The following is a 57,671-nucleotide window of genomic DNA, read 5'->3' on the forward strand; positions in this document are numbered from 1 at the left end:
GCACAAATGAAAATTGTGTTGTTTGCAGTTACTCTGAAAATACTTGAGATAATAAGTAGAAAAACTAATCGTAGAATGAATACTTTAAGGAGGGATAATTATGAAAGATATAAGTAAAATCTTAATCCCTTTTGTTGGAAGACGTGAAAAAATTCGTTTTTTAGTAAAAGCACAATCTAAAGCGGCTGAACAAAGAAATATTATATCCTTTTTAATAATGAAAATTATCAACTCTATCATCTACAAAAATTTCCACTGCGATATTTCACCATATGCAAAAATAGGGGATAACATTGTATTTCCACATCCGATTGGAATAGTCATTGGAGAAGGAGTTTGTATAGGAGATAACGTAACTATTTATCAGAATGTAACTGTAGGAAGAGCAAAAGAACATATAGGGGTATATCCGTGTATTGAAGATAATGTTGTACTATATGCAAATTCAATGATTCTAGGAAGTTGTGTAGTTAAGAGAGGGTCTACAGTTGGGGCTCAAAGTTTGGTGATATCTGACACCCAAGAAAATACTACCTGGGCAGGAATTCCAGCAAGATGTGTTAATAAAGCTTATAAGGAAAATTAATTATGAGTAAAGTTGATGGAAATATAGTGAAAAAGACGGGGTTATATTTTATTGGTAATTTTGCATCTAAAATTATAATGGCAATTATGATTCCCTTTTATGCCTATTTTGTAAGCGTGGAAGAGTTAGGAGTATTTGATTATTCCCAAACAATAATGTACACAGTTTCGCCAATAATTTTTTTGGCACTCTGGGAAGCAATCTTACGATTTTTGGTGGCAGAGAAAGATGAAGAAAAACGTATAAATGTTATTGCTACTTCATTACGAATAGTACAAATAATTATATTAATTCTATTAGTCACAAGTGTATTAATTGGAATTATAAGTAATAATAAAGTTGCAATGTACACTATGCTGATGACATGTGTTTATGGTGCTGCTCAAGTATGGCAGTATTATGCAAGAGCATTAAAGTTTAATCAAATATATTTAATTGCAAGTGTAGCAGGAACAGTGATAAATTTCGTAATGCTAATCATAACGGTATGCTTTTTTAGAATGAGCGGAGCAGGGTTGTTTTGGTCATTTATCGTTGGTCAGATTTCGATTTTATTATTGATAGAAATGAAAATCAAAATCTCAAAATATTCAATAATTGGTAAATTTCATTGGTCAGTTTTAAAGAAAATGATAATTTTCTCACTTCCGTTAGTTCTAAACCTTGCATCAAATTGGTTGATTTCAGGATTCGGAAGAATTATTATTACGAATCAACTTGGTACATACGAAAATGGATTGTTTTCATTTGCAATGAAATTCGGTACTGTAGTTTCTATGTTGGGAACAGTAATATCTATGGCATTAATCGAAGAAGCAATAATTAAAAGCGAAGAAGATGACATAGATGAATACTTCTCAAATATAATTCAAATTGTTTTTAAATTATTCTTGTCTATAAGCGTTTTAGCAGTTCCATTCATTTCAATTTTTTATTATGTTATATCTGAAACTGAATATTCACAATCATACAATTTGGTTCCACTATTTCTAGTGTATGCAATCTTTATGACTATGGCTACAAACGTAGGAGCCATTTTTCAGGCAAGAAGCAAGACCAATGTATTGTTTTATACAACTGCTTGTGGTGCAGTCATAACAATTATTCTTGCGTCTTTAATGGTAAATATATTAGGAGTTCTAGGCGTAGCGATAGCGCAGATATCGGGTGCACTTGCAATGTTAGTTGCTCGATGGATCTTTGCAAAGAGATTAATAAAGCTTGTAGTTAAATGGAATAGGATTATTCTTCTAGCGTTTATGTATTTATTAGTAGTTATGGTCTGTAGCAAAGGAATTAATATTTTCAGCACCGTTATTAGTTTTTTGGCGATGTTTTTTGTCTTATATTTAAATAAAGAAATGATTGTAGAAGTGAAAAAATTAAGAAAAGGGAAAATGCTGCCTGGGGATTCTGTTACTCGGTAGTTTCTAGAAATAGAAATGATGACTTCCATTTTAATTTTTTGGGCACTGTGGGTATTTAATGATAAGGGAGGCGAACCTTATGTTTAAGATAACAGTTGCAGGAACTGGATATGTCGGCTTAGTTGCAGGCGTGTGTTTTGCAGAAGTTGGGCATCAAGTAACCTGTGTTGATATTGATGAAAATAAAGTAACCATAATGAAATCAGGTATTTCTCCAATCTATGAAGCGGGTTTAGAAGAGTTAATGCGGAAGAATTATGATGCTGGGAGAATAAATTACACTACAGATTATAAATCCGCCTACAGGGATGCAGATGCAATTTTTATTGGTGTTGGTACGCCGGAACAACCAGATGGTTCTGCAAATCTTTCTTATATTGCGACTGTGGCAAGGCAAATTGCTGAATCTTTAGAAAAGGATTGCTTAGTTGTAGTAAAATCCACCGTTCCGGTTGGTACTAATGATAAAGTTGAGCAATTTATTCAAGATTTTCTAGTCAATGATGTGAAGGTGGAAGTAGCATCGAATCCAGAGTTTTTGGCACAAGGCTCTGCGGTACACGATACGTTGCATGCAGAAAGAATTATTATAGGAACTGAAAGCGGATGGGCTCAAGAGATGCTTATGCAGATCTATGAGCCCTTTCAATTGCCTATTGTTTCAGTAAACAGAAGATCTGCAGAGATGATTAAGTATGCATCCAATGACTTCCTTGCTCTTAAAATATCATATATGAATGATATTGCAAATCTTTGTGAATTAGTGGGGGCAGACATCCAGGATGTTGCAAGAGGAATGAGTTTTGATGAGCGGATTGGAAGTAAGTTTTTAAATGCTGGTATTGGTTACGGTGGATCATGCTTTCCTAAGGATACAAAAGCATTAGATTATATTGCAAAACAACACGGATATGAGTTAAAAACAGTTAAGGCTGCCATTGAAGTGAACAAAGAACAAAAGACAGTTTTATATAAAAAAGCTAGTAAAAGACTTATTACGTTTAATGGTCTTAAAGTAGCTGTTCTAGGATTGACATTTAAGCCTGGAACAGATGATTTAAGAGAAGCAGCTTCGCTTGAAAATGTGCCATTATTATTAGAGCAAGGTGCATATATTTATGCGTATGACCCAGTAGGAGCAGAGAATTTTGCTAAGGTCCATCCTGAGGGTAAGAGTGGAAAAGGTAGTATCACCTATGTTGGTCATATAGAGCATGCTTTAGATGGAGCAAATGTCTGTTTTATTTTTACTGAATGGGGAGAAGTAAAAGAAGTACATCCGGAAACTTATAAGAATTTGATGAGAACTCCTTTAGTGTATGATGGAAGGAATATTTATGATGTTAAACAGATGCAAGAAGCAGGGGTAGAGTATCACTCTATAGGAAGAAAACCTGCTAGTAGAGAAGGTTTAAAGGAGTTGAAAAGCAATGAATTGCAAGAACTTCGATTATAGTAAAACATACCTTATCACGGGAGCAGCAGGCTTCATTGGATACTATTTATCAAGGAAACTATTAGAACGAGGTTGTAGGGTAATTGGTATCGACAATATCAATAATTACTATGATGTTAATCTTAAATATACTCGTTTAGAGTTACTAAAGCCCTATGAGCGGTTTACGTTTATTGAAGGTGATATTTCAGATAAGGTTATGCTAAACAATGCATTCAACGAATATAGGCCTAATGTTGTCGTAAATCTAGCTGCTCAAGCTGGTGTAAGGTATTCAATTGAGAATCCAGATGTATATATTCAAAGCAATGTCATTGGCTTTTACAACATTCTTGAGGCATGTAGGCATAATCCGGTCGAGCATCTTTTATATGCATCTTCTAGTTCTGTTTATGGTGCTAATAAAAAAGTGCCCTTCGAGGAAACAGATATGGTTGACAATCCTGTTTCACTATATGCCGCAACAAAAAAATCTAATGAACTAATGGCTCACACCTATAGCCATCTTTATAAGATTCCTGCAACCGGGCTACGTTTCTTTACTGTATACGGGCCATTAGGACGTCCAGATATGGCCTATTTTGGATTTACCCAGAAATATTTTTCAGGTGAGCCAATCAAGATCTTCAACAACGGTGATTTTGACAATGATCTATATCGTGATTTTACTTATATTGATGATATTGTGGAGGGAATTGAACGACTGCTCAGTAACCCGCCTGTGGCCGTGGAAAATGCCCCTCATAAAGTATTTAATATTGGAAATAACAGACCGGAGAAGTTGATGACTTTTATTGAAACTTTAGAGAAATGCCTGAGCATTTCATTAGGCAGAGAGGTTTTATTTGATAAATTATTTGAACCGATTAAACCAGGTGATGTACCTGTTACGTATGCTTCAACGGAATTATTAGAGAAGGTGGTTGAGTTTAAGCCTAAGACTTCAATAGAAATTGGTTTACAGAGATTTACGGATTGGTATTGTGAATATTATAAAATGAGATTGACTAAAAAATAAATCGGGAGTAGCTACTAGGCTACCCCGATTTATTTTTTGCTCAAATTATGCATAGTTATGTCCGCTGTGACTATTCTCATTGGAGGAGATTCTTTGAAACTTGTACTACTATCAGGCGGTTCAGGCAAACGGCTATGGCCCCTTTCTAATGATTCTCGTTCTAAACAGTTTCTTAAAGTGTTAGAGAACCAAAACAGTGACTATGAATCAATGGTCCAGCGTGTCTGGGGCCAATTAGAAGCTGTTGGATTGGATAGCGACTCTGTTATGGCTACTGGAAAAGCTCAAGTGGATATGATCCAAAGTCAATTGGGGAATAGTGTTTCATTAATTGTAGAACCGGAAAGAAGAGATACTTTCCCTGCAATTGCTCTGGCTGCAACCTATCTTTATTCAATTGAGGAAACTAGTTTAAATGAAGTTGTTGCCATTTTACCTGTAGATCCATACGTGGAAAACGGCTTTTTTGAGAAAGTGAAAGAACTCGAAGGAGTACTTTCGCAATCTGGTGCAGATCTTGCTTTAATTGGTGTCAAACCAACGTATCCTTCTTCAAAGTATGGTTATATAATTCCTGAAAATAACATTGATAATCATTCATTTATTAAAGTAAGTCATTTTAAAGAAAAACCTACGGAAGAGTATGCCCAACATTTGATTGCACAAAATGCACTTTGGAATTGCGGGGTTTTTGCTTTTAAGTTGGATTATTTGATTTCCTTATTAATAGAAAAAGGAATGCCTATTCAATATGAAGAGCTTCTAAAGCAATATGGGAAATTGGAAAAAATAAGTTTTGATTACGAAGTAGTTGAGAAAGCGAATCATATCGTTACTCTTCCCTATGAAGGGTATTGGAAAGATCTTGGTACTTGGAACACTTTAACTGAAGAAATGGCAACGAATGTAATGGGTAAAGGAATTATGAGTAAAGATTCATCAAATACCCATATTGTTAACGAGCTGGATATTCCGGTTACTGTCCTAGGACTTTCAAATGTAGTAGTCGCAGCAAGTGCAGATGGTATTCTCGTCACAGAGAAAGGCGCTAGCCCTCGGATTAAGGAGCTGCTAGGTAATTATGATGAGAGGCCTATGTTCGAGGAGAGGCGTTGGGGTTGGTATAAGGTTTTAGACTATGCGCGGTACTCCCCAGGACATGAAGTATTAACAAAAAGAATCTGTATATTATCCGGTAGAAATTCCAGTTATCAAATCCATTTTAAACGAAGCGAAGTTTGGAACTTTACGAAAGGTGAAGGCGAAATTGTTATCAATGATCGCTTGATTCCTGTCAAAGCGGGAGATGTCTGGCATATCCCAGTTGGTACCAAGCATGCCGTTAGAGGGATTTCAGATCTGGAATTTATTGAGGTACAAACTGGAAGTGAATTAGTTGAAGAGGATATTACCCGTCTGTTAATGACTTGGGGTGAGATTCAAGATCATTGTTTAAGTAGATTATAATCGCTTTACGGGCTTGATAAATAGGAAGAGCAAGGAGGTGATTCAACTCATGAAGCGCTGGAAATCTTTAAAACCTTGGAAAAAGTGGTTAGTAGGGATCAGCAGTTTAATTGTTGGAATTTTTCTGACTGCTTCCATCGTAGTTTATTATCAAATTAAGTCCATACGTGTTGAGGATATTCTGCAGAGACATCAAACACTTGGCAATGAGCAGCATGAATCAGCAAAGGATGGGAGCCAAGTATCTCCTTCATCCTCAAGTGAGCCAGCTCTTCCTTCTTTGCTGAATGCCCCTTTAGACAAAGCCAATCAGTTTGCAAACAAACCAATAAAGACGCAGGATGCTTTAGATGCAGCAGCAATTTTATTGAAATCCGGTTTGAGTTTGAAAGAGGTTTACTACCTCACTGGCGAGGCGAAAAGCGATTTATCTAATGATGAAAAACAGAAAATTCGCGACTTGCTCCTCTCTAAACTTACTAATGATGAGATAGAAGCCCTTCGATCCATAACCAAACAATATGGCAAGGCTCTGCACATCCTTGATCCTGATTACCCAATTGAACTCATAGGAATTGAGGACCCGGAAGAGCGAAAAAAAATAGCAAAAGAGCTTCAGGATAAGAAAAAGTCGAATCAAAGTCAGCAAGTAGTTCAGCAACCGAAAGGGGAATCGACTCCAAAAGACTCCTCTCCGGAAGCAACGCCAGATCCTACACCAGATCCTACACTTATAGAAACCTACAACTCCAAACTAGATGCGCTAAAAAATACATGCCAAAGCAACATCAGCTCTCTTGTCTCCAGCGTAGTAAATGCGAAGAAAGGCAATAAAGATATAGGCCTTAAAGAACTGCAAAGCACGTTTATGCAAAAATTTGTGGATGCGGAGTCTAAGTGTGACTCTGGCTTTAATGCAATCCTTTCGGATGCGGGGAAAGCTGGGGTAGGCTCTGGCGAGATTGATGGCTGGAAGCAATCCTATGCATCTATGAAGCAAGCGGCGCAAAACAGTGCAATTGGTCAGATCGAAAAAGCTCTTTCAAACAAGTAGTTCCACCGACCCGTTTATAAATCCAAATAATGGTTCGGACGGCTCATGCTACATCTGTATTGTTTGCTAAAATAATCCTATAAACGACAATCACATAAATCGTAAGACAATGGCAAAATTGATGAAAGTCAGTGACGCAAAGCTACAGGGACTAAACTGGGAAAAGAACCGGTATGTCAGCCAGCTGCCGATTACGGCCTCCGTCTGATTCTTATGTGGGACAAACCTTTGGGAGGTAGAGAAGAATATGTTTTGGTTAACCATGTTGACTATTCTTTGGATTGTGGGGTGTATTTTTTATGTTAGTATATTTGCAGTTGCTAAACAAGCAGATCAGATGGCTGAGGCTATGTTTGCAAATGAGTTTCCTCAAAACACAGTTTCCAGTACTTATTGTATGACAGACGATGTTCAGCGTTTTGAAAAAGGTCATGAAAGTATTGGACAGGTTTGTTTATCATAATTCGATTGATTAAAGCACCTATAGGGTGCTTTTTTTATGTTTAAAAGGCATGCAGGCATTAGCGACTACAAGTACTTTATTATGAGATAAATACATACCACCCAGAACGGGATCATAATAAGCAGTCCCCATAAACAACCTTTAAACATCAAAAAGCGATTGTTTTTGTTTTCGTTCATTCCATTGATCAAAATGCCGCACCTCATTTGCGCGCTATAAGCAGCTATTTTTTAGTAGATAAGAAAGTATAAGTTTTATACTTTTGCTTCGCATCTACCTTGACAAACGCGCCCGTCCTGAAAGGACGACGAAGTCGTTTATCCTTGATTCTCATCGATGCTCTTATATCCCTGCAAAGTTAGCGCTATGTTTTGAGAAAAAATGTGAACTTATAACCTTTGATGTACCGCGGCATGTTGGATAGTTAGTTATTGCTTAGTATTTGGATAAAAACAGTGCCAAAAAATTGTTACAACCAAATTAATATACGAGGTGTGGATCAAATGAAAGTGAAAAATCGGTTCAAGGCCGCAGCAGGATTATCTTTAGCATTATTCATGGGAATGAGTACCGGGGCATCCGCCGCGCAAGCTCCTGTTGATGTGGATGTGTATCAAGTACCTATGCATTTCACTTTTGACGGCAAAGAGTATGCGCCGCCGGAAGGTCAGACGGGGTTTATTTATGAAGGCAGTACGTATGTCCCGATCAGGTTCATTTCTTACTCCCTGGATAAAGCGGTGAAATGGGATGCGGATACTTACACAGTTACGATTTCCGAACCTAAGGAAACAGACAAAATTAATATCAAAGAGTACAAGCTCAACACGCAGGTTTATTCGAAAAGTAATGAGAAGAAGCCAGACAAAGCGAATTTGGCAGCCAGCAAGTTGAATGTTTATAAAGAGAAGATTTCATATGTATTTGATGGGGTTGCGAAAAATCCGCCTGAGGATTTGCCAGGTTACATTGTCGATGGCAGCCTTTATGTGCCTATTCGCTTTTTCTCTGAGTCTGTTGGCAAAACGATTCATTGGGACCCTGAAACTTACACGGTTTCAGCCGTTAGTTCTTCGGATAAGAAGGCTCCTGAGGTGAAAGTGCCGGAGACTCCTAAACCTGAGCCGACAGCTCCAGCAGTAGGAGGCGGCGGTGCCGTTGGTGGTGGAGGAGCGGGTGGCGGAGCTTCCACGAAGCCTTCTTTTGACTCGATTAATAACGAAACAGTAGCTCAACTGCTGAAGCTCCAAACGAAAAGTCATGATGAACTTACGCGGCTATTGGATCAATATAAAGCTACCAAAGATGAAAGTTTACGTGATGAGGCCAATCTAAAAATCGCACAAACAAATGAGGCATTCAATCAGCTTATGAACGATTTCGAGACAAAGCTAAAGAATAATGAGTATGATACAAGCATTGTCGATACCTACAGGGGACTGTATGAAAAAAAGAAAGCGGATGAAGAAGCGAAAGTAAAAGCGGAAATCAAACCCAACTAATTCATAACCGGAAGCCTCCATAAACGGATAGCTTCCGGTTTATTTTCGCCTATTTTCTGCGAATCATTCACCAACTAGGCATTCACACACATACTGTGTATTAGGCTATAAACTACTACCACAAGAATGTGAGTGATTCCTGAAATGACGAAACTTGAAAATGAAGAATTTCGTCCGCCTGTAGGCGGTTCACATGGCGGAGGCATCGGACATGGCGGACTGGGAGGCCCAGGGCCAGGGCACTTTGGTCATGGTCCCGGAATCGGGCATGGACCGGGATTTGGTCCGGAATTTGTGGGTCCTGGAGTCGGCGGCGTAGATTTTCTCCCTTGGGCTGTAGCCCCTCTGATATGGAGCACAACTCAACCTTATTATTCGTATCCTTACCCGTATCCGTATCCATATCCATATCCATATTCTTACTATCCATATCCCCCTGGCTATCCAGGCATTTAATAAGTTGTAAAAACCTGTTCTGAAAAACCGAGAAACTCCCTTTAGAAAAGGGTTCTCGGTTTTTTTGCTATTCTAGTACAACGGCATGTAGGGGATTGTTTGATGCCTTCCCCCGGTCAAAGGTAAAGAATATACACCTATTCTAAAAATTGGATGCCTATAAATGGAAGAAATCCTTCTTTATAATAAATTGAGTAAGTAAGGTTTGAGAAGGGGGGCGAGAACGCATATACAGGATCTTCTTTGTAAGCGCATCATATCTACAGATGATGGACAAACAGTTGTAAAAAAGGTATTAAAAAAGGTATAGCGGAGGTAAATTCTATGTCCAATCAGTTTGGCAAACAAAAAAAGAAAGCGTTATCATTTTTGTTGAGCGGTACTCTACTTTCCACGATATTGATGCCGGGGATGGCTTTTGCCGATGCAGACGGAGTGAGTAAGGCCAGCGCCGCCGAAATCAGCTCCATGCCCATCCAAATCAAAAATTTAAAGACGGAGCAAGCTGTAAATCCGCTGGGGCTGGATACGTTAAAGCCACGATTAAGCTGGCAGTTGGAATCAAGCGCTCGCTCGCAGAAACAGACAGCTTACCAAGTGCTGGTCGCTTCCAGTCCGAATATGTTGGCACAAAATCAAGGGGATCTGTGGGATAGCGGAAAGGTAAATTCGGAGCTCTCCGTCAATTTGGAATATGGCGGTCAATCACTTCAATCTGGCCAGCGTTATTACTGGAAAACACGGGTTTGGGATCAGGATGATCATAGTTCGGATTGGAGTGAGTCGGCGTATTGGGAAATGGGACTGCTGCAGCCAACGGACTGGCAGGCAAACTGGATTACCATTCCGAAAGAACAAATTCCGAATATCCCTAATTATACGATCGATTTGGACTTCACGCTCTTGCAGGACGCTGCCGGATTTATATTCGGATCGCAGGATCCATCGCATTTCTATATGTGGCAGATGGATGTGAGACAAAAGGGTTACATGCAGTTCCGACCGCACATTTGGAATAGCAGCCCGGCCGTTTTGAAAAATGTCAACGTCTCAAACATCATCCCGAAGGGGAAAGAGCTCAATACGCAGCATCATTTGAAAATCGACGTGAAAGGCAGTCAAATCTCCACTTACGTGAACGGACAGCTGGTCGATACGCTGGTCGATAACCACTTTGGATTCGGCAAAATCGGGTTTAGGGAGCATAAAGATGGAACAACGAATGAACGCGCAAGCTTCGATAATATTGTCATCAAGGATCAGGAAGGGAAAGTACTGTTCGCGGAAGATTTCTCAAATCCGGACAATAAAGCATTTGACGGCGGCAAAATTGAGAACGGTCAATTGGTGCTTGAGGATTTGACCAATGATCTTGTGTTTAATCAAAAAGTAAAAAGTGCTCCACAGCTTCGCAAAGCTTTCCAAGTTACGAAGCCGGTGAAGAAGGCGACCGTATACGCGACCGCACTCGGTCTGTATGAATTGAGCTTGAACGGCAAGAGGGTCGGGGAAGATTATTTAACTCCGGGTTGGACGGACTACAACCAGTTTGTTCAATACCAGACCTACGACGTTACCCCGATGCTTACAAATGGAAGCAACGCTTTAGGAGCATTGCTGGGTGAGGGATGGTATTCCGGACACGTAGCGATGGCGGGGGCATATGTGTATGGCGTGCAGCCGGAGCTGCTGCTTCAAATGAACTTAGAATATGAGGACGGAACGAAAGAAAAGATCGTATCCGATTCATCTTGGAAGATTGCCACAACAGGGCCTATCCTGTCTAACGATTTATTGATGGGAGAAACGTACGATGCCCGCAATGAAATCCATGATTGGGACAAACCTGGATACAATGATACAAATTGGATCAACGCGGTGCAAGCAAGTGATTTCAAAGGTAAGCTGATCGCGCAAACGGGCCCGACCGTTCAGGCCATTCAGGAGCTAAAGCCCAAAGTCATTACGCAGCCCGCGCAAGGTACTTATATTTTTGATTTGGGGCAAAACATGGTCGGATGGGCGAGGTTAAAAGTGAACGGACCTTCCGGAACCAACGTGCAATTGCGTTTTGGCGAAATGTTGAATGACGACGGATCACTTTACACGGCTAACTTGCGGACGGCGAAACAGACGGATGAATACACGCTGAGAGGCGAAGGGACAGAAGTATACGAACCGCATTTTACATTCCATGGTTTCCGCTATGTGGAAGTAACCGGATATCCGGGTACCCCGGCGTTAGACAGCATTACGGGTGTGGTCGTCCATTCGAATACGGAACCGACGGCATCATTCGAAACTTCGAACAGTATGGTGAATCAGTTATACAGCAACATTGTTTGGGGGCAAAAAGGCAATTTCTTAAGCGTTCCGACAGATTGCCCGCAGCGTGATGAACGAATGGGATGGAGCGGAGACGCACAGATTTTTGCCCGAACCGCGAGCTATAATATGAATACGATGATGTTCTTTGAAAAGTACATGCGGGATGTGGTGTCCGGACAAGGAACGGACGGAGCCTATCCGGATGTAGCGCCTTATGTCAGTATCGCTGGCAGAGGAACTAACGGATGGGGGGATGTCGGAGTTATCGTTCCATGGACGGTATACTTAACCTATAACGATAAACGGGTAATTGAAGACAATTATGATTCAATGGTCAAATGGATTGACTATATGAAGAAGAATAGCAACGGACTCATACGGCCGACCGGAGGTTACGGCGATTGGCTGAATCTTGATGATAATACGCCGACAGATGTTGTAAACACGGCTTATTTTGCTTATAGTACAAATCTTTTATCAAAAATGGCCAAAATCATTGGCAAAGATGCCGATGGGCAAAAATATGAATCCTTATTTAACGATATTAAGACTGCATTTAATACGAAATTTGTAACTGCCGACGGCCACATTACAGGAGGTACGCAAACGAGCTACGTGCTGGCGCTTCAAATGAATTTGCTGCCTGAGGACAAACAGCCGCTTGCGGCCAAATACCTCGTAGATCGAATCAAAAGCCGTGACTGGCATTTGTCTACCGGATTTTTGGGGGTAGGTTACTTGCTCCCTGTGCTTACTAAGGCGGGATATTCCGATGTTGCTTATCGCTTGCTGACGAACGACACGTACCCTTCGTGGGGCTATAGCATTAAAAACGGTGCGACGACGATCTGGGAACGCTGGAATTCCTATACGAAGGAAGGCGGATTTAACGATCCAGGCATGAACTCGTTTAATCATTATTCGCTTGGCTCCGTAGGAGAGTGGATGTTCCGATTTGCGGCAGGTATTGAAGCCGATCCGGAAAAGCCGGGCTTCAAACATACCGTGATTCAGCCGACTGTGGGCGGTGGACTTCAATACGTGAAGGCGGGCTTTGATTCGGTCTATGGGAAAATTTCTAGCGATTGGAAGTTCAAGGACAAACAGTTCAAACTGAATGTCACAATTCCGGTGAATACCACAGCGACCGTTTACGTGCCTACGGATAAGGAGGATACCGTTACTGAAGGCGGAATAAGCGCCCGTGAGGCGGAGGGCATCCGTTTTGTGAAGATGGACGGAGGCAAAGCCGTGTATGAGGTAGGGTCCGGCAGCTATTCGTTCGCCTCTCAATTGACGATTGCAGAAAGTCCATTAAGTACGGTCAGCTTAAGCGCTGATCAAACGAAAATGTTAGTTGGTGAAACGACTCAGCTGCATGTTGACGCGAGAACAGAAAATGGAGTTGCTGTTGATCCAGCTAAAGCTCAGATCATCTATAAGAGCAGTGACACGAATGTAGCGACAATAGACGCAGAAGGAAAAGTGAAAGCGGTGGGTTTTGGCTACGCGACGCTTACGGCAGAAGTTACCTACGGCGGAGCCACACTTTCATCGTCGATTAGCCTATTTATATCCAGTGGTACCAATTTGGCTTTGGGCAAAAAAGCGAGCAGCAATAATTCTTTAGAGAGTGGCCCGACTTGGAAAGTTTCCAATTTGACCGATGGAAATTTGAATTTAAAGTACTCCAGTCAAGGCTTCAACTCACAGGATGTATCGAACAATCCGATATGGGTTGAAGTTGACTTGGGCAGCATGAAATCGTTCAACAATCTCGTCCTGTTCCCGAGAACGGACTCGAAGACGACCGACGGACATACGGCATCCTTCCCGATTGATTTTGACATTCAAGTGAAATCGGAAACGGGTGACTACAAGGTCGTGAAACAGATCAGAGGGCAGGCGAATCCTGAAGGTCAGCCTCAGAAATACAGCTTTGATACTGTAAATGCCAGATATGTCAGAGTACTTGTTACGAAGCTCGGGCCGATGCCTCACGATGATACCGTCTTCCGGTTCCAGTTGGCCGAATTGGAACTTTACAATGCTGCCGAACAAGCAGTTTTAAGCGGACCTTCGGCTGTTCGTGCAGGCCAATCCTTTGATGTCACTTATAGCTTTGCGAATGTAAGCGACAGCGTATACGCTCAAGATTTAACTTTTGCGTATGATCCAGAGCGACTGGAATTTGTGTCGGCGGAATCCTTGAACGATGATTTGAAGATCGCTGCCACTTCCGATTTTGTCAAACATCCGGGCAAGGTCAGAATCATCTCCGCCATTGTCGGGGGAGACCGCCGCTCAAACGGAGATATGTTAAAGCTGCACTGGAGAGCGAAGTCGTCTTCATCGGATCCGGCTGCGATCACATTGTCAGATGCGCTGGTCGCTAACGCTAAGGGTGTGGAGAGGGAAATAGCCGGAGCTGCATACAGCTTGCAAATTACCGCTCCTGTCGATAAAGCGGCGCTGATTGCTCTGATTGCCGACGCCAAAGCCAAGTACGATGCTGCTGAAGAGGGAACTCATAAAGGACAGTATCCGGTTGGCTCGAAAGCGAAGCTGCAGGCTGCTATTGACAAGGCTCAATCAGTAGCCAATGATTCTGCGGCATCCCAGCAGCAAGTGGAACAAGCGACGAACGAACTGGCTGCTGCATTACAAACCTTCATATCTTCGGTCATTACTTCGAATCCGGGAGACATGAACGGTGATGATAAGATCAGCATCGGAGATCTGGCCGTTGTAGCGGCAGCTTACGGCAAGAAATCGGGTGACGCCGATTGGGATCTGTATAAAAAAGCCGATATTAATAACGATGGAATTATCGACATCGAAGACTTGGCGGCATTAGCAAGATTAATTCTTGGTTAGGAACAAATGAAGAAGGGGGTTATCCCATAATTCATGAGAAATGACTTATGGGGCAGCCCCTGTTTTTATATATTAAATTTGAGTTGGAGATGGATCGTTCGCCTCAATATTGGCTCCTGTCGGAATGCCGCTTAATCCATTGGTTCAATTCTATTGCAATAAGTTTATTTCTGATTACGAGCGCCAGCCAAGAGCAGCTGTAAAAAATGAACATACTGCCCAAATAACTCATCCATGTGATGTTCTGCACCCAGCTTTCGAAGAACAATGTTAACCCTACAACAAGGTTAATTCCAATAAAGTGGATGACAAGCGCTGTCAAAAAATTAAGACGCTCGATGTCAAAAAGGAAACTTAAAACACCGGCGCAAGCCGAAATCAGGAAGACGTTCAGCACCGTTTCCTTTGTTAAAGTTGGCGGTGTTTTGTTTAATAAAGAGACAAACAGATAGACAAACGAGCCTAAGCCCAGTCCATTGGTCATGCGCGTCATCCACTTCATGGCTACCCCCGCAATGCGCCCCGCTGATTCGTAAGATATCGATACGTAACCAGAATACCGCCAAAGAACAGTCCGACCGTAGTGCCGCTGATTAACGTATAAAGAACATTAAAGCTTAGCCTGTTAATCGCCTGGGTATCCACATACATATAAACATTCAAGGCAAATTTGATAGCAAAGTTAAAAAGAATAATGAATAACGGCAAATAGTTTTTGGCCCGAAAAACGGCCCCGTTTTTAACAAAGAAACGGTAATTATTTTGATATAGCTTTGATCCCAGCAAAACACCGATACAAAGAAACACGGCATAGACCAGCAACGAATAGTAAGGGTGTGCAAATTTCGTTATTATGTTAAACAGCCCCCAAATAATGAAGACGCCGGGAACAATAAACGAATTTATTGAAATGTTGGCCTCCCTTTCCTGAGAGGCAGAGATTCCCCTCTGAATCATAAACGCTAAGAGCAACCATACATACAGCGGTATTTTTTGAATAATTTCAACCATTCATTATACACTCCCTATGATCATGTTAGTATTATGAGCATCCGGCTCTCAGATTGCCGTCCGCCCGGTACATGTTCATTGTAGACCGCGTGTTTAACGAAGCATAGCCAATCTGACACAAGCGGCGGATTATTCGTCATGAGCGGTTATTCAAGCCGCTGCAGATGATCTTTTAGCGTTTTGACGTATCTCCTTGAAACAACTAATTTCTCTTTGTTCGTTAATTTAGCTGTGAGATTACCGTTCAAGCTCGTCTCAAATTCAGTAATCATGTAGACATTTAAGACCACTGATTTCGATATGCGTACAAAATATTTTGGCATAGAGTGTTCCTGTTTATACAGCGGACCTGGGATTTCATAAACATCATTTTCGGTGTATACGAAAATTTTTCTCTCCAAATACTCCAAGTACAGAATGCTGGAATAATCGAGCTTCCGTTCCCGTTGTTCGCCTACTTTACGTAGAAAGATGTGGGAAGACGGATTATTTTCAATTAGTTGAATTAGGTTTTGAATAAATGGCGTCACTCGGTGGGCGAGAAAGAGGACGCTTTCCTCGACCTTTTCCGGAATGATTTTTATTTTGACCTTCATGTGTTCTCATGCACCGCCTGACATAAGTTCCTTTTGGAATAATGTAACATATCTCATACGGTCAAAAAAATCTTGATAATGCGGCCAAAAAAATGGCGTGTCAAATTGATGGTCAATTTGCACGCCATTTCCTATTAATTCAAGATCATTCGGGCTATCGTTGCCAAATCTTCAATATCTACTTTACCGTCACCGTTAACATCTGCCTTTTTGTACTCGTTCCAATTCGGATCATCGGAAGTTTTTCCATAGGCGGCAGCCACGATGCCCAGATCGCCGATCGTAACGGTTCCATCGCCGTTGACATCGCCAGGCCGAGCTTTATTAACCGAATCGATAAAGGCTTGAAACGCTTTGTTAAGCTCCGTTGTTGCTTGATCGATCTGCTGTTGGGAAGCATTCGCATTGTTCAGGACAGCTTTGGCTTTCTCAATCGCTGTCAGCAATACGGCCTTAGAGCCTAAAGGATATTGATTCACTTCTGTTCCTTCCACCGCGGCATCGAACTTCGCTTGCGCTGCTGATATAGCTGCACTTAGCGCTGCCCGATCATTTGCTTGAATTTCTACATTCACGAATACATTGGCAAGTACGTTTTCCTCTCCTAAGCCATTCGAGATAATCACATTGGATAGACCGATAGTAGCTGATTGCGCGGAAGACTTTGCCTTAAAGCGTAACTTCAGCATATCGCCGTTGGCATGGATGGCATTGCCTGATCCCATACTGGCAAGCAGGATGCGCACGCGACCGGATGCTTCGTTTTTACCCGCGACGGTTAATCCCTGCTGAACAGGCTCAGCATCAACAAACTCTACTTGGGCAGGATCGAAGGTGACCGAGACGTCTTGGGCATAAATACTTTGAGCGGTGTTCAAATGGCTGAGACCATACGTGAGATCAAAGGACTGTCCTACCTGTACGCTGCTTGCTCCTTGTAAGGTAGCCATTGGTGCCGCCGACTGCTCGGCGGAAGGCTTAAGCTGAGGAGTAAGGGTCGGTCCCCATACTTCCATCGCATCGATACCGCCGGCTTGCGGTACGAAATGGACACGGTCAATCGCAAGTTTCCGCGGTTCGGTTGTACCGGCCTTGTAATGTGTATGGTACACCATGAACAATTCCGTACCATCCGGTGAATAGATCAAGGAATGATGTCCCGCTCCAGGCACAATTGTGTTGGATTTCATAATCGGATTATACGTGTATTTGGTCCATGGTCCCCTTGGAGTCGGAGCCGTTGCATATCCTACGCCATAATCCGGGCTTTCGAAATGGTTGCCGGAATAGGTCAAGTAGTAGGTACCATTATGCTTGATCATAAACGGCCCTTCGTTAATACTTGCAACCGGCTGCTTCTGACTGCGTTCCCAATCTTGTGTAGCGCGGAATACGAATTGCAGCGTATCTTCCTTCATGCTCTTCATATCGTCGCTCAGTTCGGCCATCCACATTTCATTGCCTTGATTAAACCGGACGAAGTAAATGTACCTTTTCCCGTCATCGTCCGTAAAAACATGCGCATCGATTTCCGGCGTGTTCAGATGCATAGGCTGTTTGACGTCTTGGACGAACGGACCTAACGGAGAGCTGCTTGTTGCTACCGCAAGCCTTTCATTGACTACATAGTACATGTAGAATGTCCCGTCTTTTTCCACGACCTCAGGCGCCCAAAAACCGCTGGTCCCCCAAGAATCGGACTGCTTTAACGCCAATTCATTCTGTTCCGACCAATTGACCAGATCCGATGAGGTATATACCTTGAAGCCCAATGACGACTTATTGGGATCCGTATTCGTCCCATACAAGTAATACTTGCCGTCATGCTGCAGTACGAAGGGGTCCGCAATGTTCGGCAGCACGGAGTTTGTATAAGTAGGGCCAGTAATCGAATCGTGGTACGAAGATACTTTGATGTTATCGAATCTGGCATCCGCATTCCATGTGCGCAGTCCGATTTTGCCGGTAGCCATATGCGAGGCGTCCAACAAGTCAAACTTCGGATATCCGTTGACGTTGAGCGGATTGTCGTTCACGTAAACCTGAATGTGATCTTCGTTCGCAACGACTTTCATGTGATACCATTCATTTGCAAAAATCGGCAGCTTCTTGGAAGCAAGCTCTTGCCACTGGCCTTTTGACATATGACCGAGTACGGCTGATTGTGCGGAAGCATTAATGCCTACATAATATCCGTCTAGATTATCCGGGCCATTTGCCACGTTCGATGCTCTGAAAAGAAGTCCTGCTTCGTTCCCGCTCGTAATTTGCACATCGCCTTCTAGTACGAAGTCTGTAAAGCTTTTGCTGTCAAGCACCGCTTTATAGCCGGGACCGCTGTTTACCACATACTGACCGTTAGAGACGGTCCAACTGCCTTCGAACGTAGACCAGCCTTCAGCCGATGGCCCGCTAAAGTCGTTCGTGTACAGGATCTCCGGCACAGGCTGGGAGCTCGGCACGGTTACTGCAGCTTGCGAGCGGAAATCACCGCTTGTAGATGCCGCCTCAATGACCGCTCTGCCTGGCGATATAGCCGTTACTAGTCCGCTGCTGCTGACCGTCGCGATCTCCGGATTGCTAGAGGTCCAAGTCACTTCTTCGCCGCTCGCTCCCAAGTTGTGCAGCTGAGCTGTCTTGCCAGCTTCAAGCGTCAGCTTCTTCTGATCTAGATCAACGCCGCCTTGGATGGATCTGACAGCGAAATAATCAAATCGGACATCGATCGGATTGTTTGTTGCAACGATATTATTTGCATAAAAACCGACTTTCATATTTTTCAAATTCGCAGTGACAGGGTTGGATGCTTGAATCCAGTCATATCCGTCCCAATAATAGGACGTATAGACATTCCCCATTTTCTTGATCTTGAGCGTCAACGTATCCCCGCCGGGATGAGCCGCCTCATTGCCTGGTTTCTTATAAACGCCGCCAAGTTCATAAGCGGTTTCAATGATTTTTCCATTCGCCCATACATGAGCAAGCTTTACGAAATTGTCTGCGTCCTGCCAGACGAAGAGGCCCCCCTGTTGGTGATTTAAGGCAATAGGCGCCGTAACTTTCGTAACGATCTCAAAATCGCCATTGGCCGGTACGGCTCTAAGGAATACATTGTTTTGACTATTGTTGTCCTGATAAACGTCCGTAGGCGTCGTATGAATCGTCATCGAGCCCGGATTTTTAGTCAAGCTCCAATTACTTTTGCTTTCTTGGAAAATCGACCATGCCGGGTCCAGTATCTCGCTGTCGAAGGAATCAACGGTAAACTTCGATAAATCCGGGTCCCCTGACGCTTGACGGATAGTAACCTTACATTCGCCAATGACCGAGCCGTTATCGGCACTTATCACTCGAATTGTTGCCGTTCCCGCTTTCAGTCCCTTCACCGTCAAAAGGGTGCTTCCTGTAGCTGTATCCTTGCTGTCTTGGGTAATTGTCGCTACTTCAGGCGCCGATGAAGTTACCACGACATTTTTGTTCGTTCCGATCAGCGGTCTGACGGATGCAATCAAGGAAGCAGATTCTCCGACTCCCATCGTCACGGTTTGGTTATTCAGCGTAATGCTTTCTACCGGCGCGGGGACGCCATTCTCTTCCAAAGGCTGAAGAACGATGTAATCGACTTGGGCAAAATTCAGTTTGCTGGTTAAACGGATCGTGTTAATTCCAGCATGCAGGCTAACATCCATAGATACCGGGTTAAAACCTTTCCACCCGAAGTTTTGGTAGGTGATCGTTTGGCCGACACCGTCATTGACGGAAACATCATGCGCCGCAGTTGCGCCGCTGGCCGTTCCATTGTCAGCCATCACCAAGAGCGAATAGTCGCCGGCTTCCTTGACATCAACCGTAAACTCTACATAATCCTTTCCAGGCTGATCCAAATGTCCGACTACCTTATCTCCCGATGCGTTATCTGAAGCAGTGATGGCTGCCGAACCTCCGAGGCGTGCATGTTCAGCTTCATATTTGTATCTGATTACATGCGGAGTGCCAGAGGGCTCCTCCATGGAAGCGCCATAAGCGGCAGGCGTTCCGAAATTCGGAGTGCCGTTTTCATTCCACGTAAATTTTTGCGCGCGGACACTGCGATTTCCCCAGCTTCCGCCGGAGAATTGATCGGCGTGGTACACGATCCAGTCCTCTTTCCCGTCGGGAGAAGTGGTGAACGAGTTATGACCGGGGCCATACGCTGTTGGCACTTTGCTGAAAACAGGGCCAGACTTGCTCCAGGATGCAGGGTTCAATACTTGGCCGTCCGTATTGCTTAGCATGCCGAGCGTATAATCGTCCATCCAACTGCCGCTGGCCGAGTATACGATAAATATTTTGCCATCTTTCTTCAAAATCTCCGGTCCTTCATTGATATAAGGCGTTCCTTTACGCTCCCAGTCTTGATCCGGCGTAGAGATTTGAACTCTCGGACCGCTGATCGTCCATGGATTGCTCATTGGAGCGATATAAATGTTCTGCTTCACATTGACATCGCCTTCCCAGCCCGACCATACAAAATATTTGGTATTGTCGTCTTTAACAAGAACGGCTCCGTCAATAGCCCACTTGTTCGTGCTGTCCGATATTTTCCCTTTAAACGTATAGGTACCTTGAGGATCTTGGGAATTTCCTTCCAGCACATACATCCTGTGATTTTCGTTAGCGCCGTCATCCGCAGCAAAGTAGATGTACCATTTGCCATCCAGATATTGAAGCTCAGGCGCCCATAGCTCCTTTGAATAGGGGAGGCCGCTTGGCGGCGTATAGACAGTTACTTTGGGAACCGATCCGATATCCTGCAATCTTTTAGCCTTGGAAATCGAGATAGACGCATCCCTGTTGGATTTGACATAGTAATAATAGCCATCTTTAAATACGATGCTCGGATCGGCAGAACCGCCGCTGGTGTTGGAAACAGGAACAATCGGATTTTTAAAAGTTGTACTGGCCTGTACCGTCACTTCAGCAGATGCCGTAGCCCCGCCGTCCTTAGCGGTAACGGTAATCGTTGCATTTCCTGTGCTAATCCCGGTTACAACGCCTTTGCCATCCACGGATGCTACAGCAGGGCTGCTGGATGTCCAGCTTACCTCCTGATTGCCTGCATCCATTGGTTTAAACTCAGGAATAAGGGTTTGTTTCTCGTCAACCTTGATCGTCAAGGCACTCTGCTTCAGGGAGATGGCCTCAACCGCTTTCCCGGAATACACAGGCAGCAGCGCTTGTTTCGTCAAGCCAGGTCCCGACCACCTGATGTGCAGGCTGGAATTTCCGGTTCCATGCACGTATTCAACTTTGACTGGCACCTTCTGTCCTTCTGCCAATGTCATTTTTCCGCTTGCTTCTTCTCTTGCAGGGCTTGTCTTATCTACAACCAAAGAGTCTCCTACCCATACTTTTGCAATATTGTCACTATCCGCATAGAACGTATATTCACCTGCTGCAGTCGGCTCAACGGTGCCAGTCCAGCGGATTGAAAAATGGTCCTCGCCAATGCCTGCGGATGCGTCAGGCGACCCCGTTCCTTTCTCATCGCCCAAATCAAAATCGATACGCGGGGTAATGGAGCTTTTCTTCAAATTCGAAAATTGCTCGTCTCCATAATACTGGACGCGGAAAACGGGCATCGAATCAAATGTTTCGCCTTTCAACGCCTTTACGTCATTGACATCCCAAGGATGGCCGTCGGGATACACAATGCCATGGAACGGTACCTCAGGCTCGGAAGTCGCCGGTTTAACGTCAGTCCCCCATGGGAAACGGGTGTTATCTCTGCCGATGCCAAGCTCCCACATGACATATCCGATGCCTTTATTACCGTAGTGCTCGACAATACCCGGCACACTCTGATTCAGGCGATTCATGGTCTCGTCGGCAAGAATAGAGCTCTTTACACCAAACGGCGTCGGATAATCGGCCTCGTACGGATGCCAGGTGATAAAGTCGGAGAAGGGGCCTCCCGTGAACTGACCGCCGGTTGAAGATACAGGAAGCGTTGAGCCCGTCTCTTTAATCCACATTCTCGAATCGTTCATAATCTGTTTGGTTACGCGATCCATGAGGCCGGTTTCGCCGTTGCCTGGTTCATTGAATATGTTCCAGAAGGCGATTCTTGGATCATCTTTATGCGCATTGACGATGCCCTGCACATAATCCTTGAGATCCATCTTGTTTGCTTCATAGTTTGCCTTAATGTCGTCCCCGGGAGCTTCCATCCACCGGCTGTTATGGGCTCCGTATCGAGGTGCTTCCTGCGGCCCTAAATGCGGATGGTCATCCCAGCAGTCATCAAAGAATACGAACTCTACTTTGATGCCGTATTTATCGGTTAGCTGAAGGAAATCCTCGATGTTGTTCAACATCGTTTCTTTGTCTTTTTTCCAAACCAGATTATGCAGGAAAACCCTTACAAAATTAATTCCATATGCCTTCGCATAGGAAAGCTCCCTGTCATTGATGTCATGGTCATATTCCTCCCATTGCTGCACCTGATTCACCACATTGGTGGGCACGAAAACGGCCCCCTTTACCCACGACCAATCGTAGCTCGGCAGTGCGACAGGTCCCAGATCCGTTACCTTCAAATTGTCATAGGTCGCATTCGTCCAAAAGGACCTGACTCCAATAGCGCCTTGGGTATAAGTGGAGTCTACTGCGCTGAGAATATGCTGGCCGTCGATATAAATATCAATATTGCTTCCTTTGGCTTCCACCTTCATACGGTAAACTTTGTTTTGTTGAACCGTGAAAGGGATGGAGGCCAGTTCCGTCCAATTGTTGTTCATTTTCCCCAGCTGAACAAGATTATTCACCGTAATGCCGGCATAATAGCCTTGGAAATTATCCGCCCCGACGGTGGGGTTATTGACTCTGAAAATAAGTCCGGCATTATCCGAATTGACGCCATCCTTGATGGAAATATCGGCTTCATACACAAAGTTGCTGAAGTTGGTACCGTTTGCAACGGACTTGAAACCGGCTCCCTTATCGCTATGGTAGGCTCCATCGGAAGCATTCCAGGATCCTCCATATGTCGTCCACCCATCGGCATTGCGGTCATTAAAATCATCTTGGAACACGATGGAATCATTTCCTGCCGCCATCACGGACTCCATAGGAGTCGTGAATGTTAGAACCATGCTGGCAATTAAGGCAGATGACAGAAGCTTTTGAATCTTGGTGGGCATGCAAGTTAACCTTTTCTTCAAGCTATTTCCTCCAATCATTAGATATATTTCTTCATCGCTAGATACATTGTGTATCATTTCTGGCAAAATGTATTTGTATTATTCCGTGTTTTTATTTGTTTTTACCATTTTTCTGCGTAAATAATTACACTTTCGTGGGGATGCATTCACATATGCTGAAAAAAGCTGTTTCTTAGTAGATAATCTACTGAGAAGCAGCTTTTTAATTGAATAGAAGTGGGGTGGATCAATCAGAATCAAAGAACAGCTAGACCTTGCTATCCGAAGTATGGATAGTTGGTCGATTGGTATGTATGCAATGGCATCAAGTTCTTTTCTAGCTAACAGTCAAGCACTGATTTTGAGATTGAGCCAAAAAATCTGCTCCCTGGCTTTCAAGATACTTTTTGCTCATTCTATCTGCGCCAACTTACCGGTTCCGTCTGGATATTGGAATGGAACATTTTTTGTAGAAAGCTCTTTTTTTGTTTCTGTTTCAAAATCCGTTTGACTCCATAGATAAGCAACTTGGGTCTCATCTCGTCCTCATGGCTCAATTGTTGAAGCTCTTTATAAAAATGTTCGTTCACATGGTCTGTAGTCTTCATAATCGTTCACGGTTCCATTCTGTATAGTATAGATAAGATTGCTTCTTGATGTCGATGTAAGCAAGATTTTAGGCTTCTACTTATTTCTGTATAAGCGCCTTAAAAGCACACACCAGGACACAAACAAATAGAATGATGCCCACCATTATCCACAAAGGGTTCAAACTATCAATCAAAAAAACTCCCCCTTAACTATCACAACATACTATTATTAATGATTGTTCAGTCGCAATATAGGACTTGGGAACTACTACAAATACATATTATCATGTAAATCTCTCAAAAATCTCTCAAATCGGACATTTTTCGTCAAAAATCAATTAAATACTTATTCAACTATCAGGCAGATTTGTTGTATCAGGCGTAATTAGGCAGGTTGAACAGGTGGTAAATGTATGTACATTTATAGAGTCAGATTTTTATGTCATTTTACACTCTAATTATAATAACTATCAAAAAATATTGACTTTCACATCATTTTAATTATAATAATTATTATCTGATATCGATTATCAGTGAACGAGCAGTTGAATGGTAGAAAGGGTGCAGTCGCGATGTATGATGTCATTATTATTGGAGCAGGACCGGCAGGAGCTTCTGCTGCCATATATACAGCAAGAGGAAACTTGAAGACGCTGGTGATCGACAAGTCGCCGAATACGGGAGCTTTGGCCATTACGCATAAAATTGCAAATTACCCGGGAGTGCCTGGGGAAATGTCCGGCAAGGATTTGCTGGATACGATGCGCGAGCAAGCGAAAGGATTTGGCGCTGAATTTATTCAGACGACGATCACTGCTGTAGATGTGGAAGACGAGACGAAGGTCGTGTTTACGGCTGACGGCATGTATGAAGGCAAATCGATCATTATTGCCACGGGGTCTAAGGGCCGCAACCGCATGCTGCCTGGGGAAGAGAATTTGCTTGGGCGCGGTGTAAGCACATGCGCGACTTGTGACGGAGCTTTTTTTGAAGGAAAAACGGTTGCCGTCATCGGTGATTCGGAAGAAGCTTTGGAAGAAGCGCAAGCACTCAGCAAATTTACGGATAAAATCTACTTCGTAGTGCCGCGCCCCGAGCTGCAAGGCGTTCACCACATGCCGGAGCTGCCGGGAACGGATATCCTCTATAAAGCCAAACCGCTTGAAGTGCTTGGCGACAACCAAGTAGAAGGGCTTCGCATTCGGACAGGTGCGGGCACAGAGGAAGTGCTCAAGGTGGACGGGGTTTTCGTCTTCTTGTCGGGCAGCAAGCCCGGAACAGACTTCCTGCAGGATCAAGTTCCGCTGGATGAGGAAGGCTTCATGGTCCTTGACAGTTCCATGCAATCACCGGTTGCCGGCGTATTCGGCGCCGGAGAAGTTAGACGCACCCCTGTCAAGCAAGCTGTCGTTGCTGCTGCAGACGGGGCCATTGCGGCCATGGCCGTTGATAAATTTATTAATAAACGGGCTCAATTGATCCCGCAGTACAAATAATCTTATACCCATCAAGGAGATGTATTGTCTATGTCGAATGTCATTGTTTATTCCAGTACGAATTGCCCTTATTGCGTGCAGTTAAAAAAGTATTTGTCCGATCAGCAAGTTGCTTTTGAAGAAAGAAACATCGATCTGAACGATCAATATGGCCAAGAGCTTCATGATATGGGCTTAATGTCGCTGCCGGTAACGGTGATTGGCGAGCACAAGATTCTAGGTCTCAACGTGACTAAGCTGAAAAAAGCTTTGGCTGAAGTAACCGCCTAATACCTAATCAAACATCATACAGATATAAGAGGAGAGAGAACCATGACACAATTAACCTTACAACCCTCCCATACTTTTGCTAAAATAGGGCTGCCAGCCCCGACTTTTTCACTGCTGTCTACGAAAAACATGGAAACTTTAGAAGAAAAAATTTCGCTTGAGGACTATAGAGGAAAATGGCTCGTTTTCTTCTTCTGGCCTTTCGACTTCACTTATGTATGTCCGACTGAAATTACGGCTTTCAGCGATCACTATGAAGAATTCCTTGATCTGGATTGCGAAATCGTAGGAGCTTCCGTGGACAGTGTGTACACGCACAGAGCCTGGACACAAACACCGCGCGATCAAAGCGGCATCGGCCCGGTACGATTCCCGCTGGTCAGCGATTTCTCCAAAGAAACAGCCCGCGCTTACGGCGTGCTGGATGAGGAAACCGGTGCAGCTCATCGCGGCTTGTTCATCATCGACCCTGAAGGCGTATTGCGTTACCAGGTCGTGACCGACATGAACGTTGGTCGCTCCGTAGACGAAACGCTGCGTGTGCTTCAAGCGCTTCAAGCCGGCGGACTTTGTCCGGCGAACTGGAAGCCGGGAGATAAAACGCTATAAGCTTTGCATGAACAAGCCCCAGTCCGAGGATGATCCGCGGATTGGGGCTTTTCGAGTGCATTCTATGCATGATTTGAAGTATAATAGAAAGGCAAATGAGGCGAAGACAGAAAGGTTAGATACATGATGCAGTCCATATCGGACAAACTATTTATGGGTTCTTTGATTTTACTGATGATTTCCGTTGTGGTCAGCGGAATTGGGTTTCAATTCGTGAATTGGCGCTCACAAGTCACAGATGAGTTAGATGCGGAGACGAATTCCAGTTCTGCCCGGAAGAGGGCGGTCATGGAACGTCAGGACAAGAGCTTGAAGCGTGTGCTGCGTTCTTATCTATTTTGGATCGCGATAGCAGGTATGCTTGTATCTGTCTTACTCTCTCGATTGTAGGCTTCTTATACAGAAATAAGGCGTATAGCAGCTTTAAGAGCTGGTGCTATACGCCTTATTCGTTCTAACTGTTTTATATGTTAATTAATTTCCTCGACGCAGGAACTACAAACCATTTTACCTTTGAAATAAGTCATATTCTCGAAATTTCCGCAAAACACGCAAGCAGGCATATACTTTTTAAGTGTAATACGTTCCGGATCGACATAGACCTCAATTGCGTCCCCGATATCGATGTGCAGCGTGCGCCGCAGCTCAATCGGCAGAACAATACGTCCTAACTCGTCTACTTTTCTTACAATCCCCGTTGATCTCATTCCAAACAGCCTCCCAGAAAATTAGAGTTTAATCGTTTCATTTTTGGATTACTACTATTATTCCACATATGAACTTGAATTCCTTTTATTTACTTGATGGTATTATGTTAAAATTTGCATAGATGTGCAGAGCTGGTATCGTGAAGCAAATGCCAGTATCGAAAAGAGCTGGTGTACACTGCTTGGAGGCAGCAATCATTTTCGTGCAAATTTAAAATAATTCGTGCATCTCTCTTATATAAACCATAATCCACTATTGGTACTATAAATGTAAGCAAGACATCACTGATGAAGTAGGGGGATTACACACGATGATTAAATGGAAGCGTTCTCTAGGGTTAGTATTGGCGACCGCGCTAGCAGGATCACTGGTAGCCTGTGCAAGCGGCGGCAAAACAAATAGCAATGCAGAGCCGGCAAGCACATCATCAGCAAAAGCAGGCGCAGTATCGAATGAGCCGGTGAAACTGCGCATTATGTGGTGGGGGGCTACGGTTCGTCACGAGGCGACGTTGGCCGCACTGAAATTGTATACGGAAAAACACCCGAATGTTACGTTCGAGCCTGAGTATTCCGGTATTGACGGCTATTTGGACAAGTTGTCCACGCAAGCAGCCGCGAATAACGCGCCGGATATTATGCAGCTTGATCCAGGCTGGATCTCAGATTGGGCAGGCCGCAATCAATTGGCTCCGCTGACAGGTGTTGATGTGAGCAAAATTGATGCCAAAGTGCTGTCCGGTGGACAAGCCGGGGGCAAACAATACGCGATGCCGCTGGGTTCGGTAGCTTACGGGATGATCTACGACAAAGCCGCTATGGATAAGCTCGGATTGAAAGCTCCGCAAAACGGCTGGTCATGGGATGATTTCTTCGCGCTCGCGAAGGAAGCGAAAACGAAACTTCCGGAAGGACAATACTTCACGAAGGATTATGCCGGCGACTATTTCGCTTACTCCGCATTCCAATATGCCAAAGGGAAAGGCATGGTCGTATCTGCGGAAGGGAAATTCAATGTCGATCAAGCTACTTTCTTAGAGTGGACGCGGAATTTTGACGAGATGCGTAAAAATGGAATCGTTCCTCCTGCGGATGTGAATTCCTCTGATAAAGAGTTTGACCCGAAAATGGATTTGATGGTTAACGGTAAAATTTTGTTCCGTATGGGCTTCTCCAGCAACTACGGTTCATGGGATAGCTTGAAAAAAGGTGCTTATGCGCTAGTAACAATGCCTCGCAGTGTTGAAGCCGGCGGCTGGTTGAAACCATCCTTGTACTTGGGGGTTTCCGCAGGTTCCAAGAAAGCGGAAGAGGCGAAAAAGTTTGTGGATTGGTTCGTCAACGATCCGGAAGCTGCAAAAATTTTGACCACTGTACGCGGGTTGCCGGTTAATAAAGAAATTGCAACATCCTTGGAGTCCAGCATGAGCGATGTCGACAAAATCGGTTCTGCCCTGCTGCATGCCACTGAGAAAGACGGACAAACGTGGAATCCTGGCGTGAAGGGCTGGACGAACTACATTGATAAAGATTGGCCGCTTGTCCGCGATCAGCTTAGCTTCGGTAAAACAACACCGGAAAAAGCTTACGAACAATTGAAAGTAGCCGCACAAGCGTACGAAAAATAAGGCGAAAACGAGCCCGGAACATGCCTGTTCCGGCTCTCTTGCTTTTTATGGACAATGTGGATGAGGAAAGGAAATGAGGTTATGGCGATTCGTATTCAAGAGATCCTGGATCATTTAATCGAACCGGTCGGACGGCTGAATGCAACGGTGGACACACTGAAGTCCGGTGATCCGACGGCAGAAGTGAAGGGTATCGCGACGACGTTCATGGCAACGCATCATGTGATTCAGACAGCTATTGACAGGGGCGTCAATCTGCTTATTACGCATGAAGGGACATTTTATCATCACCATGACCAGATTGAGCCGCTTTTAAGTGATCCGGTATACCTGGCGAAGCAAAAGCTTATTGAGGATTCAGGGATTGCCATTTTCCGGTTTCACGATTATTGGCATCGGTATCGCCCGGATGGCATTATGGCAGGTTTGATTCAAGCATTAGACTGGACCTCTTATGTGACGGAAAATAGACCGGCAGCCTCTTTGCTAAAGGTTCCGCCTATGACGGTTGAGGAGCTGGCGGGGTATTTGAAAAGCAAGCTGGGTATTTCATTCGTCCGGGCTGCCGGCGATTTGAGCATGACGTGTACACGAGTCGGGCTTCTTGCCGGATATCGAGGCGGAGGAGGGATGGCTATTCCCCTTTTTCAAAAGGACGGAGTCGATGTGATTATTGCAGGCGAAGGCCCTGAATGGGAGACGCCTGAATATGTGCGCGATGCCGTGTACCAAGGCAGGAAGAAAGCTTTCATAGCACTTGGCCATGCTGAAAGCGAAGAACCGGGTATGAAGTATTTGGCAGAAATACTGAAAGCTAAGTTTCCTGATCTGCCGGTGCATTTTATAGCGGAGAAACAGGTTTTTCAATCGATTTAGAATGACAATGATAAGGAGAGGAAGATAGATCTTATGAGCGATACAACGACACAACAAACCGGCTACCAGGCCTGGCTTGAATTTCATCCGGTAGCTCCTGGCGAGCGATATGATCAATATTCGGCCTACAGCCGAATTGTTTGTACGGAAGAAGACGAAGTGATTCATACGGCTGCCCAAGAACTGTCGAACGGGATTGGCAAGCTGCTGGGTAGAGCGATTAACGTATCTGAAAATGCAGAAGGAGGCGGCGTTATTGCACTGGGAACGTTCGGCGGCGGTAATGCGCTTGTAGACCGCATTTTTGGCGAAGAGACCCGCTCGGTTATTAAGCCTGAAGGGTTTGCGATCAAGGCGGACCCGGCGAGCGGCAGTATCGTGATTGGCGCATCTTCGGCATCCGGCGTTTTGTATGGAGCTTTTCATTTGCTTCGGCTTCTCAGCACGCAACAAGCTGTCAACGGGTTAGACGTTGTTGAAAATCCGGTGAATAAGCTGCGCATGATCAATCAATGGGATAATATCGACGGCAGCATTGAGCGGGGCTACGCCGGCAAGTCGATTTTCTTTGACAATAACCGGATCACAACAGATCTGACACGTGTTCGCGATTATGCCAGGCTGCTGGCTTCTTCGGGCCTGAATGCCATCTCGATCAATAATGTGAACGTTCATCATTGGGAAACGAAGTTCCTGACCGGAGAATACCTCCCGGAAGTAGCCAAGGTGGCCGGCGTGTTCCGTTCGTTCGGCATCAAGCTGTTTTTGAGCGTCAACTACGCGAGTCCTCTTGAAATCGGCGGGCTGTCAACGGCTGATCCGCTCGACCCTGCTGTGCGCGATTGGTGGCGCGTCAAAGCAGCCGAAGTATACGCCGCGATTCCGGATTTCGGCGGCTTCCTCGTGAAGGCGGATTCGGAGAACCGCCCTGGACCGTTTACGTATGACCGCGATCATGCGGACGGCTCTAATATGCTGGCGGAGGCGCTTAAGCCTTTCGGAGGCATTGTTATTTGGCGCTGCTTTGTGTACAACTGCAAGCAGGATTGGCGTGACCGGGCGACGGACCGGGCGCGGGCGGCGTATGATCATTTTAAACCGCTGGATGGAAGATTTATGGATAATGTCATTTTGCAGGTGAAGAATGGGCCTATGGATTTCCAAGTGCGGGAGCCGGTATCTCCGCTGATTGGAGCTATGGAGACGACAAACCAGATGATCGAGTTCCAGATTACCCAGGAATATACGGGTCAACAGCGCCACTTATGCTATCTCGTTCCGCAGTGGAAAGAAGTGCTCGATTTCGAAACCTATGCGAAAGGGGAAGGGTCCAGCATTAAGCGAATTGTCGATGGGTCCCTGCATGGCAATCAATTCAGCGGCTTTGCCGCCGTCTCCAATATCGGGAACGATGTCAATTGGACGGGGCATTTGCTGGCGCAGGCGAATCTTTACGGCTACGGCCGGTTGGCGTGGAATCCGGAGCTGTCCGCTGAAGCGATTGCGGACGAATGGATTCGCCTGACTTTCGGCGGAGAAGAGAAAATCGTCAGCGTCGTGATGAGTATGCTCATGGAGTCATGGAGCATTTATGAAGCCTACACGGCGCCGCTCGGCGTAGGCTGGATGGTCAATCCCGACCATCATTACGGGCCGAACGTAGATGGCTATGAATATTCGAAATGGGGCACGTACCATTTTGCGGATTGCCATGGCATCGGCGTCGACCGGACGAAGGCAACCGGCACAGGGTATGCGGCACAGTACAAAGGTGCGAATTACGAAACGTACGAGTCGGTTGAGAACTGTCCGGATGAGCTGCTGCTGTTTTTCCATCACGTGCCGTACACACATGTGCTGCATTCAGGGCAAACGGTGATTCAGCATATTTATAACACGCATTTTGAAGGCGTGGAACGGGCTGAGCAGTTGGCGGCGCAGTGGGCCGGCCTGGAGGGAAGCGTAGGCGAGCTTGTGCATAAGCACGTAGCGGACCGCCTTGCGGAGCAAGCTGCGCATGCGAGAGAATGGCGCGATATGATTAACACGTACTTCTTCCGCAAGAGCGGCATTGCCGATGCATGGGGAAGAACGATTTATTAATGATCACCAAAGAAGCGGCGCGTTCAGGCTGCTTCTTTGGTTTATTTGCGATTCCGCTGTTTGGCCTTGTCGTCAAACACGGACAAATACGATGCGTGCATCATAAAAACGTGCCAAGCCTGCGGCTAGAATTGAACATCAGGCACGACCATCCCATCTTTTCGGGATATTTTGAAAGAATTCGATGATTCCTCTCATTTAGTACCTGACGTCCACCCTTTATACTTGAATTATCAAGTAATCAGACTAACTGCAGAGGTGAACCTACATGAATCGTTCCACAGCCGTTGCCGTGAAAGCCGCTGCGGGCACCAAGAAACGTCGTTCTTTTCTAAGTCGCTGGGATGCGCCAATTGCGGGATATTTATTTATTTTGCCGTGGCTGCTCGGATTTTTCGGGCTTACGGCGTATCCGATGTTTTTATCGTTGTACTACTCCTTTACCGACTATACGCTGATGGAATCTATCAACTGGGTCGGATTTCATAATTATGAGCGCATCTTTACGGCGGACGCCAAGTTTCTCCAATCCGTTAAAATCACGTTCTTGTACGTGCTTGCTTCCGTGCCGCTCAAGCTTGCCGCGGCTTTGCTCGTTGCCATATTGCTGAATAAGGCGATGAGAGGGATCTCGGCTTACCGGACAGCGATTTATTTCCCGTCTTTGATCGGGGGGAGCATCGCGGTATCCTTGCTGTGGCGGAACATTTTTGGCGTCGATGGGATTTTTAACGAGGTTCTCGCCAAGTTCGGCATTCAAGGCATTGGATGGATTACTAATCCAAGCACGGCTTTGTGGACGCTTATTTTATTAACGGTCTGGCAGTTCGGCTCCTCGATGGTCATTTTTCTAGCCGGACTTAAGCAAATCCCCAATGATCTCTATGAAGCATCCGGGGTGGACGGAGCGAACCGGTTTGTGCAATTTTTCAAGATTACGCTTCCGATGCTCTCGCCGACTTTATATTTTAACCTGATTATGGGCGTTATTAACGCATTCCAAATGTTCACCTCGGCTTACGTCATCACAAATGGCGGACCAATGAACTCCACTTACGTCTACGCAATGTACTTATATGAGCGGGCGTTTAGCCGCTATCAATTAGGGTATTCCTCTGCACTGGCCTGGGTCATGCTCGTTATGATCGTGATTGTGGCAGCTATTATCGCAGGCACATCCAAATACTGGGTATTCTACGAAACGGATACGGGAGGTAAGAAAAGCAAATGACCATAAAATGGAGTCAAGCTGTCCGTCATCTGTTCATGATTGCCTTCAGTTTGCTGATGGCTTATCCGGTCCTCTGGTGGATCGGCGCATCGTTGAAATCCAATAGTGAATTGAGCTCGCCGAGCCTTTTCCCATCCTCGCCGCAATGGAGCAATTTTGTGAAAGGCTGGAATTCGGTTCCGGGACATTCTTTCACCGATTTTTACCTCAACACGTTCGGGCTTGAGATCGCCGTTCTTGCTGTCACACTAATTTCCAGCACGCTTGTCGCGTTCGGGTTCGGCAGGCTGGATTTCCCGCTGAAAAAGGTCTGGTTCTCGCTGCTAATGGTCACACTGATGCTTCCCGGTCAAGTGCTTATTATTCCGCAGTATGCCATGTTCCACCAGTTGGGTTGGGTGAACACGTACCTGCCGTTTATTGTGCCTCATCTGCTGGCCAGCGGCGCAGGCGGAACGTTCTTCGTTTTCCTGCTCATCCAATTCGTGCGCGGTATTCCCAAAGAGCTGGATGAATCGGCGAAAATGGACGGCTGCTCTTGGTTCGGCATTTACCTGCGAATTGTTATGCCGCTTACGAAGCCGGCGATTGTTACGGTCATGATTTTCTGCTTCCTGTGGAATTGGGATGATTTCCTCGGGCATTTGCTCTACATTAACTCGGTCGATAAGTACACCGTCGGTCTGGCGCTGCGGATGATTAACGATTCGCAAACGGGGCAGGAGTGGGGGCAGCTGCTTGCGATGTCGCTAGTTTCCATCGTGCCTGCGACACTTGTGTTTATGTTCTTACAGAAGTACTTTGTGGAAGGGATTGCAACAACCGGTATTAAAGGATAAGATGAAAAACAAATAAGGAATTCATAGAACGGTAGAGCAGCGAACAAGTTTCGTTGTTTTACCGTTTGTTTCTTTCGCCTAATTCTTAATCGGATGATACTTAACGGGAGCGCAAACCGCATGACGAATCCTTTCAAAAAATTTAGAGTCGATCACTTGTTTTTCCGCAGTTTTGCCGGATTTATTATTGTTGTTTTGGCTTGCAGCGTATGGGCCAGCTACAGCATTTCATCGAAGGAGCTTGCTCAAACGACGTTTCAATACCAGCAAAAGCTGCTGGACGAGCTGAATAATGAAATTACGACAAGGCTCGTTACCATTGAGCAAATCTCGTTGTCCACATCACGCGACAATGAATTGATTACCTTTTTGGCCAATAAGCAGGATGAGTTCGACCGGTACAGGGGATCGATGAGCGTGGAAAAGGCGCTTGCGAATTTGACCTATTCCATTCCGCTTATTCAAGGGATTGATCTGTATATGAAGCGTCCGCTCCAAGGTGATGCCAAGAGCTATATTCAGTTCCGGGATATGGAGGATCTGAACAAGCAGTCCTGGTCGGAGCTGCTGACAGGGAACGATTTTACATGGTCCATCGAGCATCTGATTCCAAGCTTTCAAGGGGACGTGCCGGTCCTTAGCTTTGCCAGAAAAATTATGTATGACGACAAATACTTAGGGGTTCTGGTCATCCACGTGAAGGCCGATCAAATCAGGAGCGTGCTGGCAGGGCATTCTTCCGAGGCGAACCGGATCATGATTGACTCGCGGGGAGAGCAATTCCTTAAGATCGGCCAGATCCCGGACCATAACGAGCTGTCCGAATGGATTGACAGCGATGCCAAACAGAAGCAATCGGGTTATGTCCACACAACCGGGAACAGCGAAGCCGGCGATTCCTTATTGGTTTATTCCAAATTGCTCGATTCCAATTGGACGCTGGTTGAAATTACGCCGTGGCATCAAATTACGGAAGGCAGTATCAGGCTGGCCGAAGTCATCGGTATGATCGGGGTCGGAGCGGTCCTGCTGACGCTGTTCCTGACGCATTATTTGAGCAGGCAGTTCACGAAACCGATCAAAAAGCTTGTGAACGCAATGAGCGTCTATTCCGTAAACGGGAAGAATGTGGAGCTTCCGGTCGATTATCATAATGAATTCGGCTCTTTATTCTCCGGCTACCGTAAGCAGAACGAGCGGATCGAGGAGCTGTACCTCTCCCTGCAGCGAAGATACGAGCAGCAGCGCAAAGCGGAGATTGAGGCGCTTCAAGCGAATATTAATCCGCATTTTCTCTATAATACGCTGGATCAGCTGAACTGGATGGCGATTGAAGCGGGGCAGGATGAGATCAGCCGCATCTTGGAGCTGATGGGACAAATGTTTCGAATCGGCCTCTCCAACGGGGACAGCTTTATCACCATTGGCGAGGAGCTTATGCATATGGAGTGCTATCTCGAAATTCAGCAGTTGAGGTGGAGAACGGGGCTCGAATACGAAATTGATGCATCTTCGGAAATCCGGGAGCTGTTCATCCCTAAGCTGACGCTTCAGCCCTTCGTGGAAAATGCCATCGTTCATGGCTTTAATATGCGAAGTCAAGGCCACATTCATATTCGGCTGCAGGATACCCAGGATAGTATCCAAATTACGATCGATGACAATGGGGTTGGACTTCAGCAGGCGGTGGAAAGGAAGCATAAACGCCAAACGGGCGGGTACGGGATCCGCAACGTAAAGGAACGAATAGCCGGCTATTTCGGCGGAAACTACGGCATTAAGCTGATGGAGCGCACGGAGGGAGGAACCCGTGTTATCATTACGCTTCCTCGTTTGTCTGCGCCTCCTATGAAAGAACAATTGGAAACATCAGACTAGTTCGTTGTATTTTAAAATAAATCGTGCATTTTTCATATTTCAAAGAGCAGCCTGGATTGATAGTATGAAAGTAGGTTTGGATATATGAAATAATGGAGCCTGGAACAAAAGCTTGTTCCGGGCCGCAGTTATATGACATAGCAGTCGCTTAGCTTAACATGAGTTGAAGGTAAGGAGGCCAGCGTTGTGTGGAAGATTGCGATCATAGACGATGAACGGCAGGTTCTTCAGGGAATGAAACGAGCCATACCTTGGGATGAACTGGATGCAGAATGGGCTGGGGAAGCGTTGAACGGCGAGGACGGTTTGCAGCTCATCAGGTCGTCTGCGCCGGATATTGTCATCACAGATATTTATATGCCGGTCATGAATGGCCTTGATATGATAGAGCAGCTAAGAAAAGAAGGGTATGGCGGCAAAATCATTATTTTGAGCGGATATCAGGATTTTGAGCATGCAAGGCAAGCGCTTCGGCACAATGTCACCGACTATTTGTCAAAGCCGATCAGTGTCCCTACGCTAAAAACGATTCTGGGGAAAGTTACCCAGGAGCTGATGGAAGAAGAAGAGAAGCGAATCAAGCAGGACGAGCTTCGGCAGAAATTGATGCTCTACGAGCCATTCATTGAGAAGGAATGGGTGAAATCGGCTGTAGCCGGCACATTGGACAGCTCTTACCGGAATGAGGGCCGGCTGCCGGAACCGTACCGTTTTTGGGCGGAGAGCAAGCATGTGGTCATTGGCATCGACCTGATCCGTGACGTTCGCACCTCTAACCTGTCGCTGCCCGATTGGAGCTTGTTTCGCTTTGCCATTAACAATATCGTTTGTGAAGTTGCGCGCGAATCGTTTGCGGCGATTGAATACGTAGAGCTTCATGGAACAAGAGCCGTGCTCATCCTTCATCCGGAGGCCGGTTGCTCGCAGCATAAGCTTACGCAGAAGCTTGGCGATCTCGGAATTAGACTCATTGACTGCATCAAACGTTATTTGAAGCTTGTGATTCGAGTCGGCATCGGAGGGACGAAAGAAGACTGGACGGAAATGCCGGATTCGACGGAGGAAGCCTTCCGTGCTATTGATTTGAAAGATGGGCGGGTTGCTCCGGCCTACGATTTGTTTGTGTATAGCGAGGAAATGAGAAACGATCAGGGAACGCTGGTGATGCGGCCGGCCAAATTTTATTTCGAATTAGCCGGTGCGATGAAGGCTTCGCAGGAAACTCAGGCTCATCAGCTTGTCGCCCAATATATTGAACAGCTGAAGGAACAAAAAGGGATTACACCGGATTACGTGCAAATGCTGGCCGGAGACCTTTGGGGAATTTTTGCCTATTGTCTCTATGAAGTGGGCATGGTGCTCGACGATATTTTTCCGAATGATCAAATTATGAAAGAAATGGTCGGACTCACCTTGCCGGAGCAGTTATCGGAATGGCTAACCGCCAAAATTTGCGTCATTTTCAGCAGCAGACAGTGGAAAGGCAACAGCAAGCACAGACAAGCCGTCGATTTTATGACACAATATATTCATGAGCATTACGCGGACGATATGACGCTTGCTGATTTGGCGGATAAGGTGTATATCTCGCGAAATCATTTGTCGATCATTTTCAAAAATGTGACCGGCGAGACGTTCAACACCTATTTGACGCGTGTGCGCATCGAAAAAGCAAGGGAACTGCTGCTGGAAAGAAACATGCTCGTCTATGAGGTAGCTGAGCAGGTTGGTTACAAAAATGTGCCTTATTTCAGCACGCTTTTTAAGAAATTTACCGGTATGAACCCGACGGAACTCATTAAATGATGCTGGAAGGAGCGAGAAGAAATGAATGGACAACTACCTGCAGTGATGAAAGCGGCTGTCATGACGAAGCCTGGAACGATCGTGATGGAGGAGCGTCCTGTCCCGCAAGTTGACGCCAATGAAGTGTTAATTAAAGTAATGGCTGTCGGTGTGTGCGGTTCGGACGTTCATTATTTTGAAAATGGGCGAATTGGCCGTTACGTGGTCGAAAAGCCGATTATTCTTGGGCACGAATGCGCCGGCATTATTGTGGCTGCAGGCGCTTCCGTAACGAACGTGAGCGTTGGCGACCGCGTTGCCATCGAGCCTGGCGTTACCTGCGGATACTGTCAGGCTTGTAAGGAAGGCCGTTACAATCTGTGCCCGGATGTGCAGTTCCTGGCGACTCCTCCGGTGGACGGCGCTTTCGTCCAATATATGAAAATCCGCGGGGATATGGTGTTCGCCATTCCGGATCATTTGTCCTTTGAGGCGGCGGCGCTGGTCGAGCCGTTCTCCGTCGGCATTCATGCGGCAAAGCGCTGCAGCCTGCAGGCGGGTTCGACGGTTGCCATCATGGGCATGGGCCCCGTCGGCCTCATGGCCGTTGCGGCAGCCAAATCCTTCGGCGCAAGCCGGATCATTGTCACCGATCTGGAGCAAGTCCGTTTGGACGCCGCCAAACGGATGGGAGCGGCGGACGTCATCAACGTCAGAGAAGAGGATGCGGTTCAGCGCATCAAGGAGATGACGGCCGGGCTTGGCGTGGATGCCGCCTGGGAGACGGCCGGCAATCCAAGAGCTTTGCAATCGGCGCTCTATTCATTGCGCCGGGGCGGCAAGCTTGTGATCGTAGGCTTGCCTGCGCAGGATGAGATTCCCCTGAATGTCCCGTTCATGGCGGACAATGAAATTGATATTTACGGGGTTTTCCGCTATGCGAACACCTATCCGACGGGCATTAAATTTCTTGCCGGTGATGGCATAGACGCGATGGCGCTTATTACAGACCGCTATCCGCTGGAGCAGACGCAGGACGCGCTGGAGCGGGCCATTCATAACAAGAGCGGCAGCCTGAAGGTCATGGTATATCCGAACGAAGTTCCAGGGGAGGAAAGTTTCGATGCGTACAGTGAAATTTAGCTTGATTGGCGGTGCCGGTTTTCGGGCGCAATATTTTCTAAGAATTGCTCAGGCACTGCCTGAGCGGTTTGAAATTAGCGGAATGGTCGTAAGGAACGAGGACAAAGCCAAGGAAATGGAGTCGAAGTGGGGAACGCCGACCTACCGAACGCTTGAGCAGCTTCTGGAGAGCGAGCAGCCTGATTTTGTCGTCGTTTCAGTTTCTCCTTCTCAGAGTCTTGAGTACCTGATGAGGTTGGCGGAGCGGGGAATCCCCGCTTTGCTGGAAACGCCGCCCGCTCCCGATCTGAGCGGACTCCAGCTTATGCATCATCAATTAACCCTTAACGGGGCACGTGTTCAGGTTGCGGAGCAGTACCATTTTCATCCCGTACAGCAAGCCCGTTTGGAGCTTATCCGCTCAGGCAGACTTGGTAAAATTACCGAAACGACGGTTTCAATCTCGCAGTTCTATCATGGCGTCAGCTTGATTCGGAAAATGCTCGGGGTTAACTTCGAGGACGTACGCATTAGGGCGATGCGTTTTGAGTCGAAGTGGGTTCAGGGTCCTAATCGCAGCGGTCCGCCTACAGAAGATAAACTCATTCCTTTGCAAAGGGATATGGCATGGCTGGACTTCGGAGATCGTCTGGGTATTTATGATTTTACGAAGGACCAGCACCGCTCATGGACCCGTTCGAATCATTTGTCCGTGAGAGGGGAGCGCGGAGAAATTTTTGACAACCGGGTGCTGATCCAACAGGAATCATGCGCAGAGCTTCGGTTGGAGCTGCAGCGCATGAACAGAGGCGAGTTGGAAAATGCCGAAGGCTATTATCTGAAAGGAATCCTTTGCGGAGAACAATGGGTCTACGAGAATCCGTTCGCTCCGGCGAGGTTATACGATGACGAGATTGCGATTGCCGTATGCTTGCAAAAAATGGCGGACTACACGTTCGGCGGACCTGGCTTCTATAGTCTGGAAGAGGCTTCGCAGGACCAGTATATCGGGATGATGATCGAGAAAGCGATTCAAACCGGAGAAACAATCACGACTGAGCCCCAGTGTTGGGTGCCGAAATCATAAATGGCGACTAAACCGGCGCATCCGTTTCAAATCATTCAACCAGCTTGACGTCGACGATGACTTCCAGGTCCTGCCCGCCGGATCCGCGATAGACGCCTTTGACGGGAACGATATCGTTATAATCCCGGCCATGCCCCAGCTTAATATAGCGCCAATTGACTTCGCAGTTGTTGGTGGGGTCATAGCCGAACCAGCCGCTGCCCGGGATGAGGCATTCGACCCAGGCGTGGGAGGCTTGCGTAAATTCCGCGCTTCCTCCCTGCAAGTCGCCAACGAAATGGTAGCCGCTTACGTACCTTGCAGGTATGCCTTTATCCCGGCAAACGGCGATCATCAAATGCGAATAGTCCTGGCATACGCCCCGCCTAAGCTGCAGCATTTCGCCCACCGTAGTCTGTACGGACGTAGCAGAGGGATCGTACGTGAAATCGCGGTGAATCGTTGTGTTAATCGTGCAGAGCAGCTCAAATAAAGAAATATGCTGATCCGCAATGGCATCGGAATAGGCCTTGATTTCACTTGTCAGCTCCGTATACCCTGTAGGCAGCAAATATTCGGCGTGTTCATTTTGGAACTCATCGCTAAGCCGCAGCGCTTTATCCTCGTAGGGCGAGCAGGCTGTGCGCGGGATGTTATCGTTATCGTGCGTGACAACGGTGGACGTCATTTTAATCGTGAGCTCGCGATGAATGTTATTGACGGTGAAGGCGTGCACGCGGTTATGAAAATAATCCGAATACGTAAAAAAGGCAGTTACCGGCTCCGTCATAATGCTGTGGTGGTAGCAGGATTGACGGTTGTCGGTCAGCGGCGTCAAACGCACTTCATTGACACTGTCCTGCGCCAAATCTGTGTAGGAGTAGCGCGTGATATGCGTGATCTCCAGCTTCTTCATGCAATGACCTCCTCCCGGGTGGGAAAAAAGACTTTGCTCATCCGCACGCCCATCACATTGCACGATTCACGGAGTGCCTGCAGCGTCATTTCCAATTTACCGGATAAAATATCGTCCTCGTCCATGCAAGCCAGGTTAGCTTTCACTTTCCCGGCGAGCTTGGCGAGTTTGCGTACCGTGATGTTCAAATCCGGGTCTTCCAGCTGGATGCTCTTTAATGATCGCTCCAGCGCTTGAAAAGCGTAGCTGATCGAACGGGGAAAATCCTCGTGCAGCATCAGGAATTTGATGATATTGCTTAGGTTTACGGTATCCGCATACTCCCTGCGGAACGACTCGTAGCCGCTCACCGATTTCAAAACAGAGAGCATAAGCGGGTAGGAAGACGATTCCTCTCTGGCGTAATCCTGGCACAAAGATTGCAGCAGGCGCAGCAGGTTTTCAGCACGCTCCAAATGGCGTCCCGCTTCAATGAAATGCCATTCATTCTGGCGCGGCATGACCGAGGTGGCGGCCCCGTGAAACATCGATAAGCTGTCGCGGATGAAGCGGTAAAACAAATGAGGCGAATCGCTCGTGATATCGCGGACATCTTTCTCTTTTAGCCACAAATACAAGCCATTCATAATATCCCACAGCTCGGAGGGCATCTTCTCCCGAATATTTCGCAGATTGGTACGGGCATGATTGGTGCAGGCCAATAAAGAATTGCCATTATTTTTGTCGAGTGTAATGTACTGGAGGACATGCTGCTCGGTGAAGGAGCTGTAATGCTCTGTGAATGCCGCCCTGTCCCCGATCGTATCGATGAGCCTGCTCCAGGATTGACCGCTGCCGCTCTCCCGTTCCTCACGAATATGGTAATACACATCAATTAACCTCGCATGATTCTCTGTTCTTTCCGTATACCGGCCGATCCAGAATAAAGCTTCCGCTGTTCGTCCCATCATCACCATGTTCGCTGGCCTCCCATCTTAAAGTGGATCTCTATCCATTCGTTACCCATGTGTCTTTGCAGCCGCCGCCTTGCGAGGAGTTTACAACGAGCGAGCCTTCTTTGAGCGCCACACGCGTAAGCCCGCCGGGAATAACTTGAATCGTTTCACCTGCGATAACGAAGGCCCGAAGATCGATATGCCGCGCAGCCATTTGACCGTCCATCATGACGGGGGCTCTTGACAGCTGAATGGTCGGTTGAGCGATATACCGTTCAGGATTCGCGATGATCTTCAGCCTGAAATCAGCCAATTCGCTGTCGGAAGCCGAGGGTCCGATGAGCATGCCGTATCCGCCGGAGAGCGATGTTTCTTTGACGACCATGGTGTGTAGATGCTGCAGCACGTGCTCCCTTTCGTCCGGTCTTGAAAGAATATAAGTAGGCACGTTATTCAGGATAGGTTCCTCGTTCAAATAGTAGCGGATCATGTCCGGCACGTAGGCATAAATGGCTTTGTCATCCGCTACGCCTGTGCCCGGAGCATTGACGATGTTGATGTTTCCGGCCCGGTAGGCATTCATGATGCCCGCTACGCCAAGCAGGGAATTCGGATCAAAAGCAAGCGGATCAAGGAAATCGTCGTCAATTCTGCGGTACAGCACATCGATCTGGCGAAGTCCTTTGATTCCGCGAATGTACACCTTATGATCGATAACGACGAGATCGTTCCCTTCCACAAGTTCGATCCCCATTTGCTGGGAAAGGAACGTATGTTCGAAATAGGCTGAATTGTAACAGCCGGGGGTTAGAAGGCCAATGACGGGATCTGTTTTCCCGGAAGGGCTCAGCCTGCGCAGGGCGGACAGAAATACATTTAAGCTCTGTTCGATATCTTGGATGGAGTGGCTGAAAACAAGCTCGGGGAACAAGTGCGTCATGATGGAACGGCTTTTGAATAAATAGGAGAAACCGGACGGCGAGCGAAGGTTATCTTCAAGAACGAAGTATTCGCCGTGCTCATCACGGATTAAATCGATGCCCGAAACGGTTACGTATACATCGCCCGGGACGGCTAAATGCATCATTTCGGGTCGGAAATAGCAATTGGACAGAACCATTTTTCTGGGGATGATGCCTTCCTTCAGGATGCATTGGTCATGGTAGATGTCCTTGAGAAACAGATTCAGCGCCTTGACGCGCTGCCTGAGCCCTTTTTCAAGCTTATGCCATTCCTCCCTGGGGATGATGCGCGGGATCGGATCGAAAGGAATCGTGCGTTCGAGCGCCTCGGCTTGGCCGGGACTATAGAGGGTGAAGGTAATTCCTTCTTCCATCATGCGCTTCATCGTGGCGTCTTGGCGCTTGCTCAGACTGCCGGCCTTCATGGCCATGAACTGACGGAACACGGTTTGATAATGGGGCCTAACGGCATAGGCGTTCACGAACATTTCATCGTAAAAAGGGTGGGGATCGTAGGGTGTGGTGACCAGATTCTCAGGTTTGGACATCGCAGCTTCCTGGTTTCGTGACTATGCCTTCGGAAGCTACATGAAGATAAGGGCCCGAAGCGGAAACCAGGCCTCCTTTCTTTCTGATCTTAATTCGGAAATCATGTTAGAAAATATAACGTTAATTGATGGTGAATCTTATTTTTTCTTATATTGTAGATTTTTCAGAAAATTATGTCAATATAACTTACGTTAAAATTAACGGAGCAAAAAATCATGCAGGACAAAAGTATTAAAAATTTTCAACAATTCGCACTTTTGTCTTGATTTACAACAGAAACCGCTATAGAATGTCGAATATGACAAATGTTAAAAAAATTCACACGATATGTGAATATAGGGGGACGGGGTATGTTTGATTGGCTTGGATTTCGAAAAGGGTTGCCGCTCTGGTGGTCATATCGGCTGAATCGACATCTCAAGGAAGATGTTGAACATATCTTCGAAGGCATTGCTCATACGAGAACGGAAATTTTACGAAGTTGGGTAGAGACCTATTGGTCCCATCTGGACAGGCTGCATGCGATGATTTCCGAATCAGCGACCGCCTCGCCGCAGGGGTCCCAGGATGCCGCTGCATTTCAGAAAATGCTTGCCGCCGCTCAAAAGAGCGGAGCCGACTTTTCGGAAATTTTTATATTAAATGAAAGGGCGGGCGTGATCCATTCCACATACCCCGCTCATGTAGGGAAGCTGTACGCAGCGGGAAGCGTGCTTGCCAAAGGGCTGGACGAGACGCGCAAAGGGGCGAAATGTTTGTTCGGTCCGTTCTCGGACCCGCTAACCGTGCAGATCGGTCCAAGCACATCGCCCTTCCACGATGCGATGACGATGGCCTTCATCCTGCCGCTGATCGAGAACGGGGAGTGGAAAGGAGCCATCTGCGGCCGCGTGCCGAACGACGTGCTCGGGGATTTGATTCAGCGGGAATCGGGGCACGTGTACCCGGACTCCGGCGATAATTATTTATTCATGGCACAGCCGGTACTGAACAAGCAGATTGCTCCGGGCACGGCGTTATCGCGAAGCCGGTTTGAGGATCTGACCTTTACGCACGGCGATAATTTAAAAGACGGCGTCCGCACGGACTTTGGCCTAGTTGGCGTGAAAGAGCATACGGAGCTGGAGCTTATTTTCACAGATCCGGCGACAGGGCAGCTCCATCCCGGAGTAGCGGGGACTATTGCCAAAGGGCATAATCTGTTCGTGGAATTTCCGGGATATTCCGATTACCGGCACATCTCGGTTATCGGGAAAGGCGTTACCTTCCAGCTGCCGCATTGTCCGGATGTTTGGGGCATGATGTGCGAAGGGGATCTGGAAGAAGTGTACCGGATTCGCAGCATAGATTGGAAAATGTTCAGCCTGCAGCTCAAATTTATTGTAGGATTTATATTACTCTCCGGAGGGGGCTTCTGGCTGCTGAACGGCCATGTTTCGGGCGGGCTGGGCGCAGCGATTACAGCCGCCGCCAGCGCTTTATACGGTTGGATCGGCGCCGGTATCATCAGGCGCAGAGGCAGTAAGCCGCTGGTCAAGCAGCTGGCCCAAATCAATAAGTTCATCCGGCTGAACGCGGAAGGCAGCGGAGATTTGACGCAGCGCTTGCGCGTGCAGGAGTTTGCCGGGGATGAAACGCGGGAGCTTGCGAAGTGGATCAACAATATGATCGACTCCTTAGAGGGCATTATGCTGCAGGTCAAACAAGCCGCTGCCGAGGTTCAGGTCAGTCAGGATCGGCTCAATGAATCGACGGGCTCCACGGAGCAATCGACAGGCCGCATGAGCGCCCAGATTCATAATATGATCCGCTCCTTGCGCGGACAGCTGAAGGACATCGATGTCGCCAAAGATGTTACGCAAAATATGAGCGGCACGCTGCGTGAGCTGGAGGAGAAAGCCTCCGATCAAATTGCGGTTGCCCAGGACGAAGTGGAGCGCATCGGCGATAAGATGGATCAAATTTCAGCCAAGGTAGCCGAAACGAATCAGACCATCCAAACGTTCCTGCACACTACCCAAGAAATACCAAGGCTGCTGAAGGTGATTGAGGAAATTTCCGCGCAAACGAATCTTCTCTCACTGAACGCTTCCATAGAAGCGGCTCGAGTAGGCGAGCATGGCAAAGGCTTCGCGGTCGTAGCAGGTGAAATCCGCAAGCTGGCCGATCTGACGAAGAAGTCGACAACGGAAATCAACGACACGATTGAGCAGATCGAGCGCCATGCGAATGAAGCCTCCATCTCCATGGAGGAAGGTACCAAGGTTGTGTGGGAAGGGACACAGATTGTTGCGGCAGCCTCGGAAATTCTCAGCGAAGCCAGCGCCCACGACACCATGAAGACGCAAGTGGTGGAAGAAGTGGTGGCGCTGATGGAGAAAGTAGCGGGCGTAAGCAAAGAGAACCGTCAAATTTCCGCCGAGGTGGAGCAAACGGTCCAGGAGCTGCTGCAGGATATGCTGCATGTGCGCCGAACGACAGGAGATGTCGGGGCGATTACGCAATCCCTGTTCCAGCTCATGAATCAGTTCCAATTAACCGAAAGCCGCATTCGTTAACGGCCTAATCGTTCATTTTTCCTTCGCATGTTAGCTGACCCTTCCTGCATACAATGATAATGCAGAATGGGCCAGCTTTTTTGCGTCGGCTTATGATCAAAGTTTTCTGAGAAAAAACGCAAAGGAGGATGTGGAATGAACGACCGTTTGAGCATTCAAACGAATAGGGAGTTTATGATGGATCCGGGCTATTTTCCCTCGCTCGTAGAGCGCCTGAAGGAGGAACATTTACAGATGCGCGGGCAGCTTGCCGAAATCCGCACGATGGCTGCTTCCTTATTCTCCCTCGAGGATTGCTCAATAGGCATGTGTAAGCTGATCGAACTGCAAGATAGGATTCTTTTTCTGGTGGAAGAGCTGGAGCAGCATTCGGAATGGGAGGAGAGCGAGCTGTTTCCTCTTCTGCAATCCTATTTGCATCCGACAACGGCGCGCTCGGTTTCGCGGTCTATAACGGTTTTGGAACAGGATCATGACTTGGCTAAAAGAGTTGTGCAAACTTTCGTAGACGGTGTGAATGCGATGAAAGTGCCGATAGATGAGGAGTTCCTGCATGTGATGGCGTCGGAATTGATGACGGCCTGCTTAATCCTGCTCAGGCATTTCACCTTGGAGGAGGAGCTTGTGTACCCGCTGGCCGACCGCATTGTGGAGCAATTATCGTAAGTACATAGAAAAAGGGTCTTCTCCAGTCGTTTTGACGGGATGAGGGCTCTTTTTTTATTTTTAAATAGACGAAATATGTCGGAATATTTAAAATATGAGTGAAGACATTGTTAAAGTTTGTAAAAAATGAGAGTCACTTATTCTGGGTAAAGCGGGGGAATGTAGATTGAGAATCGCCAAAAAGTTGGGCGCCAAAAAATATCTGGCCCGGATCTACTTATGGTTCGCTTCATTAATCTTACTGATGACAGCTATTTTATCGAGTGTCGTGTATTACAACGTACAGGAAAAAGTATTTGAGAATGAATACAAAAATAGCCGGAAGCTTCTTGCGCAGACCAAATACAATATCGAATACTTGGATAACATGGTCCGCAACTTAATTTTGTCGACATACAACAATAATGATGTACGGTCATTAATGTATTTGAATGATGACGAGACCTTTGATTATATGAATGTCATTAATAAGCTTAAAACCTCGGTTGTCTGGAGTAATTCCTTCGTTCAATCGGTCTATATTTATAACAACAACAAGATGAACTACTACTCCACACTCGGTCAATTCATTCATAAAGACATGGAGCTGGAGAAGGTGCTGCAGGCGCATGGAGGCTCTATCCCGCCGTTAAAGCCGATTATCCGTGATATGGATGTGAGTCGCGACTCCCAGCATGTGCAAAAGGAAAAAGTTCTTACCTATGCGATGTATGAACTGACCGACGAGCAAGGCCGTATGGACGGCGCTGTTATTCTAAACATTAAACTGGAATGGTTGTTCAATAATATCAAAGCAATTAACAACGTTGAAGAGGAACAGCTAAGTAAAATGTTCATTCTCAGTGACAATCGGCAGTTCATGGAAGTGAGCCAGGAATTGTCGGAGGAAGGAACGAAGCTCGAGGATTTACTGCGAGAGAAGTCTGCGTCTTTGGGAGCGTCAGGAGACTATTTCTCTATAAAAATGGGCGGTACCAAATATTTGGCAGCATACATACCCATAGATAATACAGGATGGGTTTTGTTTAAGACTATGCCCTATGATGAAGCCTACGTTTATTTAATTAAACTAAGAACAAGCATTATTATCATAACCGTCATTGTTTTGCTAGCGACCTTGTTAGTTCTCTTGCAAGTATCCAGAGGGATCTACAAACCTGTCGAACAACTGGTCTCGCAGCTGCGCTCAAGCCATTTGCTCGGCGGGGAAACCGCAGTATCGCGAGATGAATTTATTTTTTTACAGGACGTTTACAGGAATTCAGCAACACAATTGGGACAATTTCATCAGGAGAAGATTTCCGGTCAACAACGCATGAAGAACCGTTTTTTAAGCAAATGGGTATTAAACAGTTTGTCGGTTTCCATCGGCGATTTCGAAGGATCGTGCCAAGAGCATAAGCTGCCTTTTCGGCAAGAGCACGGCTTTATGATTTGTGTTTTGAAGTTCGATAATTACAAGAATCTGACCGAAATGAGATTGGAGGAAAAAGAACTCCTCGTATTCGCGGTAATGAATATTGCTTCGGAATTTTTAAGCAAGGTTTGTCATGCGGAAGCGGTCGATTTACGCAATGACCACGTGGCTGTGATTCTACAGACCGATACGCAGGTGCAATTGCTGGAAGCGTCCATTTTATCGCAGCTTAAGGAGTGCCAAACCTACTTGTTCCAATGCTATAATTTCTCGGTTACCGCTGCTCTAAGTGACAGTGTTACAGACCACACCCACTTAACAACGGCTTATCAACAAGCTCTGTATGTATCTATGTACCGGTTCCTTGCAGGCAAAATGTCGGTCATCACACAAGACTATATTGCGCAATTAGGTCAGATTCCTTCAATGGACCGGGTGCTGGAGCTTGAGAATCAATTGCTTGACCAAGTGCGGCACGCTAATTTTCGAGGATCTGCCGACAGACTGGCCATCCTGCTCGATGAAGTGAAAAAGCTTGAATACAGCGATATGATGCTGTCCTTGCTGCACGCCGTGAATCAATTTAAATATGTCGTTTATGATCTAAATAAATCACGCAGTGAACCTGTCAAAGTGAATGCGATTCTGATGAGCAAAGAGTTGCTGGAAATTGAAACGATCACGGAATTCCAAACCAAATGGATGGAAGTGATCTACGAGGTTACGAGTGAAGGTCAGGTGGAAAGGAATCCAGTCTCAAAAGATGTAACCATCGCGATCCATATCGTAGAACTGATCGATGAGCGTTATGCCGATATCAATTTGGGAGCCTCTGAAATCGCTGCGATCATCGGAATATCTCCATCCAGAGTCGGGAAGATATTCAAGGCTTACAAACAAATGTCCATTCCTGATTATATGAATCGGGTGCGGCTGGAGAAAGCGGTAGAGTGGTTGGAGAACTCGCAATTGAACATTCAAGAAATTATGCGTAAAGTCGGTTTTGAAAATGAGAGCTATTTTTATAAAGTGTTTAAAGCCAAATTTGGGACAACTCCCCGGGAATTTATTGCTAAGCGAGTGAAGGAACGCATATGAGGATACAGACCGTTAACGTTTACTTAGGCTGATCATGCCTTGCTGCGTAACGGTCTTTTGGTGTATTGGCCAAAAAATGCAGTCCTTGAGAGGGCAAATATGCAAAAAGTGCGGTCGCCGATTTCAGCTCAGACCAAAATGAGCAGTATACGGGTTATTCCTGTGCGCTTTACAGTTAAGGCATGAATCAAGCTTGATCATTCATTTACCCGAAGGAGTGAAACTGTGAATGCACGAAAGAACGAATTAACCTATTTCAGAAAAAACAAAAGCTTGTTTTTCATCTCGCTTCCAGCTCTGCTGTTTGTGTTTGCCTTCTCTTACTTGCCGATGTTCGGGGCTGTGCTGGCATTCAAGGATTTTAATTATGCCAAAGGGATATGGGGAAGCGATTGGGCGGGGCTGGAAAACTTTAAGTTTTTCTTCACTTCTCAGGATGCGTTCAGAGTAACCCGTAATACGCTGCTGTTGAATGCGTTGTTTATTGTTACCGGACTGGCTGCCTCAGTAGTCATGGGGATTCTGCTCGCTGAACTGGGAAGAAAAGCTGTGAGAGTGTTTCAAACTGTGCTCTTTTTTCCTTATTTTTTATCCTGGGTTGTCGTGGGCTATCTGACCTACATCCTGCTAAATCCAACTTACGGTGCCGTAAATAAGCTGCTGGCATGGCTGAATATTGCGCCTGTAGACTGGTACTCTGACCCCCAATATTGGCCTGTAATTCTGGTAATCACGTATCTTTGGAAAAATGTCGGCTATACAGCCATCATTTTCTACACGGGATTAATGTCAATTGATCCGGGTTATTATGAAGCGGCTGCGATTGACGGAGCATCCAGGTTTCAACAAATTTTGCGTATTTCGTATCCGCTGCTTGTGCCTTTGGTGCTTTTGCTTTTCATGCTGAATGTAGGCAAGATCTTCTTCTCGGATTTCGGCTTGTTTTATTTTGTTCCCCGTAATGCAGGAGCCTTATATTCAGCAACCGATGTTATCGATACATACGTGTATCGTTCGTTGAGAGTCGTAGGCGATATCGGGATGGCCTCGGCAGCCGGTCTTTATCAATCGTTTGTAGGGCTTGTGCTTGTCCTTATCACCAATCGGATTGTCAAAAAAATAAACAGCGAGAGTGCATTGTTCTAGCCCGGAAGGAGAGAAAGCTATGCCGATTCGAAGTCGGGCGCAGCAATGGTTCCAAGGATTCAATCTGTCGTTCTTTATTATTATTTCAATTGTTACGGTTATTCCGCTGATTTATGTACTCTCTGTGTCATTAACCTCCGATTCCGACATTGCTCAGTATGGTTACAACCTCATTCCCGAACATATAACAGGCAAGGCGTATATGTACTTGCTGCAAACGCCGAAGCAATTGCTCAGTGCGTATTTCATTACGATTATCGTTACCGCAGCAGGTACCGCCTTAAGCCTCGCTTTGACGACATCCGTTGCTTACGTAATGACGCGCAAAGATTACAGATATCACCGCATCACAACGTTTTATGTATTCTTTACGATGATTTTTAATGGGGGACTTGTCCCTACCTACATGGTTGTGACCAAGATTCTGCATCTGCAGGACACGATATTTGCCTTAATCCTGCCCTATGGCGTAAGTGCGTGGTTCGCCATGCTCATGCGGGGATTTCTGATGACGATGCCCTTTGAGGTCATCGAATCGGCGAAGATCGACGGGGCAGGCGAGATGCGAATTTTCGCGGGCATCATCGTGCCGTTGTCCAAGCCTGCGCTAGCTACTGTCGGGTTATTCTACGCTCTCGGCTATTGGAACGATTGGTGGCTGGCGATGCTGTATATTTCGGATGCCAATCTCGTTCCATTGCAATATATGCTGCAAAGCATTATGTCGAACCTGGAGCATTTAACCAGTCATATGCAAGCAGGACTGAATATTAATTTGGAGCAGATCCCAGGTGAATCGGCTCGCATGGCCATTGCGGTGTTGGCTATAGGCCCAATGATGTTCGTTTTTCCGTTGTTTCAAAAGTACATCGTGAAAGGGCTCACTTTAGGTGCAGTAAAAGGATAGATTGTTACACCCGCTCGGGTGTTCAATAATAGAAAACCAGGGAGGTACTAGAGATGAGAATTAGAAAAATGAAATCCATGCCGTTTGTAGTAAGCACAATCCTGATAGGTTCCATGATGCTTGCAGGTTGCAGCAAAACGGTGGAAACGGCATCGACGGCTTCACCGGCTGCTGGGGCCAAAGAGACAACGGCTCTGAGCACCGATGCCAAGAAACTCGAACCGGTAACGCTGAAATGGTACCTGCCTCAAGGGGCTTTTCCGGATGCGAAAGCGGTATTCGCCGAGATGAGCAAAATCACGAAGGAAAAAATTAATGCCGAACTTAATATCGAATTCGTCGATTGGGGAAATTACGATCAAAAAATGCAGGCTGTGCTAGCCTCCGGTGAAAATGTAGATCTGATGTTCACTTCGAATTGGACGAACGATTACGTTTCCGCTGTGAATAAAGGCGCTTATTTGGACGTGACGGATCTGCTCCAGAAATATGGTACGAATATTTTGAAGCAAGTGCCTGAAAAAGCTTGGGAAGCTCCGAAAATTAACGGCAAACTGTACGGCATTATTAATACGCAAGTGCTTGCAAGAACACCGGGCATGCTGATCAATAAACAGTATGCGGATAAATACGGCTTCGATCCGTCGAAAGCTAAGAAGCTGGAAGATTTGACTCCCTTTTTGGAAAAGGCAGCCGCAGGCGAGAAGGATAAATATGCCTTTCGTGTGAAAGGCAATGACGATCAGCTTAGTTATATTGGTTCTGCGCTTGGGATTGAATATTTCGCTGATACGAATCCAGGCGTGCTTCTGATCAACGACAATGACACGAAGGTCGTCAATCTGTTTGAGACAAAAGAGTATGTGAACTTCCTGAAACTGATGCATGAGTGGTATCAAAAAGGCATTATCCGCAAGGATGCGCCGACCATTACGGATCTTGACGCGGATGAGAAGGCTGGGAAGTATTTGACAAGAACAGCCGTTATGAACCCCGATGTACCCGCTAACCAAGCGGATCGTTACGGCGGCGGCAAGCCGGAGAACGTCCTGACCGCTCAATTTTCTGCCCCCTATATGAGCACAGGTTCCATTATCGGAACTTTGACAGCTATTCCCCGTACGTCCAAAAATCCGGAACGGGCCATGATGTTTTATGATCTGATGTATTCCGATGCTAAACTATTCAATCTCATGAATTATGGTATTCAAGATAAGCACTACAAAAAAACTGGCGAAGATTTGATTGAAGTCATCCCTAACAGCGGCTATAACGTTGCTTCAGGTTGGGAGTACGGCAACATGTTCAACTCCTATCGCACAAGCCCGCTGCAACCCAAATGGTTCCCGGCAGGACCGGACATGAACAAAGCCGCAGTTTCATCCAAAGTGCTCGGCTTCAGCTTCGACCCTTCCAAGGTGAAAAGCGAGTTGGCGCAATGTGCTTCCGCGATTAGCGAATTTAAAGCAGGTCTGATTACCGGAGCGCTTGATCCCGACACTACGCTGCCGAAATTAAATGAAAAGCTGAAAAAAGCGGGCATGGACAAACTGCTGGCGGAAATGCAATCGCAAATTGATGCTTGGAAGGCAGCAAATAAAAAGTAAGCGGGTGTTTGAACGTGGCGGAGGGGAAGTGTACCTCCGCCATGCTTACAAATAACCATAAATAGCGGAAGGAGGGATAATCAATCATTCAGGGTACGGCAATGACAATATGGTTCTGACACAAGAGCTTGGCTGGCTGCGACGTGCTTTCTGATTTAGATTGGCTGAGGAGCTTCAGACAGAGCCTCGGCAAACCACAAATTGAGGAGGTTATTTCATGTTGAAAGGAAAGGGAATATGGAAGCTAGCTGTTAGGAAAATGATTGCAGGTTCATTAGCAGCGTGTATGTTCGCATCTTTTCAAACCAATTTTGTATTTGCGTCGCCAACCGACCAATCATTGACAAGACTTCCGGGGGTTGTTGTAACGGCGAGCAGTGAGTGGAATAAAATGTATGCCAGCAGAACGATTGACGGAAGCGTGGCGGGTGACAGCTCTACCTGGACTTCCAACCACAATGTGAAGCCGCACTGGCTGAAGATTCAGCTTCCTTCCGAAAAAACGATCGCCAAGTACGTGCTTCACCACTTTGGCGTATTTGGAGACAAGGGCTTAAACCCGCAGAGCTTCAAAGTAAGCGTAAGCACGGACGATATTAACTGGACTCAGGTCGATCAGGTGGAAAACAACATCTACGATGTCACGCAGCGTACGCTTGCAGCGCCTGTTACGGCCCGCTATGTTAAAGTCGAGTATATTACCCCGCAGCAGCCCTTAGAAGCAGCGGGCGGCATGGAAGCCCGCCTTGCCGAAATTGAGCTCTTCAGCAGCAGCGATGCCGTAAGCAGTCTATACAACCGGGTACCTGTCATTACGTTGAATGATCGGACAGTCGGCTACACAGGCGATCCGGTCAATTGGTATACGAATGGCGCAACCGCGCCAATTGCATATAAAAGCGAAAATCCCGATTATACACAAATTCCTTTTAAATATATATATAAAAGGCATGGCGTCACAGAAACATTTACGGAAACGGCACCTTCCCAAATCGGTCAGTATGATGTCAAGGCTATATTTGCAGGGAATGACACGTACAGCAGTGCCGAGAGCAATACTGCCCTCCTTTCGATCACCAAAGCAGCTATAAAGCTTTCTCTTGAAAGTAAGACCTTTACGTATACAGGTAATAATGTACCAATGACGGGAGCCGTCGTATATCCGATCAAGGTGCCTTATGGTTACAAATATAAACCTCTTACCCCGGGTGCTCCATGGAGAAACACAGCTCCAATCGATGTAGGAACCTATATGGTCAAAGCGGTATTTAGCGGAAATGATGTTGCTCTGAACGCGGAAAGCAATGAAACGACGATGACAATCCTTCCGGTTTCTGCGAAAACCGATTGGTCGGAACTGAGCACGCTCCTGTCAGGAATTACGGAGAAACAATCTGCTGAAGATAATAGCATTAATATTACTGGCGGCAAGTACTTGGCTGCGAGCATGCTGATGGGCAATGGAACGTTCGGCGTCATCTCCGATGCCAGAAAAAATCAACAAAGTTATTTCCTTTCCAGCGGCGATGCTTTCGGAAGTTCCAAACTGGTGAATGCCCGGTTGACATTTGGCAATGGAGATCCCATTGTGCCATCTCCAACACCTCCGACGCCACCCATTTCCTTTTTGTTTAATTCCTCCAGTTCTTCACCCGGTGAGCCGTCTGAGGAAATTTATAGTCGAGCTGTAGACTATGCCTTTGACTCGAATGAGCTTACGGAGTGGCTGTCTACGACACAAAAAGTGTCGCAAACAACCGGATTGCCGCGTCCATTGGAGAAGTGGGTCAGTGTGCAAGGAAGCCAGCCGTTTACTTTCAACAAGATCGAAATCAAGCATCATAGTGTGCTTTTTCCGGATGAAGCGAAGTATAACCTCTACAATTATGATATTCAGACTTCCAATAATGGAACGAATTGGACGACAGTGCAAAGCGTAACCTACAGTACTTATGGGGCTGGCGCTCCGGTCAGTACGTTTGATTTCGCTGCGCCGATCACGGCCAAATATTTGAGGGTGTATACAACGACACCTGTGAACCCACAATATGAGACTCTGCATTTTCCCAAGGATATGACCTCCGCGCGCATTACGGATATCAATTTGTATAATAACGGCGCCAATGTGATTAATCCGCCTAAAGTGAATGACGGAAGCTTCTCGCACGAACGCGATATGTTGAATGCCGAAATCCGCAGCAAAATGAAATATAACAGCAATTCGGTCAGTTACCAGAGCTGGACGGCGGACGACCAGAATGCCATGTTTACGAACGTTACCTTGGACAGCTCAGCTTCCGGTCCGCAAAAAGTGAAAATCCAATTGACGAGTCCGGTGCTTGGCGGAGTGACCAATGAGACCGGAACCGACGGCAATGCGATCTGGTTGACAAGGCACGATGAAACGGGATTTGTTTTCCGGGGAGCAACGGCAACCAAAGTGATCAAGGGCAACTATCAGATGGGAGCGGGCAACGTGATTATGTTGACGCTGAATCCGGGGGAGACGGCAAAAATCGCTACCGTGCTGTATACGCACAGCGGACTGAAAGCTCCGGCAGGATCAGGTTCCATTCTCGCCACCAAAGATATTACGACCGTGAAAAATATTGCTGTACAGAAGTTAAATGCCATAACGGAAACTTCGATCGATACTGCCCGTTCCTATCACCTGAATTGGTGGAAAAATTATTGGCTTAAATCGTATGTGAAACTAGCCGACCCGGTCATACAGAACTATTATTTCACTAGTCTTTATATTCTGGGCAGTGGTGTTCGTCAAACGCCGGAATGGGCCGAGCAGCCGAATGTGGTCGGAGGTTTGAACGGCTTGTTCGTTACGAATGATAATGCAGCAGCCGACGGGAATGCCGTTCTGAACTATAACTATGAAGCGCCGTTCTATGGCGTGTATTCCAGTAACCGCACGGATATGATGCAGCCTTATTACGCAGATCTCGTGAATACGTTAAGTTTTGAGCAGCAGAGAACGGCCGATAGAGGATATCAGGGTGTTCAGACTGACAGACAAATAAGACAACTGGGCGCCTTCTACGGAGTGGCAGCTGCCAAGCCGGTTGTTGCTAGTAAAAAGGTTCCCCAATTGTCAAGCGACCAAAAAACAAATGTTCTTCTCTATACGCGACCGCTGCTGTGGGATTGGCAGTACAACAGAAATGATGAAGATCTGAGAAGATTTATTTATCCTTCAATCAAAAAGACCATCGAGTTCTACGTTGATTTTGTAGTCAAGAAAGAGGATGGCAAATACTGGGTGTTTAATAGCGCGAATAACGAAGGAGGCTGGAACATCAATGCCTCCATGGACATGGGCTATATTCGAACGACATTTAGAGAGTATATGGAAATGGCGCAGCGTTTAAATGTCGATGCGGATCTGGTCGCCAAATGTCAGGAGATACTTGCCAATCTGTCTCCGATTCCGACCAGTACGAACAACCCGACGACCGTTAGCAACTTAGCCCAGCTTGGCTTTAGCCATAACAAGGAGATTTTTGTCGGCGGCGTTGAGAGCACGAACCCCATTCAAGTTAGAGTCTATGATTTGCCGTGGGCAGCTTACATCTCGAGCAACAACCAGCCTGTTGTCTTGGAAGGCTCCGTTCATCCGAGCGAACTGATCCATATCGGTTCTGACCCTGCCCTTCTTCAAATTGCTAAGGATACCTTTGAGTATGGCGACTATTTAAATCCGCACACGAATGGCGGCGTAGGCAATGGGTTCCCGAAATCGTACACGATTGCAGCAAGATTAGGATATAAAGCTGATCAATTAACCGATATCCTCCATAGAAACCTGAGCATGAATATCTATAGCAAGAATTTCTACGAGGGTGAAAATTTTGAAACTGCGGGTACGCTGGAAAGCGTCAACAGCATGCTGCTGCAGAATGAGTTGACCGACATGGCTGGCGGAACGTACGAAATGCGCCTGTTCCCGGCGTGGAGCAAAAACGTTGACGCCAAATTCGTCACCTTGCGTGCGAAAAACGCATTCCGTGTATCCAGCGAACTGAAAAACGGCAAAGTGCAGTCGGTCGAAATCATCAGTGACGCGGGTAAAACGTTAACCCTTGTCTCTCCTTGGGCGAAAGGCATTGTTGTTAAAGACAAAAACGGCAATACGGTCCCTGCAGCAAAAGGTACCACGAAATATACAAACGAGGCTGCCTATACGTTCAACACCGTGGTTAATGGCGTTTACACGATTACAGAAGCGCCTGCGAACTAAGTATATTTAGGAGAATACGCGAAAGGCTGTCCCCAGTCATATCTATGACTTGTGAGACAGCCTTTTGCGTAGTTATGCTTTTGTGGGGCAAAATAAGCAGTATTTCCCTCTATATTCCCAGCGAGGTTATCTTAAGCCTCAAGCGAACTAAGCGTCTTCTCCTCGCACTCCTTGGAGCAGAAGCTGTTATGCTCCTCTTCGCAAGCTTCGCAGCACACATGCTTCAAGTGGCACAAATCGTTTGCGCAGTTGATATAGCGATCCTCGGCCGTTCCGCAGTGGTAGCATTTGCCCACGACGATATCCTCATCCGTGCGGTTGATGGGAACTGAAATCCGCTCATCGAAGACGTAGCATTTGCCGTCAAAGAGACGGCCCTTCACTTCTTCATCTTTGCCGTAAGTGACAATTCCGCCATCAAGTTGGTAAACGTCTTTGAAGCCTTCCTGAATCAGGAAGCCGGACAGCTTCTCGCAGCGGATACCGCCGGTGCAGTAAGTGAGAATCGGCTTGTCCTTAAATTCCTGGAGGTTGTTCCGAATCCATTCCGGGAATTCACGCGTCGTTTCCACGTCCGGGCGAATGGCGCCGCGGAAATGTCCGATCTCGTATTCATAGTGATTGCGGCCATCCAGAACGATCACATCTTCTTGCTGAAGCTTCTCATAGAAATCTTTTGGCTTCAAATGCGTGCCGGTCAGCTCGTTGGGATTCACATCTTCTTCGAGACGGAAGGTTACGAGCTCCTTTTTTGGGCGGACGAACAGCTTTTTGAAAGCATGTCCTTCACTCTCGTCGATCTTGTAGACCATATCTTTAAACAAAGGCATTTGGTTCATCATCGCCATGTAGGCATCGGTTTGCTCGACGGTTCCTGACAAAGTTCCGTTGATGCCTTCCGGGGCGATCAGGATGCGGCCTTTAATGCCGAGCTCTTTACAATAGGCCAAGTGTTCACGAGCCAATGCTTCATGATCTATCACGTTAACGAATTTATAATACAACAAAATGCGGTATGGAGAGCTTTGTGCTGTCA

Annotated in this window: 39 protein-coding genes and 1 riboswitch (1 of these 40 running past the window's edge); of the genes, 30 read left to right on the plus strand and 9 right to left on the minus strand. The window is 46.4% G+C overall.

Annotated features, from left to right (window positions below):
- The first annotated feature begins 100 nt into the window (after positions 1-100).
- From AC3WRW_RS20195 to AC3WRW_RS20240, 10 genes are all read left to right on the plus strand, one after another.
- Complete coding sequence (locus tag AC3WRW_RS20195; RefSeq protein WP_492548097.1) at positions 101-586, plus strand: serine O-acetyltransferase; 486 nt, start codon at positions 101-103, stop codon at positions 584-586.
- A gap of 2 nt (positions 587-588) precedes the next feature.
- Complete coding sequence (locus tag AC3WRW_RS20200; RefSeq protein ID WP_492548098.1) at positions 589-2,013, plus strand: lipopolysaccharide biosynthesis protein; 1,425 nt, start codon at positions 589-591, stop codon at positions 2,011-2,013.
- 79 nt (positions 2,014-2,092) lie between these two features.
- Positions 2,093-3,469 (plus strand): UDP-glucose dehydrogenase family protein, encoded by a 1,377-nt coding sequence (locus AC3WRW_RS20205; protein WP_492548099.1) that lies wholly within the window; start codon positions 2,093-2,095, stop codon positions 3,467-3,469.
- Positions 3,444-4,487 carry an NAD-dependent epimerase/dehydratase family protein gene (locus AC3WRW_RS20210; RefSeq protein WP_492548100.1) on the plus strand — a complete coding sequence of 348 codons (1,044 nt, stop codon included), beginning with the start codon at positions 3,444-3,446 and terminating at the stop codon, positions 4,485-4,487. Before AC3WRW_RS20205 ends, AC3WRW_RS20210 begins: the two co-directional genes overlap by 26 nt.
- 93 nt (positions 4,488-4,580) lie before the next feature.
- The gene (locus AC3WRW_RS20215; protein WP_492548101.1) at positions 4,581-5,954 is read left to right on the plus strand and encodes a sugar phosphate nucleotidyltransferase; all 1,374 of its coding nucleotides are present in this window, start codon (positions 4,581-4,583) and stop codon (positions 5,952-5,954) included.
- Positions 5,955-6,003: 49 nt separating this feature from the next.
- On the plus strand, positions 6,004-7,008 hold the full coding sequence (locus AC3WRW_RS20220) for a hypothetical protein (RefSeq protein WP_492548102.1): 1,005 nt from the start codon (positions 6,004-6,006) through the stop codon (positions 7,006-7,008).
- Between the two features lie 101 nt (positions 7,009-7,109).
- A riboswitch (cyclic di-GMP riboswitch) is annotated at positions 7,110-7,200 on the plus strand.
- 55 nt (positions 7,201-7,255) lie between these two features.
- The gene (locus tag AC3WRW_RS20225; protein WP_492548103.1) at positions 7,256-7,471 is read left to right on the plus strand and encodes a hypothetical protein; all 216 of its coding nucleotides are present in this window, start codon (positions 7,256-7,258) and stop codon (positions 7,469-7,471) included.
- Positions 7,472-7,974: 503 nt separating this feature from the next.
- Positions 7,975-8,973 (plus strand): copper amine oxidase N-terminal domain-containing protein, encoded by a 999-nt coding sequence (locus AC3WRW_RS20230; RefSeq protein WP_492548104.1) that lies wholly within the window; start codon positions 7,975-7,977, stop codon positions 8,971-8,973.
- Between the two features lie 144 nt (positions 8,974-9,117).
- The gene (locus AC3WRW_RS20235) at positions 9,118-9,429 is read left to right on the plus strand and encodes a hypothetical protein (RefSeq protein ID WP_492548105.1); all 312 of its coding nucleotides are present in this window, start codon (positions 9,118-9,120) and stop codon (positions 9,427-9,429) included.
- Positions 9,430-9,753: 324 nt separating this feature from the next.
- Positions 9,754-14,634, plus strand: coding sequence for a family 78 glycoside hydrolase catalytic domain (locus AC3WRW_RS20240; protein WP_492548106.1), 4,881 nt, complete (start codon positions 9,754-9,756; stop codon positions 14,632-14,634).
- Positions 14,635-14,737: 103 nt separating this feature from the next.
- Here AC3WRW_RS20240 and AC3WRW_RS20245 read toward each other — a convergent pair whose 3' ends face one another.
- From AC3WRW_RS20245 to AC3WRW_RS20260, 4 genes are all read right to left on the minus strand, one after another.
- A complete protein-coding gene (locus AC3WRW_RS20245; RefSeq protein ID WP_492548107.1) occupies positions 14,738-15,136 on the minus strand; it encodes a DUF3021 family protein in 399 nt (132 codons plus the stop codon).
- A gap of 2 nt (positions 15,137-15,138) precedes the next feature.
- A complete protein-coding gene (locus AC3WRW_RS20250; RefSeq protein ID WP_492548108.1) occupies positions 15,139-15,645 on the minus strand; it encodes a hypothetical protein in 507 nt (168 codons plus the stop codon).
- A 146-nt stretch (positions 15,646-15,791) separates the two neighbouring features.
- Positions 15,792-16,241 (minus strand): LytTR family DNA-binding domain-containing protein, encoded by a 450-nt coding sequence (locus AC3WRW_RS20255; RefSeq protein WP_492548109.1) that lies wholly within the window; start codon positions 16,239-16,241, stop codon positions 15,792-15,794.
- A 134-nt stretch (positions 16,242-16,375) separates the two neighbouring features.
- Complete coding sequence (locus AC3WRW_RS20260; protein WP_492548110.1) at positions 16,376-23,443, minus strand: family 43 glycosylhydrolase; 7,068 nt, start codon at positions 23,441-23,443, stop codon at positions 16,376-16,378.
- Positions 23,444-24,584: 1,141 nt separating this feature from the next.
- Between AC3WRW_RS20260 and AC3WRW_RS20265 the strand changes: the two genes are divergently transcribed.
- The 4 genes from AC3WRW_RS20265 to AC3WRW_RS20280 all read left to right on the plus strand — a co-directional run bounded on the left by AC3WRW_RS20265 (position 24,585) and on the right by AC3WRW_RS20280 (position 26,777).
- Positions 24,585-25,508 carry an NAD(P)/FAD-dependent oxidoreductase gene (locus AC3WRW_RS20265; RefSeq protein ID WP_492548111.1) on the plus strand — a complete coding sequence of 308 codons (924 nt, stop codon included), beginning with the start codon at positions 24,585-24,587 and terminating at the stop codon, positions 25,506-25,508.
- A gap of 30 nt (positions 25,509-25,538) precedes the next feature.
- Complete coding sequence (locus tag AC3WRW_RS20270; RefSeq protein ID WP_492548112.1) at positions 25,539-25,778, plus strand: glutaredoxin family protein; 240 nt, start codon at positions 25,539-25,541, stop codon at positions 25,776-25,778.
- A 42-nt stretch (positions 25,779-25,820) separates the two neighbouring features.
- Positions 25,821-26,387 (plus strand): peroxiredoxin, encoded by a 567-nt coding sequence (locus AC3WRW_RS20275; RefSeq protein WP_492548113.1) that lies wholly within the window; start codon positions 25,821-25,823, stop codon positions 26,385-26,387.
- Positions 26,388-26,510: 123 nt separating this feature from the next.
- Positions 26,511-26,777, plus strand: coding sequence for a hypothetical protein (locus AC3WRW_RS20280; protein WP_492548114.1), 267 nt, complete (start codon positions 26,511-26,513; stop codon positions 26,775-26,777).
- Positions 26,778-26,857: 80 nt separating this feature from the next.
- On the opposite strand, the gene AC3WRW_RS20285 is transcribed toward AC3WRW_RS20280, so the two are convergent.
- Complete coding sequence (locus tag AC3WRW_RS20285) at positions 26,858-27,094, minus strand: AbrB/MazE/SpoVT family DNA-binding domain-containing protein (RefSeq protein WP_171684295.1); 237 nt, start codon at positions 27,092-27,094, stop codon at positions 26,858-26,860.
- A gap of 311 nt (positions 27,095-27,405) precedes the next feature.
- Between AC3WRW_RS20285 and AC3WRW_RS20290 the strand changes: the two genes are divergently transcribed.
- From AC3WRW_RS20290 to AC3WRW_RS20330, 9 genes are all read left to right on the plus strand, one after another.
- On the plus strand, positions 27,406-28,722 hold the full coding sequence (locus tag AC3WRW_RS20290; RefSeq protein ID WP_492548115.1) for an ABC transporter substrate-binding protein: 1,317 nt from the start codon (positions 27,406-27,408) through the stop codon (positions 28,720-28,722).
- 81 nt (positions 28,723-28,803) lie between these two features.
- Positions 28,804-29,598, plus strand: a complete 795-nt coding sequence (locus AC3WRW_RS20295; protein WP_492548116.1) for a Nif3-like dinuclear metal center hexameric protein — start codon at positions 28,804-28,806, stop codon at positions 29,596-29,598.
- A gap of 33 nt (positions 29,599-29,631) precedes the next feature.
- Positions 29,632-31,701, plus strand: a complete 2,070-nt coding sequence (locus AC3WRW_RS20300) for an alpha-glucuronidase family glycosyl hydrolase (protein ID WP_492548117.1) — start codon at positions 29,632-29,634, stop codon at positions 31,699-31,701.
- Between the two features lie 268 nt (positions 31,702-31,969).
- A complete protein-coding gene (locus AC3WRW_RS20305) occupies positions 31,970-32,932 on the plus strand; it encodes a carbohydrate ABC transporter permease (RefSeq protein WP_492548118.1) in 963 nt (320 codons plus the stop codon).
- Positions 32,929-33,771 carry a carbohydrate ABC transporter permease gene (locus AC3WRW_RS20310; protein ID WP_492548119.1) on the plus strand — a complete coding sequence of 281 codons (843 nt, stop codon included), beginning with the start codon at positions 32,929-32,931 and terminating at the stop codon, positions 33,769-33,771. Before AC3WRW_RS20305 ends, AC3WRW_RS20310 begins: the two co-directional genes overlap by 4 nt.
- Positions 33,772-33,891: 120 nt before the next feature.
- Positions 33,892-35,649 carry a sensor histidine kinase gene (locus tag AC3WRW_RS20315; RefSeq protein ID WP_492548120.1) on the plus strand — a complete coding sequence of 586 codons (1,758 nt, stop codon included), beginning with the start codon at positions 33,892-33,894 and terminating at the stop codon, positions 35,647-35,649.
- 186 nt (positions 35,650-35,835) lie between these two features.
- Positions 35,836-37,455, plus strand: a complete 1,620-nt coding sequence (locus AC3WRW_RS20320) for a response regulator (RefSeq protein WP_492548121.1) — start codon at positions 35,836-35,838, stop codon at positions 37,453-37,455.
- A gap of 21 nt (positions 37,456-37,476) precedes the next feature.
- Positions 37,477-38,577 (plus strand): NAD(P)-dependent alcohol dehydrogenase, encoded by a 1,101-nt coding sequence (locus tag AC3WRW_RS20325; protein WP_492548122.1) that lies wholly within the window; start codon positions 37,477-37,479, stop codon positions 38,575-38,577.
- Positions 38,558-39,643, plus strand: a complete 1,086-nt coding sequence (locus tag AC3WRW_RS20330) for a Gfo/Idh/MocA family protein (protein WP_492548123.1) — start codon at positions 38,558-38,560, stop codon at positions 39,641-39,643. The genes AC3WRW_RS20325 and AC3WRW_RS20330 overlap by 20 nt, the downstream gene beginning before the upstream one ends.
- Before the next feature lie 31 nt (positions 39,644-39,674).
- Here the strand turns inward: AC3WRW_RS20330 and AC3WRW_RS20335 are convergent, their stop codons facing one another.
- From AC3WRW_RS20335 to AC3WRW_RS20345, 3 genes are read right to left on the minus strand one after another with little or no spacing between them, the layout of a single operon-like run.
- Positions 39,675-40,538: a transglutaminase family protein gene (locus AC3WRW_RS20335; protein ID WP_492548124.1), complete on the minus strand. Its 864-nt coding sequence runs from the start codon at positions 40,536-40,538 to the stop codon at positions 39,675-39,677.
- Positions 40,535-41,494, minus strand: coding sequence for an alpha-E domain-containing protein (locus AC3WRW_RS20340; RefSeq protein WP_492548125.1), 960 nt, complete (start codon positions 41,492-41,494; stop codon positions 40,535-40,537). Before AC3WRW_RS20340 ends, AC3WRW_RS20335 begins: the two co-directional genes overlap by 4 nt.
- 31 nt (positions 41,495-41,525) lie before the next feature.
- Positions 41,526-42,983 (minus strand): circularly permuted type 2 ATP-grasp protein, encoded by a 1,458-nt coding sequence (locus AC3WRW_RS20345; protein ID WP_492548126.1) that lies wholly within the window; start codon positions 42,981-42,983, stop codon positions 41,526-41,528.
- 351 nt (positions 42,984-43,334) lie between these two features.
- Between AC3WRW_RS20345 and AC3WRW_RS20350 the strand changes: the two genes are divergently transcribed.
- The 7 genes from AC3WRW_RS20350 (at position 43,335) to AC3WRW_RS20380 (ending at position 56,635) form a co-directional block, all read left to right on the plus strand.
- Positions 43,335-45,542 carry a methyl-accepting chemotaxis protein gene (locus AC3WRW_RS20350; protein ID WP_492548127.1) on the plus strand — a complete coding sequence of 736 codons (2,208 nt, stop codon included), beginning with the start codon at positions 43,335-43,337 and terminating at the stop codon, positions 45,540-45,542.
- 135 nt (positions 45,543-45,677) lie between these two features.
- Positions 45,678-46,208, plus strand: a complete 531-nt coding sequence (locus AC3WRW_RS20355) for a hemerythrin domain-containing protein (protein ID WP_492548128.1) — start codon at positions 45,678-45,680, stop codon at positions 46,206-46,208.
- A 166-nt stretch (positions 46,209-46,374) separates the two neighbouring features.
- The gene (locus tag AC3WRW_RS20360; protein WP_492548129.1) at positions 46,375-48,723 is read left to right on the plus strand and encodes an AraC family transcriptional regulator; all 2,349 of its coding nucleotides are present in this window, start codon (positions 46,375-46,377) and stop codon (positions 48,721-48,723) included.
- A gap of 225 nt (positions 48,724-48,948) precedes the next feature.
- Positions 48,949-49,869 carry an ABC transporter permease gene (locus tag AC3WRW_RS20365; RefSeq protein ID WP_492548130.1) on the plus strand — a complete coding sequence of 307 codons (921 nt, stop codon included), beginning with the start codon at positions 48,949-48,951 and terminating at the stop codon, positions 49,867-49,869.
- Between the two features lie 19 nt (positions 49,870-49,888).
- On the plus strand, positions 49,889-50,776 hold the full coding sequence (locus AC3WRW_RS20370) for a carbohydrate ABC transporter permease (protein ID WP_492548131.1): 888 nt from the start codon (positions 49,889-49,891) through the stop codon (positions 50,774-50,776).
- Between the two features lie 53 nt (positions 50,777-50,829).
- Positions 50,830-52,383 carry an ABC transporter substrate-binding protein gene (locus AC3WRW_RS20375; RefSeq protein ID WP_492548132.1) on the plus strand — a complete coding sequence of 518 codons (1,554 nt, stop codon included), beginning with the start codon at positions 50,830-50,832 and terminating at the stop codon, positions 52,381-52,383.
- A 217-nt stretch (positions 52,384-52,600) separates the two neighbouring features.
- Entirely contained in the window at positions 52,601-56,635 is a 4,035-nt protein-coding gene (locus AC3WRW_RS20380; protein WP_492548133.1) for a discoidin domain-containing protein, read from the plus strand.
- 131 nt (positions 56,636-56,766) lie between these two features.
- Here the strand turns inward: AC3WRW_RS20380 and trhO are convergent, their stop codons facing one another.
- Positions 56,767-57,671: the 3' portion of an oxygen-dependent tRNA uridine(34) hydroxylase TrhO gene (gene trhO / locus AC3WRW_RS20385; protein WP_492548134.1), read on the minus strand. The gene runs 1 nt beyond the window's last position; only the last 905 of its 906 coding nucleotides appear in the window; its start codon straddles the right edge of the window (only 2 of its three bases are visible, at positions 57,670-57,671); the stop codon is at positions 56,767-56,769.

This window comes from Paenibacillus sp. FW126-R14, assembly GCF_058789495.1.

Excerpts from the sequence above, each read along its gene's own strand:
- AC3WRW_RS20195 (WP_492548097.1), top strand. The coding sequence starts at position 101 with ATGAAAGATATAAGTAAAATCTTAATCCCTTTTGTTGGAAGACGTGAA.
- AC3WRW_RS20225 (WP_492548103.1), top strand. The coding sequence starts at position 7,256 with ATGTTTTGGTTAACCATGTTGACTATTCTTTGGATTGTGGGGTGTATT.
- AC3WRW_RS20265 (WP_492548111.1), top strand. The coding sequence starts at position 24,585 with ATGTATGATGTCATTATTATTGGAGCAGGACCGGCAGGAGCTTCTGCT.
- AC3WRW_RS20370 (WP_492548131.1), top strand. The coding sequence starts at position 49,889 with ATGCCGATTCGAAGTCGGGCGCAGCAATGGTTCCAAGGATTCAATCTG.
- AC3WRW_RS20255 (WP_492548109.1), bottom strand. The coding sequence starts at position 16,241 with ATGAAGGTCAAAATAAAAATCATTCCGGAAAAGGTCGAGGAAAGCGTC.
- AC3WRW_RS20325 (WP_492548122.1), top strand. The coding sequence starts at position 37,477 with ATGAATGGACAACTACCTGCAGTGATGAAAGCGGCTGTCATGACGAAG.
- AC3WRW_RS20240 (WP_492548106.1), top strand. The coding sequence starts at position 9,754 with ATGTCCAATCAGTTTGGCAAACAAAAAAAGAAAGCGTTATCATTTTTG.
- AC3WRW_RS20375 (WP_492548132.1), top strand. The coding sequence starts at position 50,830 with ATGAGAATTAGAAAAATGAAATCCATGCCGTTTGTAGTAAGCACAATC.
- AC3WRW_RS20280 (WP_492548114.1), top strand. The coding sequence starts at position 26,511 with ATGATGCAGTCCATATCGGACAAACTATTTATGGGTTCTTTGATTTTA.
- AC3WRW_RS20250 (WP_492548108.1), bottom strand. The coding sequence starts at position 15,645 with ATGGTTGAAATTATTCAAAAAATACCGCTGTATGTATGGTTGCTCTTA.
- AC3WRW_RS20345 (WP_492548126.1), bottom strand. The coding sequence starts at position 42,983 with ATGTCCAAACCTGAGAATCTGGTCACCACACCCTACGATCCCCACCCT.
- AC3WRW_RS20350 (WP_492548127.1), top strand. The coding sequence starts at position 43,335 with ATGTTTGATTGGCTTGGATTTCGAAAAGGGTTGCCGCTCTGGTGGTCA.
- AC3WRW_RS20315 (WP_492548120.1), top strand. The coding sequence starts at position 33,892 with ATGACGAATCCTTTCAAAAAATTTAGAGTCGATCACTTGTTTTTCCGC.
- AC3WRW_RS20340 (WP_492548125.1), bottom strand. The coding sequence starts at position 41,494 with ATGGTGATGATGGGACGAACAGCGGAAGCTTTATTCTGGATCGGCCGG.
- AC3WRW_RS20290 (WP_492548115.1), top strand. The coding sequence starts at position 27,406 with ATGATTAAATGGAAGCGTTCTCTAGGGTTAGTATTGGCGACCGCGCTA.
- AC3WRW_RS20205 (WP_492548099.1), top strand. The coding sequence starts at position 2,093 with ATGTTTAAGATAACAGTTGCAGGAACTGGATATGTCGGCTTAGTTGCA.
- AC3WRW_RS20310 (WP_492548119.1), top strand. The coding sequence starts at position 32,929 with ATGACCATAAAATGGAGTCAAGCTGTCCGTCATCTGTTCATGATTGCC.
- AC3WRW_RS20235 (WP_492548105.1), top strand. The coding sequence starts at position 9,118 with ATGACGAAACTTGAAAATGAAGAATTTCGTCCGCCTGTAGGCGGTTCA.
- AC3WRW_RS20295 (WP_492548116.1), top strand. The coding sequence starts at position 28,804 with ATGGCGATTCGTATTCAAGAGATCCTGGATCATTTAATCGAACCGGTC.
- AC3WRW_RS20305 (WP_492548118.1), top strand. The coding sequence starts at position 31,970 with ATGAATCGTTCCACAGCCGTTGCCGTGAAAGCCGCTGCGGGCACCAAG.
- AC3WRW_RS20200 (WP_492548098.1), top strand. The coding sequence starts at position 589 with ATGAGTAAAGTTGATGGAAATATAGTGAAAAAGACGGGGTTATATTTT.
- AC3WRW_RS20380 (WP_492548133.1), top strand. The coding sequence starts at position 52,601 with ATGTTGAAAGGAAAGGGAATATGGAAGCTAGCTGTTAGGAAAATGATT.
- AC3WRW_RS20230 (WP_492548104.1), top strand. The coding sequence starts at position 7,975 with ATGAAAGTGAAAAATCGGTTCAAGGCCGCAGCAGGATTATCTTTAGCA.
- AC3WRW_RS20210 (WP_492548100.1), top strand. The coding sequence starts at position 3,444 with ATGAATTGCAAGAACTTCGATTATAGTAAAACATACCTTATCACGGGA.
- AC3WRW_RS20330 (WP_492548123.1), top strand. The coding sequence starts at position 38,558 with ATGCGTACAGTGAAATTTAGCTTGATTGGCGGTGCCGGTTTTCGGGCG.
- AC3WRW_RS20355 (WP_492548128.1), top strand. The coding sequence starts at position 45,678 with ATGAACGACCGTTTGAGCATTCAAACGAATAGGGAGTTTATGATGGAT.
- AC3WRW_RS20300 (WP_492548117.1), top strand. The coding sequence starts at position 29,632 with ATGAGCGATACAACGACACAACAAACCGGCTACCAGGCCTGGCTTGAA.
- AC3WRW_RS20220 (WP_492548102.1), top strand. The coding sequence starts at position 6,004 with ATGAAGCGCTGGAAATCTTTAAAACCTTGGAAAAAGTGGTTAGTAGGG.
- AC3WRW_RS20270 (WP_492548112.1), top strand. The coding sequence starts at position 25,539 with ATGTCGAATGTCATTGTTTATTCCAGTACGAATTGCCCTTATTGCGTG.
- AC3WRW_RS20335 (WP_492548124.1), bottom strand. The coding sequence starts at position 40,538 with ATGAAGAAGCTGGAGATCACGCATATCACGCGCTACTCCTACACAGAT.
- AC3WRW_RS20275 (WP_492548113.1), top strand. The coding sequence starts at position 25,821 with ATGACACAATTAACCTTACAACCCTCCCATACTTTTGCTAAAATAGGG.
- AC3WRW_RS20245 (WP_492548107.1), bottom strand. The coding sequence starts at position 15,136 with ATGAAGTGGATGACGCGCATGACCAATGGACTGGGCTTAGGCTCGTTT.
- AC3WRW_RS20285 (WP_171684295.1), bottom strand. The coding sequence starts at position 27,094 with ATGAGATCAACGGGGATTGTAAGAAAAGTAGACGAGTTAGGACGTATT.